The sequence below is a fragment of the Pseudoxanthomonas sp. z9 genome (assembly GCF_006542425.1).
GTDB lineage: Bacteria > Pseudomonadota > Gammaproteobacteria > Xanthomonadales > Xanthomonadaceae > Pseudoxanthomonas_A.
This window is the reverse complement of sequence record NZ_VFID01000012.1, coordinates 169,176-224,715: the sequence shown is the minus strand read 5'-3', so window position 1 is coordinate 224,715 and position 55,540 is coordinate 169,176. Positions and strand designations below refer to the sequence as shown.

The 55,540-nt window shown below is 68.0% G+C and carries 55 protein-coding genes, 1 tRNA gene and 1 riboswitch (2 of these 57 only partly in view); of the genes, 7 read left to right on the top strand and 49 right to left on the bottom strand.

Translation table 11 applies throughout. The annotated features are described in order from the left end of the window. The 7 genes from FG323_RS15070 to birA all read right to left on the bottom strand — a co-directional run. A protein-coding gene (locus FG323_RS15070; RefSeq protein WP_141455526.1) for an entericidin A/B family lipoprotein crosses the window boundary here: on the bottom strand, window positions 1-48 show its 5' portion. It extends 87 nt beyond the left edge of the window; only the first 48 of its 135 coding nucleotides appear in the window; its start codon is at window positions 46-48; the stop codon falls past the left edge of the window. A 192-nt stretch (window positions 49-240) separates the two neighbouring features. Continuing rightward, window positions 241-393: an entericidin A/B family lipoprotein gene (locus FG323_RS15065; RefSeq protein ID WP_141455525.1), complete on the bottom strand. Its 153-nt coding sequence runs from the start codon at window positions 391-393 to the stop codon at window positions 241-243. A gap of 155 nt (window positions 394-548) precedes the next feature. Then, window positions 549-1,472: an arginase gene (gene rocF / locus FG323_RS15060; protein ID WP_141455524.1), complete on the bottom strand. Its 924-nt coding sequence runs from the start codon at window positions 1,470-1,472 to the stop codon at window positions 549-551. A 107-nt stretch (window positions 1,473-1,579) separates the two neighbouring features. Further along, window positions 1,580-1,655, bottom strand: a tRNA-Thr gene (locus FG323_RS15055). Window positions 1,656-1,688: 33 nt separating this feature from the next. Next, the gene (locus FG323_RS15050; protein ID WP_141455523.1) at window positions 1,689-2,396 is read right to left on the bottom strand and encodes an SPOR domain-containing protein; all 708 of its coding nucleotides are present in this window, start codon (window positions 2,394-2,396) and stop codon (window positions 1,689-1,691) included. Window positions 2,397-2,418: 22 nt separating this feature from the next. Continuing rightward, window positions 2,419-3,171 carry a type III pantothenate kinase gene (locus tag FG323_RS15045; RefSeq protein WP_141455522.1) on the bottom strand — a complete coding sequence of 251 codons (753 nt, stop codon included), beginning with the start codon at window positions 3,169-3,171 and terminating at the stop codon, window positions 2,419-2,421. After that, entirely contained in the window at window positions 3,168-4,136 is a 969-nt protein-coding gene (birA, locus tag FG323_RS15040; RefSeq protein WP_343192865.1) for a bifunctional biotin--[acetyl-CoA-carboxylase] ligase/biotin operon repressor BirA, read from the bottom strand. Before birA ends, FG323_RS15045 begins: the two co-directional genes overlap by 4 nt. 220 nt (window positions 4,137-4,356) lie before the next feature. Between birA and FG323_RS15035 the strand changes: the two genes are divergently transcribed. Together FG323_RS15035 and FG323_RS15030 are read left to right on the top strand one after the other, a co-directional pair. Then, entirely contained in the window at window positions 4,357-4,692 is a 336-nt protein-coding gene (locus tag FG323_RS15035) for a hypothetical protein (protein WP_141455520.1), read from the top strand. 3 nt (window positions 4,693-4,695) lie between these two features. Then, window positions 4,696-5,442: a M90 family metallopeptidase gene (locus tag FG323_RS15030; RefSeq protein ID WP_255470202.1), complete on the top strand. Its 747-nt coding sequence runs from the start codon at window positions 4,696-4,698 to the stop codon at window positions 5,440-5,442. Window positions 5,443-5,472: 30 nt separating this feature from the next. Here the strand turns inward: FG323_RS15030 and FG323_RS15025 are convergent, their stop codons facing one another. From FG323_RS15025 to FG323_RS14985, 9 genes are all read right to left on the bottom strand, one after another. Next, on the bottom strand, window positions 5,473-6,918 hold the full coding sequence (locus FG323_RS15025; RefSeq protein WP_141455519.1) for an ATP-binding protein: 1,446 nt from the start codon (window positions 6,916-6,918) through the stop codon (window positions 5,473-5,475). Then, window positions 6,918-7,604, bottom strand: coding sequence for a response regulator transcription factor (locus FG323_RS15020; RefSeq protein WP_141455518.1), 687 nt, complete (start codon window positions 7,602-7,604; stop codon window positions 6,918-6,920). Before FG323_RS15020 ends, FG323_RS15025 begins: the two co-directional genes overlap by 1 nt. A 65-nt stretch (window positions 7,605-7,669) precedes the next feature. After that, window positions 7,670-8,095 (bottom strand): hypothetical protein, encoded by a 426-nt coding sequence (locus FG323_RS15015; protein WP_141455517.1) that lies wholly within the window; start codon window positions 8,093-8,095, stop codon window positions 7,670-7,672. 148 nt (window positions 8,096-8,243) lie between these two features. Next, window positions 8,244-9,158 (bottom strand): arginine deiminase-related protein, encoded by a 915-nt coding sequence (locus tag FG323_RS15010; protein WP_141455516.1) that lies wholly within the window; start codon window positions 9,156-9,158, stop codon window positions 8,244-8,246. 11 nt (window positions 9,159-9,169) lie between these two features. Next, complete coding sequence (gene dusA / locus FG323_RS15005) at window positions 9,170-10,138, bottom strand: tRNA dihydrouridine(20/20a) synthase DusA (protein WP_255470201.1); 969 nt, start codon at window positions 10,136-10,138, stop codon at window positions 9,170-9,172. 267 nt (window positions 10,139-10,405) lie between these two features. After that, entirely contained in the window at window positions 10,406-10,885 is a 480-nt protein-coding gene (locus FG323_RS15000; RefSeq protein WP_181444251.1) for a DUF4440 domain-containing protein, read from the bottom strand. A gap of 5 nt (window positions 10,886-10,890) precedes the next feature. Next, window positions 10,891-11,382, bottom strand: a complete 492-nt coding sequence (locus FG323_RS14995) for a nuclear transport factor 2 family protein (RefSeq protein WP_220094183.1) — start codon at window positions 11,380-11,382, stop codon at window positions 10,891-10,893. Window positions 11,383-11,503: 121 nt separating this feature from the next. Then, on the bottom strand, window positions 11,504-12,331 hold the full coding sequence (locus tag FG323_RS14990; RefSeq protein WP_255470200.1) for a LytTR family DNA-binding domain-containing protein: 828 nt from the start codon (window positions 12,329-12,331) through the stop codon (window positions 11,504-11,506). 2 nt (window positions 12,332-12,333) lie between these two features. Next, a complete protein-coding gene (locus tag FG323_RS14985; protein ID WP_141455513.1) occupies window positions 12,334-13,479 on the bottom strand; it encodes a histidine kinase in 1,146 nt (381 codons plus the stop codon). Window positions 13,480-13,695: 216 nt separating this feature from the next. On the opposite strand from FG323_RS14985, the gene FG323_RS14980 reads away from it, so the two are divergent. After that, window positions 13,696-14,802, top strand: a complete 1,107-nt coding sequence (locus FG323_RS14980) for a PQQ-dependent sugar dehydrogenase (protein ID WP_141455512.1) — start codon at window positions 13,696-13,698, stop codon at window positions 14,800-14,802. 37 nt (window positions 14,803-14,839) lie between these two features. On the opposite strand, the gene FG323_RS14975 is transcribed toward FG323_RS14980, so the two are convergent. From FG323_RS14975 to FG323_RS14860, 24 genes are all read right to left on the bottom strand, one after another. Further along, window positions 14,840-15,568: a response regulator transcription factor gene (locus tag FG323_RS14975; RefSeq protein WP_141455511.1), complete on the bottom strand. Its 729-nt coding sequence runs from the start codon at window positions 15,566-15,568 to the stop codon at window positions 14,840-14,842. A 17-nt stretch (window positions 15,569-15,585) separates the two neighbouring features. Continuing rightward, on the bottom strand, window positions 15,586-18,216 hold the full coding sequence (locus FG323_RS14970) for a sensor histidine kinase KdpD (protein ID WP_141455510.1): 2,631 nt from the start codon (window positions 18,214-18,216) through the stop codon (window positions 15,586-15,588). A gap of 4 nt (window positions 18,217-18,220) precedes the next feature. Further along, window positions 18,221-18,853 carry a potassium-transporting ATPase subunit KdpC gene (kdpC, locus tag FG323_RS14965; protein ID WP_141455509.1) on the bottom strand — a complete coding sequence of 211 codons (633 nt, stop codon included), beginning with the start codon at window positions 18,851-18,853 and terminating at the stop codon, window positions 18,221-18,223. Between the two features lie 10 nt (window positions 18,854-18,863). Beyond that, window positions 18,864-20,912: a potassium-transporting ATPase subunit KdpB gene (gene kdpB / locus FG323_RS14960; RefSeq protein ID WP_141455508.1), complete on the bottom strand. Its 2,049-nt coding sequence runs from the start codon at window positions 20,910-20,912 to the stop codon at window positions 18,864-18,866. Between the two features lie 10 nt (window positions 20,913-20,922). After that, window positions 20,923-22,641, bottom strand: coding sequence for a potassium-transporting ATPase subunit KdpA (gene kdpA, locus FG323_RS14955; RefSeq protein ID WP_141455507.1), 1,719 nt, complete (start codon window positions 22,639-22,641; stop codon window positions 20,923-20,925). A gap of 15 nt (window positions 22,642-22,656) precedes the next feature. Continuing rightward, window positions 22,657-22,749: a potassium-transporting ATPase subunit F gene (locus FG323_RS14950; protein ID WP_141455506.1), complete on the bottom strand. Its 93-nt coding sequence runs from the start codon at window positions 22,747-22,749 to the stop codon at window positions 22,657-22,659. Window positions 22,750-22,760: 11 nt separating this feature from the next. Further along, window positions 22,761-23,456 carry a TorF family putative porin gene (locus FG323_RS14945; RefSeq protein ID WP_141455505.1) on the bottom strand — a complete coding sequence of 232 codons (696 nt, stop codon included), beginning with the start codon at window positions 23,454-23,456 and terminating at the stop codon, window positions 22,761-22,763. A 142-nt stretch (window positions 23,457-23,598) separates the two neighbouring features. Further along, on the bottom strand, window positions 23,599-24,786 hold the full coding sequence (locus tag FG323_RS14940; RefSeq protein ID WP_141455504.1) for a CoA transferase: 1,188 nt from the start codon (window positions 24,784-24,786) through the stop codon (window positions 23,599-23,601). A gap of 128 nt (window positions 24,787-24,914) precedes the next feature. Further along, complete coding sequence (locus FG323_RS14935; protein WP_255470199.1) at window positions 24,915-26,834, bottom strand: beta-L-arabinofuranosidase domain-containing protein; 1,920 nt, start codon at window positions 26,832-26,834, stop codon at window positions 24,915-24,917. A gap of 3 nt (window positions 26,835-26,837) precedes the next feature. Then, on the bottom strand, window positions 26,838-29,027 hold the full coding sequence (locus FG323_RS14930; protein WP_141455503.1) for an SUMF1/EgtB/PvdO family nonheme iron enzyme: 2,190 nt from the start codon (window positions 29,025-29,027) through the stop codon (window positions 26,838-26,840). A gap of 26 nt (window positions 29,028-29,053) precedes the next feature. Further along, the gene (locus FG323_RS14925; RefSeq protein WP_141455502.1) at window positions 29,054-30,004 is read right to left on the bottom strand and encodes a ribokinase; all 951 of its coding nucleotides are present in this window, start codon (window positions 30,002-30,004) and stop codon (window positions 29,054-29,056) included. Further along, complete coding sequence (locus FG323_RS14920; RefSeq protein WP_141455501.1) at window positions 30,001-31,308, bottom strand: serine hydrolase domain-containing protein; 1,308 nt, start codon at window positions 31,306-31,308, stop codon at window positions 30,001-30,003. Before FG323_RS14920 ends, FG323_RS14925 begins: the two co-directional genes overlap by 4 nt. Before the next feature lie 23 nt (window positions 31,309-31,331). Further along, the gene (locus FG323_RS14915; protein ID WP_141455500.1) at window positions 31,332-33,587 is read right to left on the bottom strand and encodes a TonB-dependent receptor; all 2,256 of its coding nucleotides are present in this window, start codon (window positions 33,585-33,587) and stop codon (window positions 31,332-31,334) included. A 277-nt stretch (window positions 33,588-33,864) separates the two neighbouring features. Further along, a complete protein-coding gene (locus FG323_RS14910) occupies window positions 33,865-34,740 on the bottom strand; it encodes a LysR family transcriptional regulator (protein WP_141455499.1) in 876 nt (291 codons plus the stop codon). 81 nt (window positions 34,741-34,821) lie between these two features. Then, entirely contained in the window at window positions 34,822-37,233 is a 2,412-nt protein-coding gene (locus FG323_RS14905) for a sodium:solute symporter (RefSeq protein ID WP_141455498.1), read from the bottom strand. A gap of 97 nt (window positions 37,234-37,330) precedes the next feature. Next, on the bottom strand, window positions 37,331-38,170 hold the full coding sequence (locus FG323_RS14900; protein WP_141455497.1) for a CoA ester lyase: 840 nt from the start codon (window positions 38,168-38,170) through the stop codon (window positions 37,331-37,333). 249 nt (window positions 38,171-38,419) lie between these two features. Then, window positions 38,420-39,457 (bottom strand): sugar kinase, encoded by a 1,038-nt coding sequence (locus FG323_RS14895; RefSeq protein WP_141455496.1) that lies wholly within the window; start codon window positions 39,455-39,457, stop codon window positions 38,420-38,422. 102 nt (window positions 39,458-39,559) lie between these two features. Next, window positions 39,560-40,039 carry a hypothetical protein gene (locus FG323_RS14890; protein WP_141455495.1) on the bottom strand — a complete coding sequence of 160 codons (480 nt, stop codon included), beginning with the start codon at window positions 40,037-40,039 and terminating at the stop codon, window positions 39,560-39,562. An 83-nt stretch (window positions 40,040-40,122) separates the two neighbouring features. Beyond that, window positions 40,123-40,578 (bottom strand): hypothetical protein, encoded by a 456-nt coding sequence (locus FG323_RS14885; protein ID WP_141455494.1) that lies wholly within the window; start codon window positions 40,576-40,578, stop codon window positions 40,123-40,125. A gap of 198 nt (window positions 40,579-40,776) precedes the next feature. After that, a complete protein-coding gene (locus FG323_RS14880; protein ID WP_141455493.1) occupies window positions 40,777-41,493 on the bottom strand; it encodes an HAD family hydrolase in 717 nt (238 codons plus the stop codon). 150 nt (window positions 41,494-41,643) lie between these two features. Then, window positions 41,644-41,988 carry a hypothetical protein gene (locus tag FG323_RS14875; RefSeq protein WP_141455492.1) on the bottom strand — a complete coding sequence of 115 codons (345 nt, stop codon included), beginning with the start codon at window positions 41,986-41,988 and terminating at the stop codon, window positions 41,644-41,646. Window positions 41,989-42,043: 55 nt separating this feature from the next. After that, window positions 42,044-42,382 carry a hypothetical protein gene (locus tag FG323_RS14870; RefSeq protein WP_141455491.1) on the bottom strand — a complete coding sequence of 113 codons (339 nt, stop codon included), beginning with the start codon at window positions 42,380-42,382 and terminating at the stop codon, window positions 42,044-42,046. A 158-nt stretch (window positions 42,383-42,540) separates the two neighbouring features. Further along, on the bottom strand, window positions 42,541-42,933 hold the full coding sequence (locus tag FG323_RS14865) for an EF-hand domain-containing protein (protein ID WP_141455490.1): 393 nt from the start codon (window positions 42,931-42,933) through the stop codon (window positions 42,541-42,543). 206 nt (window positions 42,934-43,139) lie between these two features. Continuing rightward, window positions 43,140-43,541 carry a hypothetical protein gene (locus FG323_RS14860; RefSeq protein ID WP_141455489.1) on the bottom strand — a complete coding sequence of 134 codons (402 nt, stop codon included), beginning with the start codon at window positions 43,539-43,541 and terminating at the stop codon, window positions 43,140-43,142. A gap of 167 nt (window positions 43,542-43,708) precedes the next feature. On the opposite strand from FG323_RS14860, the gene FG323_RS14855 reads away from it, so the two are divergent. Then, window positions 43,709-44,344, top strand: coding sequence for an NAD-dependent dehydratase (locus tag FG323_RS14855; RefSeq protein WP_141455488.1), 636 nt, complete (start codon window positions 43,709-43,711; stop codon window positions 44,342-44,344). A gap of 18 nt (window positions 44,345-44,362) precedes the next feature. Here FG323_RS14855 and FG323_RS14850 read toward each other — a convergent pair whose 3' ends face one another. The 3 genes from FG323_RS14850 to FG323_RS14840 form a co-directional block, all read right to left on the bottom strand. Next, the gene (locus tag FG323_RS14850) at window positions 44,363-44,872 is read right to left on the bottom strand and encodes a hypothetical protein (RefSeq protein WP_141455487.1); all 510 of its coding nucleotides are present in this window, start codon (window positions 44,870-44,872) and stop codon (window positions 44,363-44,365) included. An 87-nt stretch (window positions 44,873-44,959) separates the two neighbouring features. Continuing rightward, entirely contained in the window at window positions 44,960-45,463 is a 504-nt protein-coding gene (locus FG323_RS14845; RefSeq protein ID WP_141455486.1) for a hypothetical protein, read from the bottom strand. 117 nt (window positions 45,464-45,580) lie between these two features. Further along, the gene (locus tag FG323_RS14840) at window positions 45,581-46,369 is read right to left on the bottom strand and encodes a lytic transglycosylase domain-containing protein (RefSeq protein WP_141455485.1); all 789 of its coding nucleotides are present in this window, start codon (window positions 46,367-46,369) and stop codon (window positions 45,581-45,583) included. Window positions 46,370-46,565: 196 nt separating this feature from the next. Here FG323_RS14840 and ppa point away from each other — a divergent pair, with 196 nt between their 5' ends. After that, window positions 46,566-47,102, top strand: coding sequence for an inorganic diphosphatase (gene ppa, locus FG323_RS14835; RefSeq protein WP_141455484.1), 537 nt, complete (start codon window positions 46,566-46,568; stop codon window positions 47,100-47,102). Window positions 47,103-47,182: 80 nt separating this feature from the next. Here the strand turns inward: ppa and FG323_RS14830 are convergent, their stop codons facing one another. The 4 genes from FG323_RS14830 to thiC all read right to left on the bottom strand — a co-directional run bounded on the left by FG323_RS14830 (window position 47,183) and on the right by thiC (window position 50,633). Continuing rightward, window positions 47,183-47,863, bottom strand: coding sequence for an ion channel (locus tag FG323_RS14830; RefSeq protein WP_141455483.1), 681 nt, complete (start codon window positions 47,861-47,863; stop codon window positions 47,183-47,185). A gap of 7 nt (window positions 47,864-47,870) precedes the next feature. After that, window positions 47,871-48,038 carry a hypothetical protein gene (locus tag FG323_RS19745; protein WP_181444250.1) on the bottom strand — a complete coding sequence of 56 codons (168 nt, stop codon included), beginning with the start codon at window positions 48,036-48,038 and terminating at the stop codon, window positions 47,871-47,873. Further along, the gene (locus FG323_RS14825) at window positions 48,035-48,646 is read right to left on the bottom strand and encodes a DUF4136 domain-containing protein (RefSeq protein WP_141455482.1); all 612 of its coding nucleotides are present in this window, start codon (window positions 48,644-48,646) and stop codon (window positions 48,035-48,037) included. Before FG323_RS14825 ends, FG323_RS19745 begins: the two co-directional genes overlap by 4 nt. A 109-nt stretch (window positions 48,647-48,755) precedes the next feature. Then, window positions 48,756-50,633 carry a phosphomethylpyrimidine synthase ThiC gene (thiC, locus tag FG323_RS14820; RefSeq protein WP_141455481.1) on the bottom strand — a complete coding sequence of 626 codons (1,878 nt, stop codon included), beginning with the start codon at window positions 50,631-50,633 and terminating at the stop codon, window positions 48,756-48,758. A 70-nt stretch (window positions 50,634-50,703) separates the two neighbouring features. Further along, window positions 50,704-50,807, bottom strand: a riboswitch (TPP riboswitch). A gap of 105 nt (window positions 50,808-50,912) precedes the next feature. On the opposite strand from thiC, the gene FG323_RS14815 reads away from it, so the two are divergent. Together FG323_RS14815 and FG323_RS14810 are read left to right on the top strand one after the other, a co-directional pair. Then, on the top strand, window positions 50,913-52,853 hold the full coding sequence (locus tag FG323_RS14815) for a S9 family peptidase (RefSeq protein WP_141455480.1): 1,941 nt from the start codon (window positions 50,913-50,915) through the stop codon (window positions 52,851-52,853). Between the two features lie 217 nt (window positions 52,854-53,070). Continuing rightward, window positions 53,071-54,618 (top strand): BCCT family transporter, encoded by a 1,548-nt coding sequence (locus tag FG323_RS14810; RefSeq protein ID WP_141455479.1) that lies wholly within the window; start codon window positions 53,071-53,073, stop codon window positions 54,616-54,618. A gap of 12 nt (window positions 54,619-54,630) precedes the next feature. On the opposite strand, the gene FG323_RS14805 is transcribed toward FG323_RS14810, so the two are convergent. Next, complete coding sequence (locus FG323_RS14805) at window positions 54,631-55,485, bottom strand: PhnD/SsuA/transferrin family substrate-binding protein (protein WP_181444249.1); 855 nt, start codon at window positions 55,483-55,485, stop codon at window positions 54,631-54,633. Window positions 55,486-55,493: 8 nt separating this feature from the next. Next, window positions 55,494-55,540 carry the 3' end of a dihydroxy-acid dehydratase gene (gene ilvD / locus FG323_RS14800; protein ID WP_141455477.1) on the bottom strand. It continues 1,795 nt past the right edge of the window, so the window shows 47 of its 1,842 coding nt (coding positions 1,796-1,842); the start codon falls outside the window, past its right edge — the gene reads right to left on this strand; the stop codon is at window positions 55,494-55,496.

Here is a 55,540-nt window from a genome sequence, read left to right as displayed (position 1 = left end):
GGCGATCGAGAACATGGCGATGAACAACAGAGCGACGTAGCGCTTCATGGGAAAGCTCCTGGTTGATATTGGCTCCCGGGGGGTGGCGGCGGACCTTCCCGCGCCAGCCTTCCCCTGCGGCGGCGAGTCTGATTAAACCATGCTGCATCGAGGCTGACCAAGGCTCCGGAAAACGAAAGGGCCGGCATGGCCGGCCCTTCCGGAAGGCGCGCCTCGTCGCTGCGCCAAGGGGTTACGACGTCAGCACTTGCCGTCCTTGCAGTCCTGCGCCTTGTCTTCGACCTTCTCGCCGACCTTCTGCACATCCTTGCCCGCGCCGGCCATGGTGTTGCAGCCGGAAAGGACCGCGGTGGAAAACATCGCCAGCATCAGCAAAGCCATCCAACGTTTCATGCTCGCCTCCTTGATGAAATGACCGGTGGAACGATGCTGCACCGGTGCGCAGGCGCCCCTTGCAGCGTGGTTCCACCATGGACAGCCGGCCGTTCACGGCACGTGAAAGCGGCGGGCGGCATTCAGGCATGAATAAGCCTGCGGCCGGCTCCGGTTCAGTCGCGCATCAAGGTGGATTTTCCGAACAGGCTTTCCACCAGATCGACGGTCAGCTTGGCGGTCCGGTTGCGGCGGTCCAGCACCGGATTGAGCTCGACGATGTCCAGTGAGCCCATCCGGCCGGTGTCGGCAATCATCTCCATCACCAACTGCGCCTCGCGGTAATTCGGCCCTCCCGGCACGGTGGTACCGACGCCCGGCGCGATGCTGGGATCCAGGAAATCGACGTCGAAACTGACATGCAGGTGGGTATCGGCATCGACGCCTTCCAGCGCCGCTTCCATGGTCCGCTTCATGCCCACCTCGTCGATGTAGCGCATGTCGTAGACATCGACCGCGTGATCCTTGATCAGCTTCTTTTCTTCCGGATCCACCGAGCGGATGCCGATCTGCCGCACCATCGCCGGCGTGATCGCCGGGCTGTCGCCACCCAGCCGGGTCAGTGCATCCGGACCGATGCCGCACAGGCACGCCACCGGCATGCCATGGATGTTGCCGGAGGGCGTGACCTCGCTGGTGTTGAAATCCGAATGCGCATCCAGCCACAGCACGCGCAGCCGCTTGCCCTGCTGGCGGCAATGGCGGGCGATGGCGGTGATCGATCCGATTGCCAGGCAATGATCGCCACCCATCATGATCGGCAGGCGCCCCTTGCCAAGTTCGGCGGCGGTCGCTTCCATCAGCGCGCGGTTCCAGGCCACCACTTCGTCCAGGTGCCGGTAGCCGCGCACCGGGTCGATCCAGGGATTCGCCGGTCCCTGCACGTTGCCGGTGTCGATGACGTCCACGCCGCGTCCGGCCAGCGCCTCGCCGAGACCGGCGATGCGCAGCGCATCCGGTCCCATCCGCGCGCCGCGGTGCCCCGCGCCGACATCGGTGGGCACGCCAATCAGGGAAACGGGAGGAAACGTACGGGCCATCGGCGACACTCGGTGTTCTGGAAGAGCCGGAAGTCTAGTCCGATTTGCATGACCGGGCTGTGGCGCTGCAACAGCGACGGATGCGATCAGCGATCGCGGGCGCAATGTGGTGCCGCTTATCCGAATCGAACGGATGACCTACCGCTTACAAGGCGGTTGCTCTACCAGCTGAGCTAAAGCGGCACTGAGGGCCGGCGTTGCGCCGGTCCCGGGATTCTACCGCAGTGCGGCAGGGCAGTCCTGCGGCTGCACCGGAACGCCGGCCAAGGGACGCAGCGCCAAGGCGGTGGTGCCGGCCGGGGCGGCGACGTCCAGCCACCAGCGCGACGGCCCTTCCTCGCCTATCGGCTGGACGCGGGCCGGAAAACCAGCCGCGGCGAGTTGTGCCTGCCGCCGCTCGGCGCCTTCCCGGTTGCGGTAGCGACCCAATGCGATGCCGTTGGTTTCCTCGCCCTGGTTGATTACCAGGAAATCGTCGAAGCCGGCCGCGCCGATGCGCTGCGCCGTCGCCACCGCTTCCTCGCGGCTACCCATCGGTGGCAGCGAGACCCGGTAGCCGCTGGCGCCCTTCCCCGGCATTTCTCGTGGAATCGCGCGGCCGACCGTCGAGTCAATTCGGCCACGCGCGAGATCGGCGGCGGCCCGCTCGGCGAATGGACCGGCGCGGAAACAGGCGCGCGCGGCGCTTGGCGGTGCGGCCGGCACGCTGGCCGGCGCCGCAGGCGACGACGGCGGTGCAGTGGCGGTGATGGCAACCTTCGGCGCGATCGACGCCGCGGCCGCGGATTCCACCAGCTCCAGCCGGGTTACGCCCGCCGGCACTTCCGGCAATGGCGACGCGGCGGGTTCAGGCCGGGTGAGCCACCAGGCGGCCACGCCCAGGTTGAGGACGGCCAGCAGGACAATCAGGGCGCGAATCAGCATGCGGGGATTCTATCCATGGCGGTCACGCCTCCGCACCCGTGGGCCATCCGGCCTTCGCCCACTGGGCCAGACCCTCGAGTACCAGCGACGGGGCGAATTCCGCCTCCGGCAATCCCGCGCGCAGCGCCTCGGCGCCACCGCCGTGCAGCAGCAGCGCCGGCGTCTCGCCGAGTTCGCGGGCGGCCAGCCGCAGGCTGCGTTCGATCAGGCCCAGCGCGGCGCCGTCGCAACCGGACGCCAGCGCATCCTCGGTGTCATCGGCGAACTCGCGGTAGATGCCGCCCTGCGGCGGCAGTTGCACCGCAGCCTGATGCAGCGCGGCGCGCATCAGCGCGGGCGACGGTGCGATGCGCCCGCCCCGGTGCAGGCCGCGCGGATCCAGGAGATCGATGGTGATGGCGGTGCCGACGCCCGCGATCATCCATGCGCGCGCATCGCGGGCATGCGCCGCGACCATCGCCAGGAACCGATCCACACCCAGCTTCTCCGGCTGCGCGTAGGCAATGCGGACGCCCGCGAACGCGATCTGCGTGCGGGCGAGCGAAATGCGCTGGAATCTTTCGGTCAACGCGTCGATGACCGCCAAAGTCAGCGCCGGCGACGCCACGCTCGCCAGGCAGGCCGAATCGGCCGCATCCGGCAGGTTTCGTCGCAGCGCGTCGGCGAATCCGTGCTCGTCATGACCGAACGCGATCACCTCGCCGGGACGCCCGTCGCCATCCAGCTGCGTGCACTTGAGCCGCGAATTCCCCAGGTCGAACAACCATTGCGTCATTGTGCCCTCACGCTGATTTCCCCGGCATGCACGTTCTCCCAGGCGTCATCGATCAGGACGCGCAATGCACCGTCCTCGGCCAGGCCGCCGGCGACGCCGTGGCGCGTCTGCCGCGATCCGTGTATCGCGACTTCCCGCCCGGCCAGCACGTCCAGCGGGGCGAAGCGCGACAGGAACGGGGCCAGGCCATCGCGGTCGAACTGTTCCAGTGCCGGCAGCAGATGCGACAGCAGCGCCGCCGCCAGCGCGTTGCGATCCGGCGTGGTGCCACCCAGCGCGGCCAGATCGATCCAGGGCTGGTCGATGCCGGCCGCGAAGGTCGCCGGCATGCGCACGTTGATGCCGATGCCGATGATCGCCCGGACCGGGCCGCCATGCTCGCCGCCGCCTTCGACCAGCACGCCACCCAGCTTGCGGCCGTCCACCAGCAGATCGTTGGGCCATTTGAGTCCGGTGCCGGCGTAGCCCAGCGCGCGCAGCGCCTCCGCCACCGCCACGCCGGCGACCAGGCTGAGCCCACCCAGCCGCGCCAGGCCGCCGCTGAAATGGCGTGCCAGCGACAGGTACAGGTTGGCCGCGACCGGCGACGCCCACTGGCGCCCGCGCCGTCCGCGCCCGCCGGTCTGCTGTTCGGCCAGCAACGCGCTCACGCCGTGCGGCGGGGTATCCCGACGCAGCAGTTCGCTGTTGGTCGAATCCAGCGACCAGGCGACGTCCAGCGCCGCCAGGCCAGCCCGGCATCCGGGATCCAGTGCCTGGCAGATGGTGCCGGCGTCCAGCAGATCCAGCGGTCCTGCCAGGGCGTAGCCGCGCCCGGCCCGGGCGTCGATACGCACTCCCGCCTCGCGCAGGGCCTCGATGCGTTTCCACATGGCGGCGCGGGTCAGGCCTGCGTCCCGGGCCAGCGCGTCACCGGACACGGGGCCGGCCTGCAGCCGTCTCAGCAGCTCGCGTTCGGCACTCACCGCCCCGGCTCCCGGCCGCCATCGGCGGGGGGAAGAGAGGCATCGGGGACAACGGCGGACAGGCATGGCATGGCGTCATTATGCCGGGGCCCGCCGGACCCGATCCGGTCGTTCCCGGCAGGCTTCGCCGCGGCCCGGCCTGTTCAGATCGTCATCCCGGTTTCCGGCTATATTCAGCAGGATGGCCGCCGCCTTGGCGCCATCCGACAGGAGTCCTCCGATGCTTCGCGCCAGCTTCATCGTCCTGCTGACCTGCATCTGTGCGCCGGCGATGGCGCAGAACGGCCGCGTGTTGTCGACCGTCAGCGCATCGGCCTGTCAGGAAATCGCCGACAAGGCCAGCGAAGCCTCTCCGCCCAGCGAAGCCGCCACGCGCGCCGCACGCGCGTCGGTGCGCGACAAGTATGCGCCCGCGAACACCTCGTCGTCCGGCGGCACGCTGCCGGTGGTGGGCAGTCGCGGCGGCGGCGGCGAGGACGAAGGCGATCCGAGCCCGGTGCTGCCGCGCCCGCGCGCGCCGAAATGGCACAGCTTCCTGCCGGGCATGTTCCGCTGACCAGTGTTGCGATTGCTCCGGCGGTTCCGCCCGCCCGCTCCCATTGACGACGCGATCTGGCATGACATCTGCCGCGATACGCCGTGGATCGCCCGGCTGGACGACGTGCGCCGCTGGCGCCTGCGCGCACTGACTGCGCGCTTCCTGCACGAGAAGACCATCACCCCGCTGGGCGAACTCTCGCTCGACACCCTGCAATGCACCCAGCTGGCCGCCTTGTGCTGCCTGCCGCTGCTGGAGTTCGGCCAGCGCGGCTGGCGTGGCTGGTCGCAGCTCATCGTCTATCCCGAAGCCTTCCGCGTGCACCGCAGCCACACCGATGCGGCTGGCGTGCAGCACGAATGGGAAGACGATCTGGCCGGCGAATCCTGGGATGCCGGCCCGCTGATCCTGTCGTGGGCGGACGTGCAGGCGGACCTGGCCGAACCCGATGCCGGCTTCTGCGTGGCCGTGCACGAAATGGCGCACAAGCTGGATGCCCTCGACGGGGAGATGGACGGCACGCCCCCGCTGCCCGGCGACTGGCGTCGCCGCTGGGCGCAGGATTTCCAGCGCGCCTACGATCAGCTGTGCCAGGAAGTCGATACCGGCCGCGAGACCCGCATCGACGCGTATGCGACCGAAGGTCCGGACGAATTCTTCGCGGTGGCCACCGAGTACCACTTCTCCGCGCCGCGCCTGCTGCGCCAGGCCATGCCCGACGTGGCCGCGCACCTGCGCCGGTTCTACGGTCCGCCACCGGAATGGTGATCGGCGGGTGGTCGCGCGCCGTGCGGCGGATCAAAGTCCCTGCGGCAAGGTGACCACGAACTGCGCGCCACCCAGTTCCTCCGAGCGCCCCACCTGCAGTTCGCCACGGTAGTCGCGGATGAGATCCTGCACGATCGACAGGCCGATGCCATGGCCATGCACGCGCTCGTCGCCGCGCACGCCACGCTGGAGGACGACCGGGATGTTTTCCTCGGTGATGCCGGGACCGTCATCCTCCACCGACAGGTAAAGGCCGGCGCGCCGCTGCGGTGCCGCGGGCAGCGGGCGCACGGTCAGCAACACGCGCGAACGCGCCCACTTGAACGCGTTCTCCAGCAGGTTGCCCATCAGCTCCTGCAGATCGCCGGTCTCGCCGTAGAACCGCGCCTGCGGATCGATTTCGAATTCGCACAGCACGCGCTTGCCGGCGTAGACCTTCTCCAGGCCGCTGACGATCTCCTCGGCATGCGGTTCGATCGGCACCGGCGCGGAGAACAGTTTGTGGCCGCTGGAAGCCGCGCGCGCCAGCTGGTAGGACACCAGTCCATTCATGCGCTTGAGCTGGTTATCCAGCTCCTCCCGCAGCGAGGCCTCGCCGCTGCCGCTGTCGAGCTGGGTGCGCAGCACCGCGAGCGGCGTCTTCAGGCTGTGCGCGAGATCGGCCAGGGTATTGCGCTGGCGCTCCAGGTTCTCGCGTTCGCTCTCGATGAAGGCGTTGATGCTGTCGGTGAGCGGTTCCAGTTCGCGCGGATGGCGTTCGCTCATGCGGTCGATCTGCCCGCCCTGCACGCGGGTCAGCTCGGTGATCACCCGGCGCAGCGGACGCAGGCTCCAGCGCAGCACCGCCATCTGCAGCAGCAGCAGGATGAAACCGGCGCTGCCCAGATACACCCACAGCGCCCCGCGGAACACGCGCATCTGCGCGTTGAGCGCCTGCGCGTCCTCGAGGATGTAGATGCTGTAGGGAAACTCCGCATCCGGGCCACGCTCGGCCCAGACGAAGCCCACGCCATAGCGGTAGACCTGGCTCTCGCTGCCGTCGGCGCGGCGGAACGTGACCGGACCGTCGAAGGCTTCCTCCAGCGGGCCGAGCATCGGCGACGCCGGCAGCACCGGCCCGAGGGTGGAGTTGGAACCCCAGCGGTCGTTGGGCAGGATCACTTCCGCGTACAGGCCGCTATCGGGCATCTCGAAACGCGGGTCGGGCGTATCGAAGGGCGGAATCAGCGCGCCGCCGCGGGTGAAGTCGATTTCGTCGGTGTACTTGAGCGCATACGCCTTCAGGCGCTGGCGCAGGTTGTCCTCGGCGGTGGCGATGAACGCGCGATCCAGCGCGTAGCCGGCCAATGCGAGAAAGGCCACCAGTCCGAGACTGGCGGCCAGCAGTTGGCGGGCACGCAGCGATCGCGGGCGCCAGCCGTCGAACGGCGTGCGCCGCGGCCTGGCCGAGGGTTCGGCGCCCGCCGGGGACGCCATCAAGCCTCGTTGGTGCGCGGGATGGCGAAGCGGTAGCCGCGTCCGCGCACGGTCTCGATCGGCTTCAGTTCGCCTTCCGGATCCAGCTTCTTGCGCAGGCGGCCGATGAAGACTTCCAGCACGTTGGAATCACGGTCGAAATCCTGCTGGTAGATGTGCTCGGTCAGGTCCGCCTTCGAGACCAGTTCGCCGGCGTGCATCATCAGGTATTCCAGCACCTTGTACTCGTAGCTGGTCAGGTCGACGTTGCTGCCATTGACGCTGACCGTCTGCGCGGCCAGATCCAGCGCGACCGGGCCGCACTCCAGGGTCGGCTTGCTCCAGCCGGCGGCGCGGCGCAGCAACGCGTTGACCCGCGCCAGCAGTTCCTCGACGTGGAAGGGCTTGACCAGATAGTCGTCCGCGCCCTGCTTCAGGCCCTCGACCTTGTCCTGCCAGCTGGAACGCGCGGTCAGGATGAGGATCGGGAATTTCTTGCCCTCGTCGCGCAGGGCCTTGATCAGTTCCATGCCCGACATCTTGGGCAGGCCGAGGTCGATGATGCCCACGTCGAAGGGGACTTCGCGGCCCATGTACAGGCCTTCTTCGCCGTCCTGGGCGGCGTCGACGGCAAAGCCTTCGCGCTTCAGACGGGCGGCCAGGGTTTCGCGCAGGGGGGCTTCGTCTTCGACCAGCAAGATACGCATGGACTCTCCTTGGAATGCGGGCGGCACCTGGGCCGCCACGAGCTTACGAGTGATTCTACGTAAGACTACGGTTGAGGTGGGTTATCACTACGTGCAGACGCGGGCGCCTGCTCACCATCGCCACCACGCGACGACGTGCGGCGGCGGTTCCCGCCGGCGTCGTCCATGTAACGCACGCGTCCCCGCTCATCGATCACCTTCATGCGATTGATGTCGCGGCCGTCGAACGGCACGCGTTCGGCGCTCAGCACGCGGATGCCGGGCTCGCGCTGGGCGCGGCGCACGGAATCGGACAGCGAATTGTGGTTGTTGTCGCGAGCATCGTTGGAACGGGGAGATCCCTGTTCGCGCTGCCCCGAACGCTCGCCACGATCGTCATGTCCCCGGCCCTGTCCCTGGCCCTGTGCCTGCGCCCGGGCGTCGGCCACGACCACCATGCCGGCCAGCGCCAGCAGTGCCACGAACGCGATGGAAGAGAATGTGCGATGCATAACGGAATCGTAACGGATCTGGGTTCGCCAAACTGAACGGAACCCGAAACCACTTCTAGACCAATGGACGCAAAGTCTTGGCTCCGGGCAGTGAATCCGGTCTGAACTTATCCACAAGCCTGGCGCCACCGTTCAGCTTGCGGAACGGTCAGAAAATCTCGCCGACACAACATCTTAGCGAGCCCCCACCGGCCTCGACGGCGGCGAGCGGGACGTCGCGCACGACGAACCCGGCCTGCGCTTCCAGGCGTCGGCGGGTATCGGCCGAAAGCGCCCGGGCCGCCCGTTCGCTCATCCAGACGCTGTCGGGGCGCAGCGCGATTGCGTTGGCGGCGAAAGCGGCCTGCTCGTCCGCCGACAGGGCAATGGCCAGCGGCCCGTAGAGCTCGCCCAGGGCGGCCGGCACCTGCGGATCGGCGAAGCCCGGCGCCGCGAACAGCGCGGCACGCCCGGCCAGGACAGCCAGCACGACATTGGTGTGGTATTCGCCCGGGGCCAGGTCGAACATCAGGGTCGCGCGCAGGCCGAACGCTTCGTGCATCAGCGCCGCGCCGGCTTCGTCGCAGCGTTCGGACAGGCCGCAGAAACCCAGCCCGCGCGCGCGGTCGATGACCAGCGCCCCGGTCAGCTCACAGGGATGCGGCTGGATGGAGAGGTCGATTTCCCGGTAACCGAGGGTGTCGCGGAAGAAGCCGCGGATATCGCTCCGCTCCGCCTCCCGCCGCCTGACCCCGTGGCGCATGCGGCCGACGATCAGGCGCCCGGGCGCGGTCGCGAACACGTTGTTGGGAAACACCGCGTCCGGCGTGTGCGGATTGCCTGGAAAGGCGACCACCGGCAACTCGGCGGACAGCGCGCGATGCAGTGCACGGTGTTCGTCCAGCGCAACCAGCGCATCGAAGCCAGCGGCGTCGGCCATGTAGCGGTTGTCGCGCGCCGACTCGTCGGCACGGCCGAAGCCCTCCGGACTGACCAGGAAGGCGGCGCGCGCGGTGGCGGGTCCGAAGTCGGCGACGCTGGCGCGGGCCAGGCGCAGGAACTCCGGAATATCGCGGGTGAGCATCGCGGTCGCCCTCAGGCGGCCGGTTGCAGGCGCGATTCCGTCGCCGCGAGCGCGCGCTCCAGCAGCGACCAGTCGGCGCCCGGACGATGCGCGCCCTCGCTCAGGATCTGGCGGAACATGCGCCCGCCGGGCTGACCATGGAACAGGCCCAGGACGTGGCGGGTCACGTGCTTGAGCGCGACGCCCGCCGCCAGGCGGCTTTCCACGTAAGGACGCAGCGCGCGCAGCAGCTCGGCGCGGCTGCGCAAGGGTGCCCCCCACAGTGAGGCTTCCAGTTCATGCAACAGATACGGCTCGTGATACGCGGCGCGGCCCAGCATCACCCCGTCGCTGTGGCGCAGGTGCGTTTGCACGTCGACGACGGTGCCGATGCCGCCATTGACCGCCACGATCAGATCGGGGCGCTCGCGCTTGAGCTGGTAGGCCCAGTCGTAGCGCAACGGCGGGATCTCGCGGTTCTCCTTCGGCGACAGGCCCTGCAGCCAGGCCTTGCGCGCATGCACGAAGAACGTCGTGCAGCCCGCGTCCGCGACGGTATCGACGAACGCCCGGAAGCGATCGTAGTCCTCAAGTTCATCCACGCCCAACCGGCATTTCACCGTCACCGGAATCGCGACCGCGGCGATCATCGCCGCCACGCTGTCGGCCACCAGCGCCGGTTCCTTCATCAGGCAGGCGCCGAAGCGGCCGGCCTGCACGCGATCGGAAGGACAGCCGACGTTGAGGTTGACCTCGTCGTAGCCCCATTCCTCGCCGATGCGCGCGGCCCGTGCCAGCAGGTCGGGCTCGCTGCCGCCCAGTTGCAGCGCGACCGGATGTTCCACCGCATCGAATCCGAGCAGGCGATCGCGATCGCCGTGGATCACCGCCTGTGCATGCACCATCTCGGTGTACAGCCGCGCATGCGGCGACAGCAGCCGATGGAACACGCGGCAGTGCGAATCGGTCCAGTCCATCATCGGGGCGACGGACAGGGTCACGCCTTCCCGGATATCGGGACTGCGGGGCTTGGCCCCTGTCGGGACGGCGGTTTCCAACGGCATGCTTGGCTTGTTTCCAGTGGGGTCTGCGGACATCCAGGCCGCCTGATGGGCGGTCCGGGACGCGGGTCCGCGGCCGCCAGGCGCCTGCCGGGCCATTATCGCCCATGTCGTGGCGGAGGCCCGAACTCCTCCCACATCCCTGTCCAGCGCCGTCCGCGCCGGTCCAGACCGAAGTGCCGCCGATTTGCCGTGAGGGCTTGCGGCCTACCCGGCGACCGCCGGCCCATCGGTGTTGATCGATTCGGCGGTGACCACCCAACGCGCGCCGTTCCATCGCCAGGTGACCAGGTGCTTGCCCTTGACCCGCATCGTCCTTCCCCCGGACAGGACGGTCGCCTCGAACTCGCCCAGTTCGTAGGCCATGTCGCCGGAAGCCGCGATGATGATCTCGGTGGGCCGGAACCTGGCCGAGTATCCCGGCGTATCCAGGCGTTCCCGGAACCACGCGCGGATCGCCACCTTGCCGCGGATCATGGGGCTGCCGTGGGTCAGGAACGCCGCGTTGTCATCGTAGTTCTCCATCACCCGGTCCAGGCGTCCGGCGAAGAGATCCTCGGACCATCGGGCGTCGGTCGCGCGGATCACCGCCTCGGCCTCCCGTGCTTCCGGTCCGCCCGTCGCCGGGGCGGGAGCGCTGGCAATGGACAGGCACAGCAGCGAGGCCGGGAGCAGCACGGATTTCACGCGCATCATCCGGGCTGGCCTTCGGCCTTGCGACCGAAATAGGAGATCTTGTTGGCGATCTTCCACTCGTCGCCGACCTTCAGCAGCAGGAAATAGTCGGTGATCACGACTGCGCCATGATCCAGGGTGATGCGGGCGGTGCCGGCGCTCCCCGAGGCATCCATGAAATCGATGGTGCGCACGCGCGATGCCTCGTCTGCCGCGGCCTTGCCCTTGAAGAACGCGCAGAACTCGTCCAGCGTCAGCGAGCTGACCTTGCCGTCGCGCACGCTCTCGATCCGCGCGCTCGGCAGGAACGCCTGGCGCATGTGGGACGCCTCGCCGGTGGCCTGGCCGCGGAAGTAGTGATTGATCGCCTGGCGCATGCCCGCCTGCGCGGCGGGATCCTGTTGCGCCGCCGGATGGGCAGCGGGTGCATCGGCCGGCAGCGCGTGCGCGCCCGCGGTCAAGGCAAAGAGGGTACTCGCGAGCAGGCTTCGAAATCGCGGCTGGTTCATGGCACGTCTCCTTGGGGATGTCCGTGCAGACTGACGGGCGGGGCGTCCGCGGACAATGGCGCCCACCGCGGATTCCGCACGCTTCGGCGCAATGCTTCCGACCGCGCACGCGGGGCGCGGGTTACTTGAACAGGGCGAGCCGGTCGCGGTAGCTGCGCGAGAGCTTGAGTTCCTGCCCGCAGTCCAGGGTCAGGAAGTACTCGCCGTTGAGGTGCGGACGCAGCGAGCTGACCCGTCCGGCGTTGACCAGGGTCGAGCGATGGATACGCGGAAACCGGGCCGGATCCAGCCGTTTCTCCAGTTGTCCGAGCGTTGCGCGCAGCACGTGGGTGTCGCGATCGGTATGGATGCACAGGTAGTCGCCGGCCGCATCGACCCAGCGGATGCTGGTCCGTGGCAGTCGCAGGGTGCGCGCGCCGTCGCGGATCGCCAGCGGCGCGTCCGCATCGCGCAACGCCTGCGCGCCACCGACGTCCAGCGCCTCGTCCAGGGTCAACGCGGGCCGGCCGCTGAGCGCGCCGAGCAGGCCCAGCAGCCGCGCGCGATGAACGCTGGCATCGCGGCGATCCAGCGCCTCGCGCACGCGGAACAAGGCCTGGTGCAGGCGGCTGTCGTCCACCGGCTTGAGCAGGTAGTCCACCGCGCTGGCTTCGAAGGCATTGAGCGCGTAGTGGTCATAGGCGGTAACGAACACCACCAGCGGCATCTGCTGCGCCGGGATCGCGCGCAGGGCCGCGAAGCCGTCCAGGCCGGGCATCTGCACGTCGAGGAACAGCAGATCCGGTGCGTGCTCCGACACCGCGCGCACCGCCGCGGCGCCATCGCCGACCTGGCCGACGATCTGGATGTCGCGTTCGCCGGCCAGGCGCAGTTCCAGCCCGCGCCGCGCCAGCGGCTCGTCGTCGGCGATCAGGGTCCGGATCATCCGGTCGCTCGCAGTTCGTGGCATGTTCACTCCCGTGGCGCGCCGCCGGTTTCGAACGGCAGGGTCATCGTCACCATGAACCCGCCCTCCTCGCGGTTGCGGACATCGAAACCCTGCTGCGCGCCGTACAACACGCGAAGCCGATCGCGGGTATTGGCCAGGCCGACCCGGTTGCCGCGCGGCGCGTTGTCGGGGGGCACGCCCCCGTGATCGAGCGCAGGCCATCCCGGACCGTCGTCGACAACCGACAATCTCAGGCGCTCCCCTTCGCGCGAGGCGCGCAATCCAATCGTTCCGCCTTCCACCCGCCTGGCCACGGCGTACTTGATGGCATTCTCGACCAGCGGTTGCAGCAGCAGGCTTGGCAGCAATGCCGACCAGCAGGTGGGTTCGATCTCGACCTCCACCCGCAGGCGCTCGGCGAAGCGGGTCTTCTCGATGTCCAGGTACAGGCCGATCGCGTCCAGTTCCTGCTTCAGGGTCACCCGCTGCATGGGATCGTTGTCGAGCGAGTGACGCAGGAATGCGCTCAACCCCTGCACCATCCGGTTGGCGGTGCCGTTGTCGCGGTCCAGCACCAGGGTGGAGATGGCGTTGAGGGTGTTGAACAGGAAGTGCGGGTTCAACTGGTAACGCAGCATCTTCAGCTGCGCCTGGTGCGCCATTGCGGTCGCCGCCAGCGCCGCCTCGGTCTGCATGCGCAGTTTCCGCCACGTGGTCATGACCAGATAGAGGCTGGTCCAGCCCACCAGCACGTAGAGCTGGCTGATCACGTAGCTGAAATAGCCGAACCGGGTGAAGGGCAGGCAGTGACCGCACCATCCCAGATCGGTGACGAGTTTGAAGGCCAGCGCCATCGCCGCGGCGATCAACAAGACCGGCAAGATCATCAGCAACGCCACCTGCGCCGGCGGCCGGTCGGCGCAGGCACGCAACAGGTAGCGCAGGCCCAGCGTGCCCAGGAATCCAGTCGTCGCCACCGCCAGCAGCACGGTCCAGTATTCGGCCGGCTTGCCGTTGGCGAGGGCGGAAAAGTAGTTGACCAGGAAAACGCCACCCCAGCCACCCGCGTGCAGCCACCAGAACAGGGCGTTCCCGGGCCATGCCGGCGACGGCTCGACCGACGGCTGCGGCGAAGCGGGAAGGCGAGGAAATGCGGGATCCGGCGTCATGGCGTGCGTGGTGCAACCCGATGGACAGGATAGGTCGCGCGGCGTGGCCGGCCGCGCGGCGCGGCTCGGTTCGGCGCGCGTTCGGAACGTTCCGGCGCAAACGCGCGCTCGCGGATCCCGGCAACGGCTAGCCTGTTCGACGACACGAAAGAACCTCCTTCAAGACCCACGCGCGTCCGGAACGGGCGGCGAGGCACGATAACAAAGGAATCGTCGATGCTGTTCGAACTGGTACTGGCCGCTGGCATGGCGACGGCCCCCGCGGAAACCATCGAAGTCATCCCGGTCGCCACCGGGCTCAGGCGTCCGTGGTCGATGGCATTCCTGCCCGACGGGGACTTCCTGGTAAGTGAAAAGGAAGGCGGATTGGTCAGGATCGGGCCGGACGGCACGAAGCATGCGGTCGCCGGCATGCCCGGTGATCTCGTCGACGCCTTCGAGGGTCGCGGCGACAACAGCGGACTGTTCGACGTGGTGCTGCACCCGGATTTCGCCAGCAACCGTCGCCTGTACTTCACCTACGCGTCGCAGGACGCGGATGGCCTCACCACCCGCCTGGCCACCGCGCGCCTGATCGATGATCGCCTGGCCGAGCTGCGTCCGCTGTTCGCGGCCACCCCGCGTTCGACGGAGCGCTTCCACTACGGCGGCGGCCTGCTGATCGATCGCCAGCGCCATCTGTATCTCACCGTCGGCGAGCGGCATTTCCGCGAAGGCGACAATCCGCCGTTGCCGGTGGCGCAGGATCCCACGGACAGGCGCGGCAAGATCTATCGGTTCACCCTCGACGGCGAGCCCGTGCCTGGCAATCCGGACTTCGGCGCGAATGCGGTGCCCGGTCTCTATGCGCTCGGCATCCGCGCCGCGCAGGGACTGGCGCAGGCGGCGGACGGACGCATCTGGATGTCCGAACATGGCACCCATCGCGGCGACGAGGTCAACGTGCTGCGTCCGCGCGCCAACTACGGCTGGCCGGTGCACACCTCGGGCCGCTATCGCACCACCGGCTACCGGCCGCAGACGCTGCCCGGGGCGATCTACACCGCACCCGCATGGACCTGGACCGATCGCACCGTCGCGCCCACCGGCCTGGTCATCTACAGCGGCTCGCAGTTTCCGGAATGGCGCGGCGACATGCTCCTCGCCGGACTGTCCACCGGCAGCCTGCTGCGGCTGGACCTGGAGGGAGATCGCGTGCTCGGCGAGGAAGTGCTGCTCAGCGGAACCCGCCTGCGCAACGTGAAGCAGGCGCCGGACGGCACGCTGTACCTGCTGACGGACGAGCCGGAGGGACGGCTGCTGCGGTTGGAACGACGGCCATGAGGCGTCCGCGCCGGTCCGTTCGCGCGTTCCCGCCCCATCAATGCGCGCCGTCGATGAAGCGCAGGCCCACACCCGGTTCGGTAGCGATGTAACGCGGCGCGGAGGCGTCGTCACCGATCTTCTGGCGCAGCTTGCCGACCAGGATGCGCAGGTAGTGGGTGTCCTGCTGGTGGGTGGGTCCCCACAGTTCGCGCAGCAGCTGCGGTTGGGTGACCACCCGCCCGGCGTGGCGCAACAGCAACGACAGCAGGGCGAATTCCTTGCGGCTGAGCGCGAGCGGCTCGCCGTCCAGCGACACCTCGCGCCGTGCCAGATCGACGTGCAGGTGGCCGTCGTCGAACACCACCGGCGCCTCCGCCATGGCGCCGGCGTGGGTGCGCAGCAGGCCACGGATGCGTGCCATCAGCTCCTGCACGCCGAATGGCTTGGTCACGTAGTCGTTGGCGCCGGCGTCGAGTGCAGCCACCTTCTCCTGCTCGCCCGCGCGCACGGTCAGCATGATCACCGGCACCTGCGAGAAGCCGCGGATTTCGCGCAGCACCTCGTGGCCGTCGCGATCCGGCAGGCCGATGTCCAGGATCACCAGATCCGCGCCTTGTGAAACGAGCGCGGCCAGGCCGGAGGCGCCGTCCCCGGCCAGCAGTACCCGATACCCCTGCGCGCGCAGGCTGATGTCGAGGAACTTGCGGATCTGCGGCTCGTCGTCGACCACCAGGATGCGGACCGGGGGCGCGGACGAAGCCGGGACGGTGTCGGCGGGATTCAAGGCGGGACCGGCGGGACTCAGGGATGCAGGAGGGGAAGCGTAATCCTGATCGTGGTGCCGCGGCCATCCGGCCCGGCCAGCGCCTCCACGCTGCCGCCGTGGGCGCCGATCATGCCCTGGCAGATGGTCAGGCCCAGACCGGTGCCCTGGCGGCCGCGATCGCCGCGCTCCACGCTGTAGAACATGTCGAAGATGCGGCTGCGCTCCTGCTCCGGGATGCCGGGGCCGCGATCGCGCACGTCGATGCGCAACTGCTCGTCCACCAGGCGCGCCTCGACCTCGACCGGCTCGCCGCGCGGCGAGAACTTGGCGGCGTTCTCCAGCACGTTGAACACCGCCTGCTCGACCAGCGCCGGATGCACCCAGATGGGCGGCAGGTCGGCGGCGATCCGGGTCTGCAGCCGCACTTCCGGCTGGTAGCGCTGCAGGCGCCCGACCGCCGATCCGATCAGCTCGTCGACATTGATCCAGTCACGATTGAGGGTCAGCCCGGTGTGGCCCAGCCGGGTCATGTCGAGCAGGTTCTGGATGTAGCGGTCCAGGCGCTCGCCCTCACGCTGGATGGTGTCCAGCAGCGCCTTGCGATCCTCCGCGTCCATGGCGTCGGAATAGCTGGCCAGGCTGCTGGCCGAACCGATCATCGAGGCCAGCGGCGAGCGCAGATCGTGCGAGACCGAGGACAGCAGCGCCGAGCGCAGGCGTTCGGTCTCGCCGGTGATGCGCGCGCCCTCCAGGTCCGCGACCAGCCGGGTGCGCAGCGCGGCCTGGGCGATATCGTCGGCCATCGCCTCGGCCATCCGCCGCTGTTCGAACGCCAGCCTCGGCAAATCACGCGAAAAACGCACGCCGGCCACCCCCATCACCCCGCGCGCGTCGCGCAGTGGCAGGAACCACCAGGCGGATCCGGCGAGGGTATCGGTGAAGCGGCCGGTCGCCTGTGCGTGCTGCTGGGCCCAGTCGGCGGCGGCTAGATCCTTGCCTTCCAGCACCACCCCGTTCGATGCCGCCACCTGTCCATCCCAGCGCAGCCAGATTTCGGCGTCCATCGCCGTGCCCAGCGCGTCGCGGCCGGCGGCCAGCACCTGGCCCAGATCCGCCGCGCTGGTGAGCTGCCGCCCGAGCGTCTGCAGCGCGTTGGCATGGGCGTTGGCGGCACGCAGCGCCAGCACCTGCATGCGCAGGCGCGAGGCCAACCGGCCGGCAACCAGCGCGGCCAGCAGGAACAGGAACACCGTGGTCACGCCCTGCGAGGCGCCGATGTTGAAGGTGAACCGCGGGTCGATGAAGAAGAAGTTGTAGGCCAGGAAACTCAGCAGCGCGGCCACCACCGCCGCCGCCATCCGGGTGCGGGTGGCCACCAGCACCACGGCGACGATGAACACCATCGACAGATCGTCGATGCCGGTCCAGCGTTCGACCAGCCAGGACACGCCGACCGCCAGCATCGCCGCGATCACCGCGAACAGCAGATCGTTGCGCAGCAACGGCATGTCGGCGCGGTTCCAGCGCCGGCGCGAGCGCGCGCGCGCTTCCGGCGTGTTGATGATGACCAGTTCGTAGTGCGCGGCCCGCTGCAGCAGCTGCTGGGTCAGGGTGCGGTTGAACATCCGCGCCACCGGCCGCTCGCGGGTGCGCCCCAGCACCAGCGTGGAAGCGCCGATCTGGGCGGCATGATCCAGCAGCGCGTCGGCGATGCTGTTGCCGTGCACGACATCGGTCTGCGCGCCGAGCCGGCGCGCCAGCGCGAACGCGCGATCCAGTTCCAGTTGGGTGGCCTCGCCAGCCTCGCGTGCCTGCACGGTCACCACCGTCCACGGCGCGTCGCGGCGTTCGGCCAGTCGGCGGGCGACCCGCACCAGGTACTCCGACTGGCCCATGCCGTCGATCGCCACCAGCACCCGGCGGCGCAACGCCATGCCGGGCAGGCCGCGCGCGGTCCGGGTGTCGCGCAGATCGTTGTCGACGCGATCGGCGACGGTCTGCATCGCCAGCTCGCGCAGCGCGATCAGGTTGGACGGCGAGAAGAACGCCTGTAGCGCCTGCGCCGCCTGGTCCGGCAGGTAGACCTTGCCCTGGTGCAGGCGTTCGATCAGCTCGCGCGGCGGCAGGTCGACCAGCACGATGTCGCGCAGGCGGTCGAACACCGCGTCCGGCACGGTTTCGCTGACCCGCACGCCGGTGATCCGGTGGACCACGTCGTTGAGGCTTTCCAGGTGCTGGATGTTGATCGTGGTGTAGACGTCGATGCCCGCTTCCAGCAGTTCCATCACGTCCTGCCAGCGGCGCTCGTGGCGGCTGCCGGGCGCATTGCGGTGCGCCAGCTCGTCGACCAGCGCGACCTTGGGCCGGCGCGCCAGCAGCGCGTCGAGATCCATCTCGTCCAGCCAGCGCCCCTGGTAGCTGACCCGCCTGCGCGGCACCACCTCCAGGCCCTCGGTGAGCGCGGCGGTCTCGCTGCGGCCGTGGGTCTCGACGATGCCGATCACCGCGTCCACGCCCTGCTTGCGCATTTCCCGCGCGCGCGAAAGCATCGTGTAGGTCTTGCCGACGCCGGGCGCGGCGCCGAGGAAGATGGTCAGGCGACCGCCCGCCTCGCGGTGCAGGCCGTCGATCAGGGCATCGGCTTGGCGGCTGCGGGCGTCGGTCATGCGCCTATTGTGCCTGTTGCGCGTTGGCCGGCAGCGCATCCAGCGCCAGGTTCAGGCGCAGGACGTTGACCCGCGGCTCGCCGAGCAGGCCGAGCTGCGGCGCTTCCGTATACCGCTTCACCAGTTCCGCCACCGTCGCCGGCGCCAGGCCGCGTGCCTGGGCGACGCGGGCAATCTGCACGTCCGCGCCGCGCGGGCTGACATGCGGATCCAGGCCGCCACCGGATTGGGTGATCAGGTCAGCGGGCACATCGGCCGGCGCGATGCCGTCACGCGCGGCCACCGTCGCGCGGGTTTCGTCGATGCGCTTGCGCAGGTCCGGATTGCCGCGCGACTGGTTGCTGCCGGCGGCCGCCATCGGGTCATAGCCGGCCGCCGAAGGGCGCGGCTGGAAGTAGCGCGGGTCGGCGAACGGCTGCGCCACCAGCGCAGAGCCCACCGCGCGACCGCCTGCCAAAACGATCGATCCCGTCGCCTGGGCGGGGAACAGGCCGCGTCCCAGTCCGGTGCCGGCCAGCGAATACAGCAGGCCGAAACCGAGCAGCGACACCAATGCCAGGCCGAGGGAGGGACGTAGCAGGCCGACGCGGGCGATATGCGGCGACGCGACGATCTTGTAGCTCACGGGAGATTGCATGTCGTTTTCCTCAGGCCCCGCTCACGAGGGACAGCGCCATGTCGATCAGTTTGATGCCCACGAACGGCAGCAGTACGCCGCCCACGCCGTAGATCAGCATGTTCCGCCGCAGCAGCACGGTGGCGGTGGCCGGGCGGAAACGCACGCCGCGCAGCGCCAGCGGAATCAGCGCCGGGATGATGATCGCGTTGAAGATCAGCGCGGCCAGCACGGCGTTGGCGGGACTGGACAGGTGCATCACGTTGAGCGCTCCCATCTGCGGCAGCGCGGCGGCGAACAGCGCCGGCAGGATCGCGAAGTACTTGGACACGTCGTTGGCGAGCGAGAAGGTGGTCAGCGCGCCGCGCGTGATCAGCTGCTGCTTGCCCACTTCGACCACCGCCAGCAGCTTGGCCGGATCCGAATCCAGATCGACCATGTTGCCCGCTTCCTTGGCCGCCTGCGTGCCCGAGTTCATCGCCAGGCCCACATCGGCCTGCGCCAGCGCCGGCGCGTCGTTGGTACCGTCGCCGACCATTGCCACCAGCCGTCCGGCGGCCTGCTCGCGGCGGATGCGGGCGAGCTTGTCCTCCGGCCTGGCCTCGGCGATGTAGTCGTCGACACCCGCTTCGGCGGCGATGGCCGCGGCGGTCAGCGGATTGTCGCCGGTGATCATCACGGTCTGGATGCCCATCGCGCGCAAGCGGGCGAATTTCTCCTTGATGCCGTGCTTGACCACGTCGGACAGTTCGACCACGCCCAGCACGTGCCGCCCCTCGGACACCACCAGCGGGGTGGCGCCGCCACGGGCGACCTGCTCGATGCGCGCGGCCAGTTCGTTGGGCACGTTGCCGCCGTGTGCCTGCACATGCTGGCCGATGGCGTCGCCGGCGCCCTTGCGGATCACCCGGTCTTCCACGTCCACGCCGGACATCCGGGTCTGGGCGGTGAACTGCAGGTAGGTTGCCTGCTCCGGCTCGTCCAGGATGCAGCCCTGCTCACGCGCCAGCCGCACGATCGATTTGCCTTCCGGGGTCGGATCGGCCAGCGAGGCCAGCAGCGCGGCGTCACGCAGCTGCGCCTTGTCGATGCCGGCCAGCGGATGGAACGCGGTGGCCTGGCGGTCGCCGTGGGTGATGGTGCCGGTTTTGTCCAGCAGCAACACGTCCACGTCGCCGGCCACTTCCACCGCCTTGCCGGACTTGGCCAGCACGTTGGCCGACAGCGCGCGGTTCATGCCGGCGATGCCGATGGCCGGCAGCAGGCCGCCGATGGTGGTCGGAATCAGGCACACCAGCAGCGCGATCAGCAGCAGCGGATCCACCTTCACGCCGACGAAGGCGCCAATCGCTGGCAGGGTCGCCACCACGATCAGGAAGGTCAGCGTCATTGCCGCCAGCAGCAGGGTCAGCGCGATCTCGTTGGGGGTCTTCTGGCGGTTGGCGCCTTCCACCAGCGCGATCATCCGGTCGAGGAAGCTGTGCCCCGGCTCGGCGGTGATCTTCACCACGATCTCGTCGGACAGCACCTTGGTGCCGCCGATCACGCCGGAGCGGTCGGTGCCAGCCTCGCGCAGTACCGGCGCCGACTCACCGGTCACCGCCGACTCGTTGATGGTCGCCACACCACGGATGATCTCGCCATCGGCGGGAATCTGCCCGCCCGCCGATACGATGACGTAGTCGCCCGGACGCAGCTCGGCCGCCGGAATGCGGGTTTCGGCCCCACCCAGCGCGGTCTCCACCCGGCGCGCCACCAGATCCTTGCGCGCGCGCCGCAGCGATGCGGCCTGGCCACGGCCGCGCGCTTCGGCCACTGCTTCGGCGAAGTTGCCGAACAGTACCGTCACGAACAGGATCGCGGTCACCGCCCAGCCGAAGCCGGCTGGCGCCACCCCGGCCAGCGTGATCACCGCCGACAGCAGGGTGCCGCCCATCACCACCGCCATCACCGGGCTGCGAATCAGGTGCTTCGGCGCCAATTTGAGGAAGGCATCCCGCAGGGCCGAGCGAAGCGCCGCGCCGTCCATCAACGCCGGGTGATCCCGGCGGGTTTTTTCCTGGTAAGAAATCGTCGTCATGGAAGTGTTCTCAGTGCGCGGCCAGCGACAGGTGATCGGCGATCGGTCCCAGCACCAGCGCAGGCGTGAACTGCAATACTGTGAGGATCACCACCACGGCCACCAGGGTCAGCGCGAAGGTAGGCGTTTCGATATGCAGGGTGCCGGCCGATTCGGTGGCGTGGCGCCTGCCGGCCATGCGCGCGGCGACCACCAGCGGGATGATCAGCGCGGGGAAGCGTCCCAGCGCCAGCGCCACCACGCAGCTCAGGTTCCACCAATAGGTGGCGTCGCCCAGCCCCTCGAAACCGGAGCCGTTGTTGGCGAAGGCGGAGGTGTATTCGTAGAAAACCTGGCTGATGCCATGGAATCCTGGATTGGAATTGCCGGTGATCGACGGGACGGCCAGCGTGATCGCGGTCAGTCCCAGCACCACCAGCGGCTGCAGCAGGATCAGCAACGCCAGCAGGCGGACTTCGCCGGCCTCGATCTTGCGGCCGAACAGTTCCGGCGTGCGCCCGGTCATCAGGCCGGCCAGGAATACGCTCAGCAGCAGGTACACGATGAACTGCTGCAGGCCGCAGCCCACGCCGCCCCAGATCGCGTTGACCAGCATGTTGACCAGCGCGACCAGCCCGGTCATCGGCGCCAGCGAGTCGTGCATGGCGTTGACCGAACCGTTGTTGACCTGGGTGGTCACCGCCGCCCACAGCGCGGACGCGTCGGCGCCGATGCGTACTTCCTTGCCTTCCATCAGCGCAGGATCGGCAGCCGTCGCCGAATGCGCCTCGGACCAAATCGCCGCGCCGGTGGAGACGACCGACATCAGCATCATGCTGCCGAACACCAGCGCGGTGAACTTCCGCCGGCCGGTGAACGCGCCGACCATGAACACCACCGACACCGGGATCAGCAGGATGCCCAGGGTCTCCAGCAGGTTGGACAGCGGGGTCGGATTCTCCAGCGGCACCGAGCTGTTCGGGCCATACCAGCCACCGCCGTTGGAGCCCAGCTGCTTGGCCGCGACCATCGCCGCGACCGGGCCCAGCGGGATTTTCTGTTCGCCCATGCCGGCACTGCTGTCCACCGGTGTCGCCACCGGACCGGCGGCGAGCGTGGAAGGTACGCCCTGGCTGGTGAGCAGCAGCGTCCACGCCAGGCACAGCGGCAGCATGAAGCGGACCGTCGAACGCACCACGTCGGCCCAGTAGTTGCCCACGTCCACCCGGTCGCTCGCCTCTCCGGTTCCGCCTTCCTGCGCGGTGTTGGCGCCGCCACGGCCGCCGAACAGCGCGCGCAACGTCGCCACCACCATCGCCAGGCCCATCATCGGCGTCACCACCTGCAGGCCGACGATGCCGGTCATCTGCGACAGATAGGACAGCTGTGCCTGGCCGGAGTAGTGCTGCTGGTTGGTGTTGGTCAGGAACGACACCATCGTGTGCAGCGCGGTGTCCCAGCGCATGTTCGGGATGGCGTCGGGATTGAACGGCAGCCAGGCCTGGGTCATGAAGATGACCCAGGCAATCAGGCCGACGATCAGGTTGCTGAGCAGGAACGCGCCGGCGTAGCCGCGCCAGTTCATGCCCCGCTCCGGGCGCGTGCCCAGCAGCGCGTAGATCGGCTTTTCGATCCAGCCGAACAGCCGGTCGCCGCGCATCGGCGCGCCGCGCATCACCGCCGCCAGGTAACGGCCCAGCGGCCAGCCCAGCGCGATGGCGAGCGCGAAGACAAGAAATGCTTCAGTCATTGTCATTCACCCGCATCAGAATTCTTCGGGACGCAGGATCACGTAAAGCAGATAGCCTGCCGCCACGATCACCGCGATGCCACACAACAGGGCCAGCCAACCAGGCATGGGAGTTCTCCTCAGAAGGACGCTTGCAGGGCCGCCTCGACGCGCGAGCCGGCCAGATCCGGAAACAGGCGCCTGGCGGAATCGTCGGTGGCGTGCGCGGTCACACGCAGTTCGAACGGCGCCTTGAAGGCCCACACCGCGCCCAGTTGCGCATGCGCGTAGCTGTCGCCATAGGCGTCGTCCAGCCAGTAATGGCCGACCGCGCCCTCCAGCCGCCACTGTTCGCCCAGCGGAACGCGCGCGCCCAACTGCGCGTAGGTGCCGTTCCGACTCGTCGCCAGGGCGTCGTTGGACCAGCCGAGCTGCGCCCAATAGTTCTGCTTCCAGGTCACGGTGCCGTTGAGTTCGGACCAGTTGAGATCCACGGTCGTGGCCGGATAACGGTAGTGGGTGAGGTTGACGTCGAGCGCCCAGTCATCGGCCAGGTTGCCGGCCCAGCCGACGACGAAATCGAATTCGCTGGAGGCATGCGTTTCGGGGGCGAATTCCACGTTGGAACCCCACACCGACCCGTAGAGACCGTGGCTGGTGGCGGCCTTGAAACCGGCCTGGATCGCCGGGTCGCCCTGGGTCTGGCTGGTGCCGCGCCAGACGTAGTCGGTGGTGAGGGCGGCGTTGCCGCTGACGGTGGCGGCGACGGCGGGGCTGGCGAATGCCAGCAGGAACACGCACGCCGGAAGCGACGTGCGGAGGGGAAGAATGCGCATTGCGGGATGTCCACGCGGAAAGGGCTCCGCGGCTGTGGAAATCTTCCCGCCGGCAGGCGTAAAGCCTCCATTCGCGGCCCGGCTGGCCGCGTAAATTCATCGTAAAAACCGGGGAAACCGGCGTATTGGCCGGTTCGGAGGCTCAGTCCCTCGCGGTGCCGTCGTCCACGCAGTGATCCAGCACGTCGCCGGTGTGCTGGTTGAACACCGGCGCGGCGAACGGCGCCGGGCCAGGCGTGCGGCCAAACGCTATCGGCCGGGTTACGCCGCGATAGCGGCCCACCGCCGGATGTTCGATGTTGGCGACGATACCCTCGGCCAGCACCTGTGGATGATCGAACATGTCCTCGATCCGGCGCGCGGCCGCGCAGGGGACCTCGTCACCGAACAGGGCTTCCCATTCCAGCGCGGTGCGGGTGGCCAGCGCATCGTGCAGCAGCGGCACGATTTCACTGGCGTGCTCGGCGCGCTTGCGCACGCTGTCGTAGCGTTCGTCCGCCGCCAGCGCGTCCAGGCCGGTCTTCCCGCACAACGCCTTCCAGAATCTGGGCGTGTTGGCGGAGATGTAGATGTGGCCCTCGCGTGCCGGATGGATGCCGGTGACACCGCCGGAGCGCATGTCGCGGCCGATATCGAGCGATTCGCCTTCGGCCCAGATCATCCGCGCCGACTGCATGGTCAGCGCGCTGCGCAGCAGCGACACCCCGACGAACTGGCCGCGCCCGCTGCGCTCGCGCTCGTACAGCGCCGAGGACACGCCCGCCGCCAGCAGCGCGGCAGCGTAATAGTCCACCACCGAACCGTAGATGATCTCCGGCGCGCCACCGCGCTTGCCCTGCAGCGCGCACATCCCGGTCATGGTCTGCAGGACCTGGTCGTAGCCGGCCTTGTCCTTCATCGGGCCCTGCTCGCCATAGCCGGTGACGGCGCAGTAGATCAGGCGCGGATTGATCAGGGTCAGGCGATCGAAGTCGATGCCCAACCGCTTCGGCACGGAAGGCCGGAAGTTGTGCACCAGCACGTCGGCCTCGCGTACCAGCCGCAACAGCGCGGCCAGTCCCTCGGCGGACTTGAGGTCCAGGACCATGCCGATCTTGCTGCGGTTCACGCCCATGAACGCGCGGCTCTCGGCGGCCAGCGTGGAGGGATACTTGCGCAGGTTATCGCCATCCGGCGGCTCGATCTTGATCACCTGCGCGCCCTGGTCCGCCAGCAGCGTGCAGCCGTAGGGACCGGCGATGTAGGCGCTCAGGTCCAGTACCTTGACGCCGCTGAGCGGTCCTGCGGGGCCCTCGCGCCGCACCAGGCCGAAGGGAGACGGGTTATCCATGCGTGAAGTTTCCATCGGGTGCCGCCAGCCGTGCCGTGGCCAGTCTCCCGCATGCTCCGGGGACGAAACAGCGGGACCGCATATTTTCAGCGGCGACAAATTCTTGCTTGCCCGGCGCGCGCATTCCGCTACTCCACCGCCCGGCCGCCATCCTGCGGATCCGCCCAGGCGGCGGGATCCGGCGCCAGCGACAGCCAGCCCAACCGCCATGCGCCATCCTCGCGGCCGCCGGCGCGGTAGTACGGCGCGAACCGCAGCGGCGCGCGGCCCTCCAGTTGCATCTCCACATCCACGCCCGGGCCACCATCGGCGGCGGCGAGTTCACGCAACCATCGCGCCGACGGCGCGTCCGGCAGGTGCACCGCTTCCTCGTGCTTGAATCCGTCAATCAGCCCCGTCGCGTACGCCAGCGGTCCGCGGGTCAGGCCGACGTAGTCGTAACGCAGCACCTGCTGGCGCACCGGCGAACCGTCCGGCGCGCGCGATTCCTGCACATTGCGGCTGCGGCGGAGATGAAGCGTCGGCGTCATCGGCAGGCGCAGCGATACGACATCGCCCGCCTGCCAGTCACGGCTGATGTCCAGCCACTCTCCCGGCATGATTCCGGCATCCAGCACCTCGCCGTTCACGGCCACGCGGGCCCCTTCCGTCCAGGCAGGCACGCGCAGGCGCAGGGTGAAGCGCATCGCCTGTGTCGGTTGCAGTGTCAGGGTCACGTCGTCCGCGAACGGGTAACCGCCCGACTGGACGATCCCCACTTCACCCTTTGGCAAAGCCAGCCGCACCTGTCCGGGCGCGTAGAGATTGACCTGCAACGCGCCGTCCTCGGCCACGCCGTAGGCCAGCGGTGGCAGTTCCTCCCACGCCATCGCGCCGCTGGACTTGCAGCAGCGCCAATAGGTGGTGTGGACGCGCGGGCCATTCGGGAACGAGTAGTAGCACCAGTCCTCGCCGTTGGGCGCGGCGGCGCCGAGCAGATCGTTGTAGGCGATGCGCTCGATTTCCTCGGCATGGCGCGCATGCCCGGTGATCCGCAGCAGCTCGCGATTGAGCTGCAGCCATGCCAGCACCGAACAGGTTTCCACATAGGCCTGCGGGCTGAACACGCCGGCGGGATTGAACACTTCGCGCGAGCGATGCGCCACCCCGCCCCAGGGACCGCCGCCGAGGGTCAGGTGGTGATCGCGGATGTTGCGCCACAGGTGATCGACCGCGTCGCGATAGCGCGCCTTGCCGGTCGCCCGGTGCAGCTTGGCCAGGCCGACCAGGTTCCAGGCCAGCTGGTAGGCCTTGCCGGTGGCGATTTCCGACGCGTCGGCACCTTCCAGCGCGCGCCGGATCAGCCCCAGCCGCGGCTCGGCGTCGGCCTGTCCGGCGATGCGCTCGGCCAGTTCCAGGTAGCGCAGGTCGCCGGTCGCCAGATGCAGTTCCACCGCCGGATCCATCAGCACCGTGGCCGACATGCCGAAGTGGTTACCGAGCGAGGTGATGTCGATGCCGCCTTCGCCCAGCGTGCGCCAGCACAGATCGCCGATGCGTTGCGCGGCGGCCAGGTAGCGCTCGTCGCCCAGCGCGCGCCAGGTTTCGATCAGGCCGAGGATCAGATAGCTGTGGGTCCAGATGTCCCAGGTCCGCCAGGCCGGCGCGCCATCCCAGCTGACCGGCTTGGGCGGCTGCGGACGCATGAAGCGGCGCTCGGGTGCGTAGTTGCCCAGGTAGCCGTCGTCGGCCTGGCGGGACAGCAGGTAGTCGGCCACCGCGCGCAGGTTGCCGCGCAGATCGGCATCACCGCTGCGCGCCACCGCGCGGGCGGCAGCGTACAGCCACTTGCCGGCGTGTTCGCCGTACCAGTCGCCTTCCAGATTCCCGCGGGTGTGCTCGGGATGGAAGATCGCGATCGCCGGGCTGTCCGCGCCGGTGATGAAGTGGCTCAGGCGACCTCGCCGGCTGGCCTCGATGGCCTCGCCGAGCACGCCTTCCAGCACCACCGCGCCAGCGGGCGCGGGGACGAAGCGGTCGCCCTGCGGGGCCTGTGCATTCACCGCCATGCCCTACTCCGCGTCCACCACGCAGCGGAAACCGAGCATGCCGGAACGATCCTTGCTCGGCGCCATCAGCAGGTACTTGCCGTGCTGATCCAGCCGGTATGCCTGCGGGAAATACCAGTGCGAAGTCTGCGGCTGATAGGCGCTGCCGCCGCGCAGGATCGCCGCGCGGGTGTGCTCGTCGGCGTACTCGTCGGTCCACTGCCACACGTTGCCGACCAGATCCTCCACACCGAACGGGCTCGCGCCCTGCGGATACGCGCCGACGTCGGCCGGCGGAAGCAGGCGGCGCCCGCGATTCACCGGCGGCACCGCATCGGCGCGCCAGTCGTTGCCCCACGGATACAGCCGCCCGTCGGTGCCCTGCGCGGCGTATTGCCATTCCCATTCACGCGGCAGGCGCTTGCCCGTCCATGCGGCGTAGGCGCGCGCGTCCTCCAGCGAGACCCAGGTGACCGGCTTGTTTTCCCAACCCGGGCGCGGTGCGCCGTCCTGCCAGTCGCGCAGGAAATTGTGCGCGTCGCGCGGCGCGTAGCCGCTGGCCTCCAGGAACCGTTTGAACTGGGCATTGGTGACGGGATGGCGATCGATGTGGAACGCCTTCATCGCCATGCGACGGCGATGGTGGCGCCGGGCGCTGCCCTCCCACGGATATTGCACGTCCAGCCCTTCCCAGGTCTGGCCCTCGATCTCCACGCCGCCGACCACGAACACGAACTCCCCGGCCGGCACGGTCACCATGCCTTCCGGCGCCTGTACGCGCACGTCGGTCGGCGTGATCGGCGTTATCTGCTGCGGAATGGCATGCCAGCGGTTGGACAGCGTGCGCAGCGGCACCCGCGCCAGATCCGCCATCAGCGACAGGAACGCAGCCAAGCCTTCGATCTGGACGCCCTCGTCCAACGCCAGCACCGCACCAAACCCGCGGCCTTCCAGGTTCATCTCCAGCACCGCCTGGTCACCCGTGATCAGCGGTTGCAGCTCCACGCCGTGCCAGGCATCGAAGTACTGGCGACCCGGCTGGTGCGGCAATGCCAGCTGTTCGCCTTCCACGTCGTACTCGTTGCGATTGACCAGCGTCCACAGCACCTGGCCCTCGCCGGGGAAACGGCTGGCGAACACACCCGCCTGCAAGGTCGGGTAGTAAGGCGTCCAGTCGCGGCTGACCATCAGCGGGGCGAAGCGGCGCTCGAGGGTGGCGATGCGGCGCAGCGATTCGGCGTCGCGCGGGGTGAACTGGTTCCACAGGCCCCAGATGTTCTCCCAGGCGTTGTAACCAATACCGTTGAAGAAGATGTACTGGAGATCGTGGTTGCGATCACGGCCCCAGCGATTCTCGTAGTTGATCATGTGGCGCGGTTCCAGCCACTTGAACTTGGCGACCGGCGGAATGACCTCGTTCGGCGCCTTCTTGCCCCAGCTCTGCACGTTCCAGATCAGGTGTTCCTCGGCGCTGATCGTGGATTCCGGCTGCACCACCACCGGCTGGCCGAGCGCATCGCAGGCATCGAAGAACGCGCGCGGCACGCCGTTGTAGGTGTCGCCGTTGATGCCGTCGGCGCCGACTTCCTTCACCAGCCGCGCGATGGCCTGCCAGTCCGCCTCGCCCTGCGCGCGGGTGCCGTTGTCCCAGGGCATGGTCGGCAGGAACACCTTGACGCCACGGCGATGGAAATCATCGACCGCGCTTTTCAGGCCGGCCAGGCCGCCGGGCAGATCCGCGGCCATGTCGAACTGGTTGCGATCGTCGATGCCGATGTTCGGATAGACGTACCACAGCAGCACGCTGTCCAGTCCGCCAAATCGCTGCTCCAGATCGTCCAGGTAGCGATCCACCGTATAACGGCCGGCCACCGGATCGTAGAAATAGCGATCCTCCACCATCATCTGCGCATGCACGAAGTTGCGCTGCGCCCATTGCAGATCGGGGCGTCGGTAGTTGGCGTCGTCGTAGCCGATGCGGGTCAGATGCTCGCGGCGCCAGTCGCGCAGTTCGGCGATCCAGTCGGCCGACGTGGCGTTGACGTCGATCTTCCAATGGCCGATCTCGGCGAATGGCCAACCCGGCGCCTTGCCCGGCGTCGGCAGGTAGCGCTGGGTCGTGACGTGCGAGAACTTGTATTCGGTCTTCGGCACGTGGCGCGGCGCGTCATCGTCGTCGTGGGCGGGAGGGAACGGATCCGGTGCGGCGTTCATGGCGTGGTTCTTTCAGGGAGGGGGATTCAGGTCAGGCCGAACTGCGCGGCCAATGCCTCGCGCGCCTGTGCGGTGGTGGCCGGCGCGTCACGCAGGAAGGCTTCGACCACCTCGCGCGCGGGCACCGAGGCCTGCGCGCCCAGGCGCGTGCAGGCCAGCGCCGACGCCGCACAGGCGTAGCGTAATGCATCGGCCAGGGCGTCGCCCTGCGCCAGCCGCGCGGCCAGCGCGCCACAGAAGGTATCGCCCGCGGCGGTGGTATCAACGGCATCCACGCGGAACGCCGGTTGCAGGAACAGGCCCTCGACGCTGCGCGCGATGCAGCCGCGCGCACCCAGCGTGACCACCACGCAGGGCACGGCCAGGCGGGCCATGCGATCGGCGATGCCGCCGGCGGATCCCGCCAGTGCTTCGAGTTCACCCTCGTTGACGATCAGCACGTCGACCGCGCGCAACAGCGCATCGGGCAGCGACCGCGCGGGTGCGGCGTTGAGCACCACCGTGACTCCCGCGTGGCGCGCGGTGGCGGCATAGGCGGTGACGGTTTCGATCGGTGTTTCCAGCTGCAGCAGCAGGTGCGACACCGCGGCCAGTGGCGGCAGATCGCTGGCGCGCAGCACGTTGTTGGCGCCGGGCGCGACGGTGATTGCGTTCTCCGCGTCGTCGGACAGGCAGATGAAGGCGGTGCCGGTGGGCAGCTTGCGGGACCGCACGATCACCGGATCCACACCGGCACCGCGCAAGGAATCCTCGATGGTGGCGGCGAATGCATCCTCGCCCAGCCCCAGCAGCATGCGGGTGGACGCGCCGCCGGCGCGCGCCGCCGCCACCGCCTGGTTCGCGCCCTTGCCGCCCGGGAAAGTGGCGAAATCGCGCCCCAGCACGGTCTCGCCCGGGGCCGGCACGTGCGCGGCGCGGACGACGAAATCGAGATTCGCCGAGCCGGCGACGAGGATGTGCCTGGGTGTTGCGGTCATGGTTCCAGTGCCTGGTAGACCAGGTTGTAGAAAGGCGTGGCGAGACGGGGCAGATCGTGCGGCTGGCCGTCTGGCAGGTGTTGCAGCAGCAGGATCGCGATCAGGCGTTCCTGCCGGTCGATGGTGAAATAGGTCGAGGCCGCGCCGGACCAGCCGAACGCCCCCACCGAACCCAGCCGGCCGCGTCCGGCCACGTCGAGGATCACCGAGCCGCCCAGGCCGAAGCCTTCGGCGCGGCTGAACTCGGTGACCGGCGGATCGAGCTGTCCCTGCAGATGGTTCATCATCATCAGGTCCACGGTCTTGCGACCGAGGATGCGCTGGCCATCCAGCACGCCGCCATCCAGCAGCATCTGGCAGAACCGTGCGTAGTCGGAGATGGTGGAGTACAACCCGCCCGCGCCGCTGGGATAGGCATTGAGCGATACGCCCGGTTGCCGTGCGCTGCGGTTGTCATCCAGTTCCAGCCGACCGTCGTCGCCCATGCGGGTCAAATCGACCACGCGCCCGCGCGCGGCTTCCGGCACGCTGAAGCCGGTGTCGCGCATGCGCAGCGGCACGATGATATGCGTGCGCACGTAGGCATCGAAGGATTCCCCGCTCACCACCTCGACCACGCGCGCCAGCACTTCGATGCCGGTGCCGTCGTACTTGAAGCGGGTTCCGGGTTCGGTTGCCAGCGGCACAGCCGCCAGTCGCGAGGCAAACGTCGCCAGATCCGGCGAGCCGTGCAGGTCGGCGCGTTCCAGCAGGCGGGTGGCTTCCTCGAAGCCCTCGCCGCCGGTGGCGAAACCCGCGGTATGGGTCAGCAGCTGACGCAGGGTGATGGGACGTTGCGCCGGCACCAGCACCGGCTTGTCCGCCGTGCCGCCGGCGAAGCGCTGCATGTGCTTGAACGCCGGCAGGTAGCGGCTCACCGGATCGTCCAGGCCCAGCTTGCCCTGCTCCATCAGCTGGAGCACCGCCACCGAGGTGATCGGCTTGGTCATCGAATAGATGCGGAAGATGGCATCCTCCGTCATCGGCCGGCTGCGCGCGAGATCGCGGCTGCCATGCGCACGCACCGTGACGACCTTGCCGTCGCGCGCGATCAGGGCCACCGCACCGAGGTAGCCTTGCGCGCCGGTCGCCCGTTCGAGGGAATCATCCAGCCGCTGCAGGCGGACCGGAGAGAAACCTTCCGCCGCGGCGGATACCGCGGACGGAAGGTCCACCACCGGGTCTTGCGCCCGCGCCGTGTGCACGGCCAACAGCGCGGCCATCAGCAGCGGCCACACCCGCTGCCCGTGCGTTGCCTGAAACATCCGACGTGGGGGAGTCGTCCGTTTCAAAAGTTGATGGTGTGGGTGATCGAGACCATGCGGCCGCGGCCCGCCCAGTAGTTCTGGTAGCCCGCGAGCTGCGACCAGCTCAGGATGTACTGCTTGTCGGTCAGGTTCTCGATACCGACCGAGAACTTGCCGAAGCTTTCGGTCTGCACGTTCACACCCAAATCGAACAGGGTATAGCCGGTGGTCTTTTCCTCGTATTCGAAGAAGCGGTTGTCGTAGGCGCGGGTGTCACTGCCCGAAATGTTCCGATCCGCCAGGCGGGTCGCCCCGAGGGTGACGTCGATGTTCGCGGTCGGGTTCCAGGTCACCGCGGCGGAGATCTTGTCGGGGTTGATGTCCAGCACGCCCATCGGCTTGTTCAGGGCACCGGCGCCGTAGTTGCCGGCGGGATCGGCGGCCCAGAACGCGGTCTTGCCACGGATGCGGGAGTACAGAGCGCTGACCTTCCATTGCGGATTGAAGCGCCAGTCGCCGCTGACCTCGACGCCCTTGATGCGGGTCGGCGCGCGGCTGAGGATGAAGTCATTGGAATTCGGATCGATCGCCAGCGAAGTGCCGAACGGTGTCTTGGAGTCGTAGTGCGAGGCGCTGAACGAGCCACGGTCGCCACGCCAGTTGACGCCGAATTCGGTGTTGTCGACGACGATCGCGGCGATGTCCGCGATCCGATCCACCGATTGACCCGGCACGTTGATGTTGCGCAGCGGAATACCGATGTTCGGCAGGCCAAAGCCCTCGCCATAGGAGCCGAACACCGACCATTCATCGGTGATGCGCCAGATGGCACCGTAGTTGATCAGGTTTTCCTTGTACTTCACGCCGCCACCCTGCACGAACACGCTGTTGCGATAGGCAGTGGTGGTGTAGCTGTCGACGTTCAACTCGCCATCCTCGCGGCGATAACCGCCGCTCAGCGTGACCGGGCCGATATCGTAGGTCAGCTGCGCGTAGGGCGCGGTGCTTTCATATTCCATCGGCGGCACCCACAGGCGGTTCGTCAGCGCCAGGCGCTGCTCGGCCGTATCCTTGACGACGTCGACGCCGGTGCGCAGCTCGAGGCCGGCGACATTGAACAGCTCCGGACGGGTCCAGCCCACGCGGAAGCCCTTCTTGTCGGAGACGATTTCGGACTGATCGTAGATGCGGTCGGCCTCGTTGAAGTCATCGTCCACCTTGACCAGCTGCTTGTCATCGCCGTTCTCCGGCAGATAACGCATCGCCTGGTCGGCGTAATAGGCATCGACGCCCAGCGTTCCGCCGAAGAAGTTACCGTGGATGTACTTGATGGCGTACTGCTTGAAGTCGTTGAACTCGGCCTTCTGGCCGAAAATCTGGCCGCGCTCGGACGTGTTGGTGCGCGGCACGGTGCAGGGCGGATCCGCATCCTGGTCTTCCGGACCACGGCAGCCCACGACCTGGACGTAGTTGCCCTTGCCTTCGATCTTGAAGTGGCTGATGGTCGCTTGGATGCGCTGTTCGCCGTTCTCGCCGAAGTTGATGCCACCCTTGAGGAACAGGTTCTTCGCTTCCGAATCCGCAACCGAGCCACTGGTGTTCATGCCGATGCGGCGGCCGTTGCCATCGTAGGAGATACCGCGATCAATGAATGAAACACCGCCGATGAAGTCGGCGTTGTCCTGCTTGTAGGCATGGTTGACACCCAGCTTCCAGCCGGCGCTGTCGGAACCGAACTGGGTGGAATAGCGGGTGGTGACCGTGGTCTCGTGGCCTTCCTTGGTCGGGTTCTTGGACAGGTAGTTGATGATGCCGCCTGCCGCGCCGATGCCTTCGGACGCCGACGGACCATTGATGACCTCGATGCGGCCGACCATGCCCATGTCGGTGAAGGTCGCATTGCGTCCGCCTTCGCGCAAGGGCGAACCCTGCGGCACGCCGTCGAACAGGCGCAGCGCAATGCGGCCACGCAAGGTCTCGCCGGTATTGCTCATCGCCTGGGAGGATTCCGCGTAGCCGGGAACGGTACGCGCGAGCACCGCGGTGGCGTCTTCCGTCACCAGCAGCGTGTGGGCGATGTCTTCCTTGGATACCAGGGTGATCGCGCCCGGAATCTTGTCCACCGCCTTCGGCGTACGCACGCCGGTGACGATCACCTGATCGAGATTGGTGGCTTCTACTTCCCCCGCCTTCGACGCCTCGTCCGGCGGCGGCGGGGTGTTCTGTTGGGCCTTGACGCTGGCGCTGACGGCGGCGGCCAGCAGGAATACGCCGAATGCGGCGGGCACGTGCTTCATGGTGTTCTTCTCTGAGATGGTGGCTGCAAGAACCGCGGCGCTGGCCGCAGGGCTCCCCGATAGCGTTCTTGTTGTTGTTGCGCATCCGCGGGCGGCGGAGAGAATGGCGCCCGCGCTGCCAGACGTTCCTCCCAGACGCCGGCGACAGCCTCGACAATGTCGACAGAGCCTAGGTGCACGCCGTCACGGAAAGAATCCTCCGCGCCTATGTTCAGAGCCTAGTTTTTGTTGGGTGATCCCGGTCGGCGGTATCGATGCAGTGCAGCATCGCGCGTGTTCAGGACAGCTGCGAAACCGCCTGGCTTTCCTGCAGCAGGACGGTGACCAGGCGAATGCGCACGGTCGAGCGCGACCAGACCATGCCGATGCGGCGCGGCACGCATTCGTTCGGCAACGGAATCCGGACCAGGTCCAGCCCTTCCGGCCAGGGCCGCGCCCAGTTGGGCACCAACGATACGCCCAGGCCGCGATCGACCATCACCGCGATCGCGTTGAGCGCGTTCAGTTCAAAGCGTTCGTGGGGAACGATGCCGGCGTTGCGCAGGTATTCGTCGGCCTGGCGGCCGCCCCACTGGTTGCGGTCGTAGCGGATCAGCGGCTGGGTGGCGAGCAGTTCATGCGGGTCGCGGCCGGCCATCGCCGCCGGCGCCAGCACCACCAGCGGTTCCTCGCGCAGCAGCTGCCACTGGCAGGTCTTGGGCAGCGAGAACGGCGCCTGCAGCACGATGGCCGCATCCAGTTCACCCGACTCCACCGCGCGATACAGATCGGCCGAATAGCCCGGCTTGATGAACACGTTGATCTGCGGAAACGTTTCCACCATCCGCGCCAGGATGTCCGGCAGCATCCCGGCCAGCGCGGTCGGGCAGGCCCCCAGGCGCAGTTCGCCGGACACCGCGCTGTCGTTGGCGACGCTGCGCATGTCGGCCACGTCGCGGAGCAGATCCCGGGCCCGCTGGATGATCCGGGACCCTTCCTCGGTGACGCTCACGGTCCGCCCCACCCGCGCGATCAGCGATGCGCCGAGTTCGCGCTCCAGGGTGCGGATCTGCTGCGCCACCGCGGCCGGCGTGATGTTCAATTCGCGGGCGGCCGCCGCCATCGAGCCGCGGTCGACCACGGTGACGAAGGTGTTCAGGAACTGGGTATCCACGTGTCTCCCCCTGGCGTGCGCTCAGGCTACAGGAGCCCCGCCGCGCGCGCGACAGGACCAACGGCAGGGGCGCAAGCGCGGTTACTCCACATCCCGGTAGATGGTCAGGCCCTTGAGCGACCGTTGCGGCGCCGGGAACAGCAGGCTGGCCAGGTAGCCGATCACGATGCACAGCAGGATCGAGATCGCCAGGTAGAAGTACGGATGGACCAGATCCATCGACCAGGCCAGGAAGGTCAGCACGATGCTCGACCCGATGCCGATCGCCACGCCCGGGGAATTGGCCCGGCGGGTGAACATGCCCAGCGTGTACGCACCGGCGAAGCCGCCACCCAGCAGGCCGGCCAGCTCGATCGAGATGTCGAACAGCGAGTGGATGTCGTAGCGCGAGAGCAGCAGCGCCAGGCCGATACCGACCAGGCCGACCATCACCGTGGTGATCTCGGCGAACAGCACGCTCTTCTTCTGGTCGGCCTTCTTCGACAGCTTCTCGTAGAAGTCGACCGAGATCAGGGTGGCGACGCTGTTCATGATGCTCGACAGGGTCGCCATGGCGGCGGCGAAGATGCCGGCGATGATCAGCCCGGTCACGCCGGGCGGCAGCTCGGCGGCGATGAACAGCGGGAAGGTGGCGTCGATCGGCAGCAGCGGATTCAGCCGCTCGGGGTTGTTCTTGTAGTAGACGAACAGCGCCGTGCCGATGCCGTAGAAGATGAAGCCGCCCGGGATCATGATCGCGGCGAACGCCCAGATCGAACGCCCGGCCTCCTTGTCCGACTTGGTCGACAGGGTGCGCTGCATCAGCACCTGGTCCTTCGGGAAGGTCAGCACGACGTCGAAGATCACCAGGAAGATGAAGCCCCACACCGTGGCCTTGGTCAGATCGAAGCTGAAATCGAGCGTGTGCATCTTCTGCTCGGCCATCGCGGTGGCAAAGAACTCCGGCGCGCCGCCCTTCAGGTGCCAGATGATGAAGCCGATGGCGAACATCGCGCCGCCCATCTTGACGAACACCTGGACGAAGTCGGTCCAAATCACCGCCTTCATGCCGCCCATCGCGGTATAGATGATGGTAAACACGCCCATCAGGATCACGCTCCACACGACGCTGATGCCGGTGATGGTGGCGATCGCCAGCGCGGGCAGGAACAGGATCACGCTCATCCGCGCGCCGACCTGCATGGCGATGCACAGCGCGCTGGCCAGCATGCGGATCGCCGGGTGGAAACGGGTTTCCAGGTACGAGAACACCGACATCAGGTCCAGCCGGCGCAGCAGCGGCACGATCCACACCGCCACGAACATCAGCCCGAGCACCGCGATGAGGTTGTTGGTCATGTACTGCCAATTGGTCTCGAACGCCTTGGCGGGAATGGCGATGAAGCTGATCGAACTGGTGTTGGTGGCATACAGGCTCACGCCCGCCGCCCAGAATGGAATGCTGCGCCCGCCGACGAAGAAATCCGAGGTCGAGTTGCGCTTTTCCTTCAGGTAGAAGTACATGCCGATGCCGATCATCGACGCCAGGTAGACGATGATCACCAGCCAGTCCATCCATTTCAGCAGATGCTTGCCGGAGGTCAGCTGCGCCGATTCGAACACCTGCCCGCCCTTGCCGTCATCGCTCGTCCAGACCAGGCCGTTGCGCCAGCCGGTAGCCAGCCGGACGTCGTCGCCGACCTCCGCCGGCAGCGTGGCCCAGGCACTGGTGATGGTGTGGTAGGTCATCAGGTGCGTGCCGCGATTGTCGCGCACCAGCATCAGCAGATGTGCCTGTCCCAGCGCGCGCGCCGAACCCGGCAGGCGCGTGCCCGGCACCGCCGGTTTGGTTTCCCAGCCGTGATCGGACGTCCATCGCCACAACGGTTGCGAGGTCGTGCCGCCGCCGATCAGATAGAGCGCGTTGGTCTGCGCCAGCAACTCGCCGTCCGAGGCGCCTTCCGGCCACGCCGGGCCATCGGTCCATGCCGCGGGCCCGTTCAAGGCCGTGCGCCACAGGCCAGGCGCACCGTCGCCCCGGCCGGCCACGTACAGGCTGTCGCCCAGGATGGCGAAGTCCGCGCCGGTCAACGCCTGCGGGAGCGCGGGCATCGGCTGGCGGACCAGGCTGTTTCCGCTGAGCCCCAGTTCCTCGATCCGCGCCTGTCCGGTTCCGGTGGACACGAGCGCGAACAGTCGACGGCCATCGCCGCCGGCGTCCAGCACGTGCGGCGCGGCGCCGCCGGGCCAGGACAGCGCCTGCCACTGGCGGCCGTCGGTGGACAGGACCCACGCGCCATCGCCGCCCAGCGCCAGCGGTCGGTCCTCGATCGACCGCAGCATCTCAACGTGCGCGCCGACAGGCAGTGCCGGCAACACGCTGCGTTCCACCGAGGTCAGGCTCTCGGCATGCACGCCGGGGACGGCCGCGCACAGCAGCAGCAACAGGCATAGCGCGGCTCGCAGGAAGCCGGTCGCCTCCTTGGACAGAGGCAGGACGGCGATTCGGCTCATCGTGTTTCCATGCTTTCGAAATTCGGTGTGGTCGCGGCATCCGGCGTATCCGCCACGCGCCGCGTGGACGGCCATCCCCTGCGCTCCCCCGCGATGTTCATGCATCCGCCGCCGCGACGATGGCTTGCGCGCGGTGCAGGTAGGGCGGATCGATCATGCGGCCTTCCAGCAGAAAGGCGCCACGCCCTTGCCGCGTCGCCTCGGCGGCGGCCGCGACGATCCGCCGGGCCCGCGCGATCTCTTCGCCGGAAGGCTGGAATACGGCATTGGCCAAGTCGATCTGGCGGGGATGGATGCAGCTCTTGCCCAGGTAGCCCAGCCGGCGGGCGATGCCCGCCTCGGTCCGGAATCCCGCCTCGTCGGCAACGTCCGGATAGGCGCTGTCATAGGCGAACACGCCGGCCTCGGCGGCGGCCATGCGCAGGGCGTACATCGCCGCGTGCAGGTTGGCCGGATCGCGACGGTCGATGCCCAGGCCCTCGAACAAATCGCCCAGGCCCAGTTGCAGTCCGGCCACGCGCGGATGCGCGCGGGCGATGTCGGCGGCATTGCGCAGGCCCAGCGGCGTCTCGATGTTGATCAGCAATTCCGGCGCCTGCTCGGTCGCCAGCAGCGAGGCCATCGCCACCACCGCCGTGGTCACCTCGCGCGCATGCTCGATCTTGGGCAGGTTGAGCAGATCCACCCGGCGGCCCGCGAGCGCGGCCAGATCAGCCTCGAACTCCGGTGAAGACGGCGCGTTGGTGCGGACGATGATCAGCTTGCCGACCGGCAGGTCGGCGCCTGCCAGGAACTCGGCCAGGTTCGCGCGCGCCTCCGCCTTGCACCCGGGAGGCACGGCGTCCTCCAGGTCGAAGGAGATCGCGTCGGCACCGCTCGCCATGGCCTTGGCGAACAGTTCCGGGCGACTGCCCGGCACGAACAACTTGCTACGCATGGACCGCACTCTTCATGGCGAGGCAGTTTCAACGATGCGGACACAAAGAAAAGTCGCGCCCGGCATCTTCAGACCCAACATTTGCTTGTGATATGCCGCCGCCGCGACGCCACGCCTTGCCGTGGCAATGATTCCGGACCCACGCCACGGCAGGCGGGCGCGCCACGAAACACCCGCGACGACAGGTGCGTCCCCGCCCACGCCCCCGGATGGGTCCGGTTTGCTGCGACGCAACCCGTCGCCGCGCGATCAGCGGCGGACGTCGAACCCCGCCTGCGCCAGGAAAGCATCCACTTCGGCCGCGTCCAGGGTGCTGAAGTCGCCCGGCAGCGAATGCTTGAGGCATCCCGCCGCCAGGCCGAAACGCAGCGCGTCGGCATCATCCCGGCCGGTCAGGTCGCCATGCAGCACGCCGGCGGCGAATGCATCGCCGGTACCGATCCGGTCGACGATGCCGGGAATCTCGTACTCGGGCGTTCCCAGCAGGCGCCCGTCGCGCCGCAGCGCAACCGCGGACAGGGCATGGTGATCCACGCTGCGCTGCACGCGCACGGTCGCGGCCATCCGCTGCAATCGCGGGAATGCGGCGAACGCGGCCTGCGCGCCGGCGGCGAAGCGTTCCTGCGCGGTGGCACCATCGAACGGACGTCCCAGCGCGACCTCGATGTCGCGATGGCTGGCGAACATCACGTCGGCCTCGGCCATCAGGCCATGCAGCAGCGCCGGCGCGTCGCCATCCCATGCCTGCCACAGCTGCGGGCGATAGTTGCCGTCGAAGGACACGCGGACGCCCGCCGCGCGCGCGGCGCGCATCGCGTCCAGCGTGCCCCGCGCCGCGTCCGCGCCCAGCGCCGGCGTCACCCCGGACACGTGCAGCCAATCGGCGCCGGCGAGCAACGCGGGCCAGTCGTGACGACCTCCTCCGGCCTGCGCGAAGGCCGAGCCGGCACGGTCATAGAGCACCTGCGAGGGCCGATGGATCGCGCCGGTGGTGAGGAAATAGAGACCCATCCGCCCGGGCAGCCACTGCACCGCCGAGGTATCGACTCCGTGCCGGCGCAGTTCCCCGATCGCGGCCTGGCCCAGCGCGTTGTCGGCCACTACGCCGACCATGTGCGCGGCATGGCCGAAGCGGGCCAGCGACACCGCGACGTTGGCCTCGGCACCACCAGCATGGACCTCCAGCGAAGGCGTTTGCAGCAGGGTTTCGCGACCGGGCGCGCCCAGCCGCAGCAGCAGTTCGCCAAAACAGACAACCTTCCCCACTCCGCCTCCCTGTCCATGCATGTAACGGCCCCGGAGTGTACGGCGCCATGGGCGCTTGCGCGCGCACCGCATTGAAAATGAAGGACGGGGCGGATCGCGCTCGCCCGATCGCCGCCGCTCCCCTCAGGGCGCCGGACGCTCCCAACGCCGGTAGGTGTCGTCCAGGCCCTTGCGCAGGCGCCGGTAACCGGCGGTGCCGGGGCGCACGTCCAGGCGCTCGGCCACCGCGCGCCAGCCGCCGGCATGATCACGCGACCATTCGCGCACCACCGCGCGGCACGGCTGGCCGGCCACCTGCGCCACCGCGCAGGCCATGTAGATGTCGCCGGCGGACCAGTCCGGTTGCTTCATCATCGCTTCCACGTAGGCGCGCGGCACGCTGTAGTAACGCGCCATCTCGTCGGCGAATGCCGCCGGATAGCGCGCCGCGTAGTCGTTGATGTCCTTGAGGTGGCGATCCACCGAGGCGTCGCCGCTTCCGGGCCATTCGGCCGCTTCGGCCCCGCCCGGCGCGGGCGTCGTGCCATGGGCGGCGCCCGCCGCCACGACGAGCGCCAGCAGGCAGGGAAAAAGGACTACGTGGAGAAAGCGGATCGCGGGCATGCGGGCATTGTGCCGCAGCGCCTGTTCCATTGCAGGCGGCCGGCGTTCGCCGGCCGCCCGCGGGTCATGCGGTGGGTGCGGAATCAATCGTCGTCGTGATGGCGGCCACGTCCATCGTGGCGGCGCCAGCGGCGATCGTCGTCGTCCCAGCGATCCCGGCGGTCATGCCGGTCGCGACGGTCGTAGCGGTAATAGCGGTCGCGATCGACGTAACGCACGTAATGCGGGTTGTTGCGGTAGTAGCCATAGGCGTTGCCGCGTGGCGGGGTCCGGTAGTACTGCCGTGGTACGTAGCGGTAGTAGGTCGGACGGTGGTAGCGATCGCGCACCACGATCACCCGGTTGCCGTAGCCGTAACGGTCACCGTACCCGTGGCGGTAGTAGGGCTGGCCGCCGTGGTAGATGACATCGGCCACGTCCACGATGACCCGGACCAGATCGTCGTCCGCGCGGGCCGGCGAGGGCGCCAGCGCCGCCAGTCCAAGGCCTGCGGCCAGGACGGTGGGAGCCAGCAGACGCGTGAGTGAGAAGCTTGCCATGACATCCTCCGGTGGCCCGTCTCGCCGGGCCCATGGGTGAAAGGTCCTGTCCCGCGGACCTGTGTGTGAAAGATGTCGCTTTGCGTGTGAACCCGGATTTAACCCCGCGGCACCTCCGCGACTCCCGCCGGAGACGGATACCTTGCGTTCAACCAGGCCGGTTCCGGCCCGCACGATTCCCGAACGCCTCGACGCCTTTCAGCCGGCACGGGCCTCGATGCCCGCCAGCGCGGCCGGCAGTTCGACCGCGGCGGCCACCGTCACCAGGTTCGGCACCTCCGCGCCCAGGCCATGCTCGGCTTCCAGCGCCCAGGTGACGTGGTACGGCATGTGGATGCCCCAGCCGCCGAGCTGGATCACCGGCTCGATGTCCGAGCGCAGCGAGTTGCCAATCATCGCGAACCGCGCGGGCGCGACTTCCAGTTCCTGGAGCACGCGCGTGTAGGTGGAGACGTCTTTTTCCGACACCACTTCGATGCGATGGAAAAGGTCCGCCAGTCCGGACTGCGCGATCTTGGCTTCCTGGTGGAACAGATCGCCCTTGGTGATCAGGACGATTTCATGATCGCGCGCGATCGCCTCGACCGCCTCGCGGATCCCGGGCAGCAGATCGACCGGATGCTGCAGGGTGGCACGTCCAATCTCCAGCACGCGATGCAAATCGCGTGCGCTGATACGCTCGTCGGTCAACTGGATCGCGGTTTCCAGCATCGACAGGGTCATGCCTTTCACGCCATAGCCGAACACCTTGAGGTTGCGTCGCTCGGTATCCAGAAGATGCTGCTGCATGCGGCGATCGGCCAGATCGATGTACCCGGCCAGGATCGCCTCGAAATCGTGCTCGGCCTGCCGGTAGTAATCCTCGCTCTTCCATAGGGTGTCGTCGCCGTCGAAACCGACCCAGCGTATGCCCATGCGTACCGTCTCCTGATCGTGGGGGCGCGCAGCATAACAGCCACCGGACATGCCGAGGGCGGCCCGAAGGCCGCCCTCTTCCCGGGTCGTGAATCGTGTCGCGCGGACTCCGTTCCGGACAGACCGGGACGTGGTCCGCACCGCGCGCCGTTATTGCGCCGGCGGCGTGCTGCTGCCACCGGAATCACCCGGAGGCGGCGGCGTCTGATCGCTGGCCGGCGGCGTGGTGCCATCAGCCGGCGGTGGCGTGGTCGTCGGCGGCGCATTCGGATCCGTGGTCGGCGGTGCGTTGGGATCAGCAGGCGGCGGCGTGGTGGCCGGCTCCGACGGTGGCGGCGTGGTTTCCGCCGGTGGTGCGGTGTCGGACGGCGGCATCGTCGTCTCGTCTTCGGTCTTGCTGCACGCCGTCAACGCAAGCGCGCCACCCAACATGGCCACCAGCCACCAGGTGGAGCGCGGACGGGCATGCGTGTTGCTGCGGGAAAGGGAATTCATTCGTTTCCTCCTCTGGCCGCTTGCGATCGCGGATCGTGCCGCGGCGGTGAAAAGATCAGCGGCCGTTGCCGGCCGGCTTGTAGGCGGCGTACTCGGCGGGTGCGAGTTTGCCGTCGGCGTCCTGATCGAGGGTTCCAAAGGCCTGGGTCAATGCGGGATCGACCGCGGCTTCATCCTTGGAGACACTGCCATCGCCATTCGCGTCAAGCTCTTCGAACGGCCGGGGCGCGGGCGTGGCCGCGTCGTTGGCCGGCGGGGTGTCGGTTTGCCGCGGAGGGGTCTCCTGGCGTTGTTCCTGGGCCTCGCGATCCTGGGCCACGGCCGGCGTGGATGCCGCCATCGCGGCAACCAGCAGGGCCAGCGGAAAATGGAACCGGGGAGTTGGGTTTTTCATGCGCTCCTCCTGTTGCTGCGTACTCCCGCCGATGCAGGCATCCGGGCACGGGGAACAGCGGCTCGCTGGAGACGGAGGGCGGCAATGCCGCCCTCCGCGGGCGCGATGACGGTGCGCTGCGCCGCCATCCTGCAGTCACGATGACCGCGTTGCGCGACTTACTTCTGCGGCTCGCTGTAGTTCTTTTCGACGAACGCCTTGTACTCGTCGGCGGTCAGCTTGCCATCGGCGTCACCATCGGCCTTGTCGAACACCTGGGAAAGGCCGGCGTTGGCCGCGGCCTCTTCCTTGGTGATGTTGCCGTCGCCGTCCTTGTCGATATCGGCCCAGCCCTGCTGGCTGCCCGACTGGGTCGACTGCTGGGCGGACTGCTCCGCACCGCCCGCCGCCTGATCCGTGGTCGGCTGCGCCTGCTGGGTCGGCTCGGCCTGCTGGGTCTGCTGCGGCTGCTGCTGGGCCTGCGTATCCTGCGCGAACGCCATCGGCATGGCGACGGCGGCACCCAGGGCGATCAGGGCAATCAGCGGCTTGCGGGTGTTGTTCTTGGTCATCGTCGTTTGCTCCGTTATGGAATTAGGAAGTGCGTCCTGTAGCGCACGATGCCGACGATGCCGTTGTGCTTCTGAATCAATCCTGCGGCGCGAAATGAATGTGCACGCAGGCTTAACCACCCGCGATTTTTTTTCGATTACATCGTTCGTTAGCGATACGTGATGGCTATGTGCAAGGCGTATCGCAGCGTGATGCATGCGTCAGATCAGTGTTCAATCCGCGTGTTTTTTTCTTGCTCGCGAACGGACCCTTCACGCCAGGCTCGGCTGAACCATTGCCAACCCATCACCACGCCTGTCAGCGCGCCGATGATCTCCATCACCACGCGTGTGCCCAGCGCGTCCGGATCATGGATCGCCTTGAGCGCGATGCGGGCGTACAGCGGCGACTCCAGCTTCACCATGCCCAGGTAGAACAGGTTCCAGGTGTCGATGCCGGCGCCGATGATGACCGCGATCACGCACGACCATCCGATCGCGTGCCCGATCGACCAGCCCAGCGCCCGGCAGATCGCCTGCCAGCCGGCATAGACCAGCAGGCCGATGGCGAATGCGATCAGGCAGGCTTCCAGCGCGCCGAGGAATCCATAGTGCAAGGGCAGGTTCATGCGTTCATGCGTGCTCCCGTCACGCGGGGATCCGGCAACGCGGATCGTGCAGGTGCCGCAGCGTCCGGCGGCGATGGCATAGGATACGTGATGCGCGCGGCGGCACCGTTGCACCTCTGAATATCGTCGTGCCGGGCCACGGCGGAAATCCGCCACGGGAGGACGGAATGGAACGGCTGCTGCTCGCGGGAAGCACGGGACTGGTGGGCCAGGCGGTGCTGGCGCTCGCGTTGGCGGATGCCCGCGTCGGCAGGGTCATCGCGCCCACCCGTCGTCCCTTGCCCCCGCATCCGCGATTGTCGAACCCGGTCATCGATTTCGAGCGGCTGGATCCGGCGGCCGACTATTGGCGCGCCGACGCCATGGTCTGCGCGCTGGGCACGACCCTGCGCGACGCCGGCTCGCGCGATGCCTTCCGCCGGGTCGACTTCGACTATCCGCTCGCGCTCGCCCGCCTGTTGCACCAGCACGGCGCGCGCACGCTGGCGGTCACCTCGGCCGCCGGCGCACGCGCGGATTCGCGGATCTTCTACTCGCGCACGAAAGGAGAGCTGGAACAGGCGCTGTCCGCCTGCGGCTTCGATTCGCTCACCTTCATCCGCCCTTCCCTGCTGGGCGGCGAACGCGCCCGGACGCGCACCGGCGAGCACCTCGCGCTGCGCCTGCTGACCACGCTCTCGCCGCTGGTGCCCGCGCGCTACCGGGTGGTCCCGGCGACCGCGGTGGCCTCCGCATTGCTGGAGGCCGCCCATGCGGCGACGCCCGGTACGCGGATCATCGAGTCCGAAGCGATTGCGCGCTGATTCGGGGCCGACATCCGCCTAGCCGACCGTGGCGTGCAGGCGCCGCATGCGCCACCACAGGCCGGCATTGAGCAGCAGGAAATAACCGACCAGCGCCGCCGCGAATCCCATCGTCAGCGGACTGGCCTGCTGTGCGGTGGCCGTCGCGCCGTCCGCGAACGCGCCCTGCGACCAGCGCCATGCCAGGCGACCGACCAGCAGCAGGGTCAGGATGCCGCCGAACCACGGGTTCGGCACGTAGGTCGGCAGCCCTTCATGCCATTCCACACGCGTATGCCGCAGCGCGAATCCGCCCAGCAGCAGGCCACCCGCCAGCCCGGCGGCGACGCCGGTCGCCACCCCGGGCAGGAACGCGGCGCCGAACAGCAGCATGCCCAGCAGCAGCACCATCAGGACCAGGCGGAGCACGGTACGCTTGGGCTGCCAGGGCTGGCGGCCGAAGCTGCGACGGATGCGGCGATACATGATCCAGCCGATTCCCGCGGTGACGAGATAGGGAGTCAAGGCTGGCAGGGCGACGGCGGGCATGGCGGGCATCCGGGGATTGGGTGGCCCACCTTAGGTCCCGGCGGGGCGCCGGGACCAGTGACGGTTGTCATCAGTTGCGGGTGAGGCTCAGTGCAGCAGCCCATGCGGCACCTGCCGCAACGGTTGCATGCCGTCGGTGGCGGCGATCGCCTGGCTGGCGCGGTCCAGCAGCGCGTCGTCCTCGCCGTCGATCACCACCAGCAGGCGGCCGGCCTCGATTTCGCGCTCGTAGTCGCGGCGAACCTCGCTGGGCACCGTGGACCCGGCCAGCGCGGCGGACCAGCCACCGACCGTCGCGCCCACCAGGGTGGTGATGATCACCCCGAGCGCATGGAACCCGGCCTGCGGCAGCCACATGCCGACCAGCCCACCGATCAGCCCGATGACGCCACCGCCCACGATTCCGCGCCACGCGGCGGGAATGAAGTCGGTCGGCGAGGCTTCCTTCTCGGCATCGGGGACCTGGGTCATCTCGATGTCGGACTGGGCCAGGACCGCGGCATGGCCGGGGCGGATGCCGAGTCGGAGCGCGGCACCCATGGCCTGTTCCGCGGTACCCAGGTCCGGAGCGCTGAAAACACGTCGTTTCATGGCGTTCTCCCGTGGGCGGCTGTCATCCAGCCTGATCCAGACCATAGGCCCGCACGGGGGATGTGGAAGTGAAGGGGCGCCGCGCACGCCGAAGCCGGTGCCCGGTTCGCCGGCCGGTTACTGCGCCGGGCGTTCGGGAGCGCTCTTGCGGCCGAGCGCGCGCAGGTACAGGTCGTACAGGGCGGTGACCTTGGCCACGTATTCCCGGGTTTCGGCATAGGGCGGCACCCCGCCGTAGCGGGTGACGGTGCCGATGCCGGCGTTGTAGGCCGCTGCGACCAAGGTCAGATCGCCCTTGTAGCGGCGCATCAGCTGCCTGAGATGGCGCGCGCCGGCGTCGATGGACTGGGTGGAGGAGAACGGATCGGTCACCCCGTACTCGGTCGCCACCTCCGGCATCAGCTGCATCACGCCCTTGGCTCCCTTGGAGGAGACCGCCTTGGCGTCGAAATCGCTTTCCGCATGGGCAATCGCGCGCAGCCAGGCATCGTCCACGCCGGTATTCTTCGCCGCCGTGCGGAAATCCACCGGATACATGTTCAGGCGCGGCTTGCCGACCTTGCCCAGCCCCGGATGGGCCGGTTCTCCCGGTGGGGTGGCGACGGTGAACTTCAGGTAGACCCGCGACCCGGGCAGGTTGCGGGTGCTGTACACCAACTGGCCATCCTGTTCGCGCTCGTACAGGGTGCCGCTGAAGATGCCCATCCGCCCCCACAGGTTCGGGGTCTGCACGGCGTTGTCGTCGATTTCCTTCGCCTGGCAGCGCGACCCCGGCTCCGGCGCCGTGGCCAGGCTGACGGTACCGTCGCGCACGCAGCGGTAGACCGTCCGCGCCTGGGCCTCGGGCACGCCCGGGCCGGCCAGGAAGACCAGCAGGCAGACCAGCAGGACGGAGGGGTGGCGCATACGGGGCGGATTCTAGGGCCGGCAAGCTGAGCCGCAACCCCCATGGCGGACCGGCGGCGGCTGGCCCCGCGCACCGGCTCCGCGGGGATTCCTGCCCCTCCCGGAAAGTCCGCCAGCCCGGCCCTGCTGCGCCGCAGCAGGCAACCGCGTAGAATTGCCGGCCCTGTCATTCCGCACGCTCTGGAGCACACGCATCATGGGTCTGGACCACGTTTCCACCGGCAAGAACCCGCCGGAAGAAATCAACGTCATCATCGAAATCCCGAAGGATTCGGAACCGGTGAAGTACGAAGTGGACAAGGAAAGCGGGGCGATCTTCGTCGATCGCATCCTCTCCACCCCGATGCGCTATCCCTGCAACTACGGCTACGTGCCCAACACCCAGTGCGGCGACGGCGATCCCGCCGACGTGCTGGTGGTACTGCCGTTGCCGCTGATCCCCGGCTCGGTCATCCGCTGCCGCCCGGTCGGCGTGCTGCGCATGAGCGACGAGGCCGGCAGCGACGAGAAGCTGCTGGCGGTGCCGGTCGAGAAGGTTTTCTCCGGCTACAAGCACATCAACGACATCGATCAGGTCAGCCCGCACTGGCTGGAGCGCATCGGCCACTTCTTCGAGCACTACAAGGATCTGGAGAAGGGCAAGTGGGTGAAGCTGGATGGTTGGGGCAATGCCGCCGACGCCAAGCAGGTGCTGGTCGAGGCGATGCAGCGCTACGCCGAACTGAAAAAGTAGGCCGGTCCCGCGCTCGCAGCAAAAAGCCCGCCATCGGCGGGCTTTTTTGTTTGCATGGGCCGACCGTTGCCAAGCCGGGTTCAACCGCTCTTGCGCATCCCCATCTTCAGGGTGGTCAGGCCGATCAGCCGCGACACCACCAGGGCGATGTACATGACCCCGGCGAACTGTTCCAGCATCACCAGCGCGCGCGCCTGCGCCTGCACCGGCACGATGTCGCTCAGGCCCACGCCCGAAAGCAGGCTGAAACTGAGGAACAGCAACTCCATCCAGGTGCGCGGTTGCTCCGGATTCACCGCCGCGATGAAGCTGCCCGGATACCACTGCTGGCAGACCGAGAAGGCGAACGCGAACGCCCACGCCAGCAGGGTGAAGGTTGCGCCGGCGGCGAACAGTTCGTCGCTGGAAACCTCGTGGTCCTGCAGCATGTAGGCCATCAGGCTGCCGGCCGTATAGAAGTACAGCGCGCTCTCCAGCAGGTGCGCGAGGGTATACAGCACGTTGTTGTCGGTGATCGCGGCCAGCAGCGACAGCACCACCGACGGCACGCCCAGCGCCAGCGCGAACCACAGCCGCAGCGGGCTGCGGTTGACCACCCACAGCGCCAGCGCCAGGACCAGGATCCCGAAAGCCCCGAACAGCGCGCGGCCGCCGGCGGTGCTTTCCATCACCGGGTACAGCAGCACCCCGCCAAGCTGCACCAGCAGCAACCACGCCGACGGGTGCCGGCGCGCGGTAACCAGCCAGCGGAGCCAGGTCATGCCCATCTCAACCCTTGAAGTGGTAGACCAGCGCGTAATAGATCACGTAGATCCACGACAGCAGGCCGTGGATGATGGCCCATAGCAGCGACTTGTTGGCGCTCCAGGAAATGGTGATCGCCAACGCCGTGCCGAAGCCGATGCCCGCCCGGGCCGCACTCGCCGCGCCGCTCATTTGCGCGGCGCCGCGGGAACGACCGGGGTACCGCTGCCGGCCCGGTATGGGTAACGCGCAAAGATGTCGGCGACCGCCTGGTCCAGCCGCGCGGCGCGTTCAGCCGGCTTGGCGTTGGCGACGCGGCCGACCGCGATGCCCTCCCACACCAGCTGGTTGCGCTTGGCGTCGACCAGATCGAAGTTCAGCGTGCCCTCGGTGTACTGGTAGACGTTGGTGCGGTCGTACCAGTAGGGAACCGCGACGTACCGGCGGGCGCGATAGCTGTAGTAGTAGTTGTAGTCCACGTCCGGCATGCTGACCACGTCGGTCTTTTCCTGCATGTAGGCATTGATGTTCAGCCACAGGTCCGGCGATTTCTCTTCGTAGACGTAGCCCCGCGATTCCATCTGGGCGCGGGCCGCCGCCTTCAGCCGGGCGCTGGTGATGGTCGCGTAGCCCTCGCTCTCCACCGCCAGCGGCGAATAGAACGAGAAACTGCGGTAGCCGGCGAAATCGGCGGAAGGATCGGCTTCGCTGCTGATGCGCGGACCGGTGGCGCAAGCCGCCAGCAGCAGGACCCCGGCCAGCAGCAGGCCGCGGGTGAGGAATGGGATGGCTTGGCGCATGTTCGGCATTCTCCTGTCCGGGACCCCAAGCGTGGCGCGGGCGCGGCGGCGGCACAAGCCCCGCCGCCCCGGAAAGACGGCGAACGGACGCATCCGCCCGCCGCATGGTTCAGCCCTGGTGGTAGACCTTCGCGCCCTGGGCGAGGAATTCGGCCGACTTCTCGGCCATGCCGGCCTCGATCGCCTGCTGTTCATCCACGCCGTGCTCGGCGGCGTAGTCGCGCACATCCTGGGTGATCTTCATCGAGCAGAAGTGCGGGCCGCACATCGAACAGAAATGGGCCAGCTTGTGCGCGTCCTTGGGCAGGGTCTCGTCGTGGAACTCCTTGGCCTTCTCCGGATCCAGGCCCAGGTGGAACTGATCCTCCCAGCGGAACTCGAAGCGCGCCTTGCTCAGCGCGTTGTCGCGCACCTGCGCGCCGGGATGGCCCTTGGCCAGATCCGCGGCATGGGCGGCGATCTTGTAGGCCATGATGCCGTCACGCACGTCCTGGCGGTTGGGCAGGCCCAGGTGTTCCTTGGGCGTCACGTAGCAGAGCATCGCGGTACCGTACCAGCCGATCATCGCCGCGCCGATGGCGCTGGTGATGTGGTCGTAGCCCGGCGCGATGTCGGTGGTCAGCGGTCCGAGCGTGTAGAACGGCGCCTCGCCGCACTCGCGCAGCTGCTTGTCCATGTTCTCCTTGATCAGCTGCATCGGCACGTGGCCGGGGCCTTCGATCATGGTCTGGACATCGTGCTTCCACGCGATCTTGGTCAGTTCGCCCAGGGTTTCCAGTTCGCCGAACTGGGCGGCGTCGTTGGCGTCGGCGATGCAGCCCGGGCGCAGGCCGTCGCCCAGGCTGAAGGCCACGTCGTAGGCCTTCATGATCTCGCAGATTTCCTCGAAGTGGGTGTAGAGGAAATTCTCCTTGTGGTGCGCCAGGCACCACTTGGCCAGGATCGAACCACCACGCGAAACGATGCCGGTGACCCGCTTCGCGGTCAGCGGCACATAGCGCAGCAGCACGCCGGCATGGATGGTGAAGTAGTCCACGCCCTGCTCGGCCTGTTCGACCAGGGTGTCGCGGAAAATCTCCCAGGTCAGTTCCTCCGCACGGCCATCGACCTTCTCCAGCGCCTGGTAGATCGGCACGGTGCCGATCGGCACCGGCGAGTTGCGGATGATCCACTCGCGGGTCTCGTGGATGTGTTTGCCGGTGGACAGATCCATCACCGTGTCGCCGCCCCAGCGGATCGACCAGACCAGCTTCTCCACTTCCTCGGCGATGCCGGAGGAGACCGCGCTGTTGCCGATGTTGGCGTTGATCTTGGTCAGGAAGTTGCGGCCGATGATCATCGGCTCGCTCTCCGGGTGGTTGATGTTGTTCGGCAGGATCGCCCGGCCGCGGGCGATCTCATCGCGCACGAACTCCGGCGTGATGATCTTCTGGATGCTCGCGCCGAAGCTTTCGCCCGGATGCTGCGCCAGCAGCAGGGCCTCGCGTACCGCTTCCAGCCTCTGGTTCTCGCGGATGGCGACGTATTCCATCTCCGGCGTCACGATGCCCTTGCGCGCATAGTGCATCTGGCTGACGTTGGCGCCGGCCTTGGCGCGGCGCGGCAGCATGCGACCGGGGAAGCGGACCGCGTCCAACTTCGGATTGGTCTCGCGCGAACGGCCGAATTCCGAGCTCAACGCGGACAGCGCTTCGGTATCGCCGCGCTCTTCGATCCAGCGCGCGCGCAATGCCGGCAGGCCGGCCGCCAGATCGATGCGCGCATCCGGATCGGTGTAAGGGCCGGAGGTGTCGTAGACGGTAACCGGCGCGTTCTCCTCGCCCCCGAACAGGGTCGGCGTGCGGGTCAGCGCGATTTCGCGCATCGGCACGCGCAAATCCGGCCGCGAACCGGCCACGAAGACCTTGCGCGAACCGGGAATCGGGCGGGTGACGGATTCGGAGAGCTGCTGGGTATCCTGCAGCAGGCGGGAGGGCACGGCGTTCATCGGCATCGTCCTGGTTGGAAAGCGGGACGAAGCGGCGGCGCATGGAACGCGGGCGGATCGCTGGCGATCGGTCGCGTCCTGCGAAGCTTCCCTACGCCGGTCTTAACCGGATCAGGTTCGAAGGGTCTGTCTCAACCGCCGCCCGACAAGCCAGCGATACCCCCGCTTCGGGCGCTATTAGACAACCAAACCGCCCGGAACGCCATTGGCGGCCGATGACGCCGGGCGAAGCGACGGGTTACCCTCTTCCTGGGGATACACGGAGCCTCCAGGGGAAACATGAACAAAGGGAAGATTGCTGCCTTCGCAGCATTGTGCGCGCTGTCGTCACACGTCACCGCGGCCGAGCCGGTACCGGTCCAGGCTTTCGCGAATTCCAACAAGCTGCATTCGCCGCGCCTGTCGCCCGACGGACAGCACCTGTCCGTCGCCGCCGACTTCGGTGATGGCAACCATGCGCTGCTGATCTACCGCCTGCAGGACATGCAGCAGACCGCGCTGCTGCGCCTGCCCCGCTACGAACTGCCTGCGCAAATCTACTGGGTCAGTCCGAAGCGGCTGGTGATCGCCAAGGGCCGGCAGATGGGCTCGCGCGAGGAGCCGACCCCGATGGGCGAAATCATCGCCACCGACTTCGACGGCAAGAACCAGAAGTACGTGTTCGGCTACCAGCAGAGCACGCGCACGGCCGGGATCGACGCCGGTTTCGGCTATATCGAGGGCGTGCCCGAAGTGCGGAATGGCCATTTCTACATGCGCCGGCTTTCCATGGGCACGAACCGCTCGCAGTTGTACGACGTGGATGCCGAACGCACGACCGCCCGCCTGGTCGCCGACATCCCGGTCAAGGACCTGTCATTCACCCTCGACCGTGCGGGTGTCCCGCGCTTCGCGTCGGGAACGGACGACAACAACAACTACCTGCTGTACGCCGCCGATGCACAGGGTGAGAACTGGGCGCCCGTTTCGGGCAAGGAACTGGGCGGCAAGTTCGTGCCCTACTCGTTTTCCGCGGATGGGAAGCATCTGTTCGCCTCCTTCAGCGAAGACGGCGGGCCGTCCATGCTGGTCAAGTCCGACTTGCGGGGCCAGGACCGCACCGTGCTGGCCAAGGATGATTTCGGCAGCGTGGGCGACGTGGAATGGACCGCGGCCCCCATGGAGCCCTTCGCCGCCACGCTCGGCGAGGGCAAGCCGCGGATGGTGTACTTCGATGCGGCGTCCGCGGAAGCCCAGTTGCACCAGAAGCTCAACCAGAGCTTCCCGGGCATGTACGTCACCTATGTCAATCACAGCGGCGATGGCGCGGTGTCCCTGCTGTACGCCTACAGCGATCGCGATCCCGGCGCCTGGTACCTGTTCGATCGCAAGCAGATGAAGGTCTCCCGGCTGCTGGCGGGACGGGAAGGACTGGATCCCGCCCGCATGGGCGAACGTCGTCCCTTCCGCTTCAAAGCCAGCGACGGCGTGGAGCTGGATGGCTTCCTGACCCTCCCGTCAGGCGTCCAGCAACCGTCGCGGCTGCCGATGATCCTGCTTCCCCATGGCGGGCCGCACGCGGTCGGCGACGACTGGGCATTCGATACCGATGCGCAGTTCCTCGCGAGCCGCGGCTACCTCGTCCTGCAAGTCAATTTCCGCGGGTCCAAGGGGCGTGGCTATCGCTTCGAGCAGGCCGGCTACCTGAAATGGGGAACCCGCATCCAGGACGATCTGCTGGATGGCGTCCGCTGGGCGGTTGGACAGGGCTACGCGGATCCCGCGCGCATCTGTTCCTATGGCGCCAGCTTCGGCGGCTACTCCGCGATGATGACCGCGGCCAAGGCCCCGGACCTCATCAAATGCGCGGTCGGCGTGTCCGGCCTCTACGATCTGAAGATGATGTACAGCAAGGGCGACATCAAATCGACCCGCTACGGTCGTAACTACCTCGAGCGCGTGGTTGGCAAGGATGACGCGGAACTGGCGGCTAATTCGCCCACCTCGCTGGCGGCAGGCATCAAGGTGCCTGTCCTGCTGGTACACGGCGAAATCGACGAACGCACGCCGTTCGCGCAGGCGCGTGCAATGAAGGATGCGCTGGAACGCGCGGGAAACAAGCCTGAATGGATGGCGGTGCCCAAGGAGGGCCACGGCTTCTACAAGGAAGAAAACAACATCGCGTTCTACCAGCGGCTGGAAGCCTTCCTTTCGCGGAACATCGGTCCCGGCAAGCCGTGATCGCGCCCCGCCTTTCGTCCCGGGACGAAAGGCGGGCCCGTGGCGTCCGATTCCGATCCGACGCCGCGCTGTAACCCGTATTCCACCCGCGGCCCCGTCATCAGGGAACGTAAACGAGCGGATTGCTATCATGCGCGCCCGCTGGTGACGCCAAGCCCTTGCACGGGGCCTTTTCTTTCCACCAGCGGGCGACTCCGTTCATGACAAGGAGGCCTGCGTGGTTTTCCGTATCTCCATCCTGCTGGTGGCCCTCCTGGTCGCCGCCGCCGGTCTCGCACCCGGTCCCTTCAACGCCTGGATCCAGCAGCAGCTGGCCGGGATCATTTCCAGTGCCGGCTGGCTGTACCTGCTGATCGTGTTCGCCGCGCTGGTCTTCCTGCTGTATCTGGCCGTGGGGCGCTTCGCCAACCTGCGCATTGGTGGCGAGGACGCCGAGCCGGAATTCTCCAATGCCAGCTGGCTGGCGATGCTGTTCGCCACCGGCATGGGCATCGGCCTGGTGTTCTGGGGCGCCGCCGAACCGGTTTCCCACTACTTCAAGCCACCGGAAGGGCTGGCGCCCGCAAGCCTGGATGCCGCGCGCGCATCAATGCGCTACGTGTTCTTCCACTGGGGCCTGCATCCGTGGGCGATCTATGCGCTGATCGGACTGGCGATGGCCTGGTTCCAGTTCAACCGCGGCGGGCGCGGCCTGATCAGCGATCTGCTGCAACCGGTGATCGGCCGGCATCATCGCGGCTGGATCGGCCATGCGGTGAACATCGCCGCAGTCGTCGCCACCGCGGTCGGCGTGGCCACCACGCTGGGTTTCGGCACCATCCAGATCGCCGCCGGCCTGGCGCGCGTCACCGGCATTCCCGATTCAATCGGCACCGAACTCGCGATCATCGGCGTGGCATTCGTGCTCTACATGGCGTCCACGATCAGCGGCGTCGATCGCGGCATCAAGTGGCTGTCCAACTTCAACCTCGGGCTGGCCGCGCTGCTGCTGGCGATGGTGCTCGTGCTGGGGCCCACCGGTTTCATCTTCGACACCTTCACCACCTCGCTGGGCACCTACCTCAACCAGCTGGTCAACATGAGCCTGCGGATGTCGCCGTTCTCCGGCAGCACCTGGGTGGCCGACTGGACCATTTTCTACTGGGCCTGGTGGATAGCCTGGGCGCCGTTCGTGGGCGCGTTCATCGCGCGCATCTCGCGCGGCCGCACCATCCGAGAGTTCGTGTTCGGCGTGGTGGTCATCCCCAGCCTGCTGGGTTTCGTGTGGTTCTCGGTGTTCGGCGGCACGGCGTTGTGGATGCAGATTCTCGGCGGCGTGGACATGGGCGCGCCCCTGGCGCGCGGCTATGAGACCGTGCTGTTCACCCTGTTCGATCATCTGCCGCTGTCGACGCTGCTGGCCGGCATCGCGGTGCTGCTGTTGATGATCTTCTTCGTGACCTCGGCTGATTCGGCGGTATTGGTACTGGCGAGCATGTCCACCGACACCGCCGGCGATCCGCCGCTGCGCCGGCGCCTGGTCTGGGGCGTGGGCGTGGCGCTGGTCGCGGCGACCCTGCTGCTGGCCGGCGGGCTGGATGCCCTGCAGGGTGTCATCACCATCACCGCGCTGCCATTCGCGCTGCTGCTGTTGCTGGTGATGCTGGGCCTGTACCGGGCGCTGAACCAGGAATACCTGCTCGGTCGCAGGCGCGAACAACGCGCACGCCGCCTCATCATGGATTGGATCGCGCGCGAGGACGCCGCGCAATCGGAAGAACGCTGACGGCGCTCGCCGTCAGTCGATCCGGCCGGCCATTTCCGCCAGCATCGCCTCGTCGGCGGGTACCAGCCGCACCGCGTCGCCGAACTCCGGCCAGCCGGCGCGCAGCCCCGCCATCACCGCGGGATCATGCTGATCGGCGACCAGCAGTTCGCCACCGATCGCGGCGCAGTCCCGATCGGCGGCGGGCCGGCACAGCAGCGGCCCGGGCGGAATGACCGGCGAGCGCCAGAGTTCGTGCAGGTCAGACTGCGGTTCCGCGTCATACACGTCCGCCGCCAACGCGACCACGTCGGCGCGGCCTTCCTTCAACCAGGCCAGCGACGCGGCATGGGAGCCTGCGTAGTCGACCCGTGCGAATGCGGTTTCCGGATTCGCGATACCCAATTCCGCCAGTCCGCCGCGCGGCACGAACCCGCCCGACGCCGAATCGCGGCCGACCAGCGCCAACCGGAGCGTTGCGGCCTCTACGGCAAGCGCCTTCCCCGCCAATGGCCGGCTCGCGACGATCACCGCGCGATAACGCTGCGCCTGGGCGGCGGGAACATCCGGTACCGGCAGCGTGGCGACGCTGCCCGGCGGCAACCGCAACGCCTGCAGGTAACCATGCAGGTTGGGTACCGCGACATCGACGTCTCCCGCCGCCAGGCCCGCAATCAGCGCGCTGGGCGACGGCAACACGCGCACTTCGACGGGACGCTGCAGGCGACGGCCAAGGTAGTCGGCCAGCGGCCGGATCGCCGCCGCCCGATCCCGCTGCGGATAGGCATAGGTAGCCACCACCAGTGGTTCGGAGTCCACCGCCAGGGCGGACGCGGCCAGCGATGCGAGTGCGATACCACCCGCGAGGCGGGCCGCCCGTCGAAGCATGCGCGGTCTCATGCGTTGTCCAACAACGCCTTGTCGCGCACCGCGCCCTTGTCGG

What these genes read in the sequence shown, in the direction of transcription:
- FG323_RS14885 (WP_141455494.1), bottom strand. Translation starts at nt 40,578, where the DNA reads ATGGCAAGCTTCTCACTCACGCGTCTGCTGGCTCCCACCGTCCTGGCC.
- FG323_RS15015 (WP_141455517.1), bottom strand. Translation starts at nt 8,095, where the DNA reads ATGCATCGCACATTCTCTTCCATCGCGTTCGTGGCACTGCTGGCGCTG.
- kdpB (WP_141455508.1), bottom strand. Translation starts at nt 20,912, where the DNA reads ATGACGACGATTTCTTACCAGGAAAAAACCCGCCGGGATCACCCGGCG.
- FG323_RS15050 (WP_141455523.1), bottom strand. Translation starts at nt 2,396, where the DNA reads ATGCTGATTCGCGCCCTGATTGTCCTGCTGGCCGTCCTCAACCTGGGC.
- FG323_RS14840 (WP_141455485.1), bottom strand. Translation starts at nt 46,369, where the DNA reads ATGCGCCACCCCTCCGTCCTGCTGGTCTGCCTGCTGGTCTTCCTGGCC.
- FG323_RS14855 (WP_141455488.1), top strand. Translation starts at nt 43,709, where the DNA reads ATGGAACGGCTGCTGCTCGCGGGAAGCACGGGACTGGTGGGCCAGGCG.
- FG323_RS14945 (WP_141455505.1), bottom strand. Translation starts at nt 23,456, where the DNA reads ATGCGCATTCTTCCCCTCCGCACGTCGCTTCCGGCGTGCGTGTTCCTG.
- FG323_RS14825 (WP_141455482.1), bottom strand. Translation starts at nt 48,646, where the DNA reads ATGCGCCAAGCCATCCCATTCCTCACCCGCGGCCTGCTGCTGGCCGGG.
- FG323_RS14830 (WP_141455483.1), bottom strand. Translation starts at nt 47,863, where the DNA reads ATGACCTGGCTCCGCTGGCTGGTTACCGCGCGCCGGCACCCGTCGGCG.
- FG323_RS14970 (WP_141455510.1), bottom strand. Translation starts at nt 18,216, where the DNA reads ATGACCGACGCCCGCAGCCGCCAAGCCGATGCCCTGATCGACGGCCTG.
- FG323_RS14940 (WP_141455504.1), bottom strand. Translation starts at nt 24,786, where the DNA reads ATGGATAACCCGTCTCCCTTCGGCCTGGTGCGGCGCGAGGGCCCCGCA.
- FG323_RS14915 (WP_141455500.1), bottom strand. Translation starts at nt 33,587, where the DNA reads ATGAAGCACGTGCCCGCCGCATTCGGCGTATTCCTGCTGGCCGCCGCC.
- rocF (WP_141455524.1), bottom strand. Translation starts at nt 1,472, where the DNA reads ATGGCCCGTACGTTTCCTCCCGTTTCCCTGATTGGCGTGCCCACCGAT.
- FG323_RS15035 (WP_141455520.1), top strand. Translation starts at nt 4,357, where the DNA reads ATGCTTCGCGCCAGCTTCATCGTCCTGCTGACCTGCATCTGTGCGCCG.
- FG323_RS15065 (WP_141455525.1), bottom strand. Translation starts at nt 393, where the DNA reads ATGAAACGTTGGATGGCTTTGCTGATGCTGGCGATGTTTTCCACCGCG.
- FG323_RS14985 (WP_141455513.1), bottom strand. Translation starts at nt 13,479, where the DNA reads ATGACGCCGGATCCCGCATTTCCTCGCCTTCCCGCTTCGCCGCAGCCG.
- FG323_RS14815 (WP_141455480.1), top strand. Translation starts at nt 50,913, where the DNA reads ATGAACAAAGGGAAGATTGCTGCCTTCGCAGCATTGTGCGCGCTGTCG.
- FG323_RS14890 (WP_141455495.1), bottom strand. Translation starts at nt 40,039, where the DNA reads ATGCCCGCGATCCGCTTTCTCCACGTAGTCCTTTTTCCCTGCCTGCTG.
- kdpC (WP_141455509.1), bottom strand. Translation starts at nt 18,853, where the DNA reads ATGCAATCTCCCGTGAGCTACAAGATCGTCGCGTCGCCGCATATCGCC.
- FG323_RS14900 (WP_141455497.1), bottom strand. Translation starts at nt 38,170, where the DNA reads ATGCGTAGCAAGTTGTTCGTGCCGGGCAGTCGCCCGGAACTGTTCGCC.
- FG323_RS14875 (WP_141455492.1), bottom strand. Translation starts at nt 41,988, where the DNA reads ATGAATTCCCTTTCCCGCAGCAACACGCATGCCCGTCCGCGCTCCACC.
- FG323_RS14995 (WP_220094183.1), bottom strand. Translation starts at nt 11,382, where the DNA reads ATGAACCAGCCGCGATTTCGAAGCCTGCTCGCGAGTACCCTCTTTGCC.
- FG323_RS14805 (WP_181444249.1), bottom strand. Translation starts at nt 55,485, where the DNA reads ATGCTTCGACGGGCGGCCCGCCTCGCGGGTGGTATCGCACTCGCATCG.
- FG323_RS14845 (WP_141455486.1), bottom strand. Translation starts at nt 45,463, where the DNA reads ATGAAACGACGTGTTTTCAGCGCTCCGGACCTGGGTACCGCGGAACAG.
- FG323_RS15045 (WP_141455522.1), bottom strand. Translation starts at nt 3,171, where the DNA reads ATGACGCAATGGTTGTTCGACCTGGGGAATTCGCGGCTCAAGTGCACG.
- FG323_RS15025 (WP_141455519.1), bottom strand. Translation starts at nt 6,918, where the DNA reads ATGGCGTCCCCGGCGGGCGCCGAACCCTCGGCCAGGCCGCGGCGCACG.
- FG323_RS14865 (WP_141455490.1), bottom strand. Translation starts at nt 42,933, where the DNA reads ATGACCAAGAACAACACCCGCAAGCCGCTGATTGCCCTGATCGCCCTG.
- FG323_RS14990 (WP_255470200.1), bottom strand. Translation starts at nt 12,331, where the DNA reads ATGCCACGAACTGCGAGCGACCGGATGATCCGGACCCTGATCGCCGAC.
- FG323_RS14895 (WP_141455496.1), bottom strand. Translation starts at nt 39,457, where the DNA reads ATGCATGGACAGGGAGGCGGAGTGGGGAAGGTTGTCTGTTTTGGCGAA.
- ppa (WP_141455484.1), top strand. Translation starts at nt 46,566, where the DNA reads ATGGGTCTGGACCACGTTTCCACCGGCAAGAACCCGCCGGAAGAAATC.
- FG323_RS15020 (WP_141455518.1), bottom strand. Translation starts at nt 7,604, where the DNA reads ATGCGTATCTTGCTGGTCGAAGACGAAGCCCCCCTGCGCGAAACCCTG.
- FG323_RS14870 (WP_141455491.1), bottom strand. Translation starts at nt 42,382, where the DNA reads ATGAAAAACCCAACTCCCCGGTTCCATTTTCCGCTGGCCCTGCTGGTT.
- FG323_RS14950 (WP_141455506.1), bottom strand. Translation starts at nt 22,749, where the DNA reads ATGCCTGGTTGGCTGGCCCTGTTGTGTGGCATCGCGGTGATCGTGGCG.
- kdpA (WP_141455507.1), bottom strand. Translation starts at nt 22,641, where the DNA reads ATGACTGAAGCATTTCTTGTCTTCGCGCTCGCCATCGCGCTGGGCTGG.
- FG323_RS14860 (WP_141455489.1), bottom strand. Translation starts at nt 43,541, where the DNA reads ATGAACCTGCCCTTGCACTATGGATTCCTCGGCGCGCTGGAAGCCTGC.
- FG323_RS14935 (WP_255470199.1), bottom strand. Translation starts at nt 26,834, where the DNA reads ATGGCGGTGAATGCACAGGCCCCGCAGGGCGACCGCTTCGTCCCCGCG.
- FG323_RS14850 (WP_141455487.1), bottom strand. Translation starts at nt 44,872, where the DNA reads ATGCCCGCCGTCGCCCTGCCAGCCTTGACTCCCTATCTCGTCACCGCG.
- FG323_RS14925 (WP_141455502.1), bottom strand. Translation starts at nt 30,004, where the DNA reads ATGACCGCAACACCCAGGCACATCCTCGTCGCCGGCTCGGCGAATCTC.
- FG323_RS15010 (WP_141455516.1), bottom strand. Translation starts at nt 9,158, where the DNA reads ATGCTCACCCGCGATATTCCGGAGTTCCTGCGCCTGGCCCGCGCCAGC.
- FG323_RS19745 (WP_181444250.1), bottom strand. Translation starts at nt 48,038, where the DNA reads ATGAGCGGCGCGGCGAGTGCGGCCCGGGCGGGCATCGGCTTCGGCACG.
- FG323_RS14980 (WP_141455512.1), top strand. Translation starts at nt 13,696, where the DNA reads ATGCTGTTCGAACTGGTACTGGCCGCTGGCATGGCGACGGCCCCCGCG.
- FG323_RS14905 (WP_141455498.1), bottom strand. Translation starts at nt 37,233, where the DNA reads ATGAGCCGAATCGCCGTCCTGCCTCTGTCCAAGGAGGCGACCGGCTTC.
- FG323_RS14930 (WP_141455503.1), bottom strand. Translation starts at nt 29,027, where the DNA reads ATGAACGCCGCACCGGATCCGTTCCCTCCCGCCCACGACGACGATGAC.
- FG323_RS14880 (WP_141455493.1), bottom strand. Translation starts at nt 41,493, where the DNA reads ATGGGCATACGCTGGGTCGGTTTCGACGGCGACGACACCCTATGGAAG.
- thiC (WP_141455481.1), bottom strand. Translation starts at nt 50,633, where the DNA reads ATGAACGCCGTGCCCTCCCGCCTGCTGCAGGATACCCAGCAGCTCTCC.
- FG323_RS14920 (WP_141455501.1), bottom strand. Translation starts at nt 31,308, where the DNA reads ATGTTTCAGGCAACGCACGGGCAGCGGGTGTGGCCGCTGCTGATGGCC.